This window comes from Cellvibrio japonicus Ueda107 (assembly GCF_000019225.1).
GTDB lineage: Bacteria > Pseudomonadota > Gammaproteobacteria > Pseudomonadales > Cellvibrionaceae > Cellvibrio > Cellvibrio japonicus.
In genome coordinates, this window is the sequence record NC_010995.1 from 810,001 (window position 1) to 867,016 (window position 57,016).

55 protein-coding genes, 5 tRNA genes and 2 rRNA genes (2 of these 62 running past the window's edge) are annotated in these 57,016 nt (G+C 50.4%); 59 read left to right on the forward strand and 3 right to left on the reverse strand.

Features of this window, described 5'->3' with window-relative positions:
• The 52 genes from CJA_RS03290 to rplQ form a co-directional block, all read left to right on the forward strand.
• Positions 1 to 2,175 (forward strand): 23S ribosomal RNA (locus CJA_RS03290); it begins 715 nt to the left of the window's first position.
• Between the two features lie 168 nt (positions 2,176 to 2,343).
• Positions 2,344 to 2,459, forward strand: a 5S ribosomal RNA gene (rrf, locus tag CJA_RS03295).
• 149 nt (positions 2,460 to 2,608) lie between these two features.
• The gene (gene alr, locus CJA_RS03300) at positions 2,609 to 3,748 is read left to right on the forward strand and encodes an alanine racemase (protein WP_012486346.1); all 1,140 of its coding nucleotides are present in this window, start codon (positions 2,609 to 2,611) and stop codon (positions 3,746 to 3,748) included.
• Positions 3,749 to 3,751: 3 nt separating this feature from the next.
• Positions 3,752 to 4,756: a bifunctional biotin--[acetyl-CoA-carboxylase] ligase/biotin operon repressor BirA gene (gene birA / locus CJA_RS03305; protein WP_012486347.1), complete on the forward strand. Its 1,005-nt coding sequence runs from the start codon at positions 3,752 to 3,754 to the stop codon at positions 4,754 to 4,756.
• Positions 4,753 to 5,511 (forward strand): type III pantothenate kinase, encoded by a 759-nt coding sequence (locus tag CJA_RS03310; protein ID WP_012486348.1) that lies wholly within the window; start codon positions 4,753 to 4,755, stop codon positions 5,509 to 5,511. The genes birA and CJA_RS03310 overlap by 4 nt, the downstream gene beginning before the upstream one ends.
• Before the next feature lie 5 nt (positions 5,512 to 5,516).
• Positions 5,517 to 6,218 (forward strand): SPOR domain-containing protein, encoded by a 702-nt coding sequence (locus CJA_RS03315; protein WP_012486349.1) that lies wholly within the window; start codon positions 5,517 to 5,519, stop codon positions 6,216 to 6,218.
• A gap of 46 nt (positions 6,219 to 6,264) precedes the next feature.
• Positions 6,265 to 6,340 (forward strand) — tRNA-Thr (locus CJA_RS03320).
• Between the two features lie 95 nt (positions 6,341 to 6,435).
• Positions 6,436 to 6,519: transfer RNA gene (locus CJA_RS03325), tRNA-Tyr, on the forward strand.
• Between the two features lie 81 nt (positions 6,520 to 6,600).
• Positions 6,601 to 6,674 (forward strand) — tRNA-Gly (locus CJA_RS03330).
• Between the two features lie 18 nt (positions 6,675 to 6,692).
• Positions 6,693 to 6,768: transfer RNA gene (locus tag CJA_RS03335), tRNA-Thr, on the forward strand.
• Positions 6,769 to 6,844: 76 nt separating this feature from the next.
• On the forward strand, positions 6,845 to 8,068 hold the full coding sequence (tuf, locus tag CJA_RS03340) for an elongation factor Tu (protein WP_012486350.1): 1,224 nt from the start codon (positions 6,845 to 6,847) through the stop codon (positions 8,066 to 8,068).
• A gap of 44 nt (positions 8,069 to 8,112) precedes the next feature.
• A tRNA-Trp gene (locus tag CJA_RS03345) sits at positions 8,113 to 8,188 on the forward strand.
• Positions 8,189 to 8,208: 20 nt separating this feature from the next.
• Positions 8,209 to 8,577: a preprotein translocase subunit SecE gene (gene secE / locus CJA_RS03350; RefSeq protein WP_012486351.1), complete on the forward strand. Its 369-nt coding sequence runs from the start codon at positions 8,209 to 8,211 to the stop codon at positions 8,575 to 8,577.
• A 7-nt stretch (positions 8,578 to 8,584) separates the two neighbouring features.
• The gene (gene nusG, locus CJA_RS03355) at positions 8,585 to 9,118 is read left to right on the forward strand and encodes a transcription termination/antitermination protein NusG (RefSeq protein ID WP_012486352.1); all 534 of its coding nucleotides are present in this window, start codon (positions 8,585 to 8,587) and stop codon (positions 9,116 to 9,118) included.
• Between the two features lie 156 nt (positions 9,119 to 9,274).
• The gene (rplK, locus tag CJA_RS03360) at positions 9,275 to 9,706 is read left to right on the forward strand and encodes a 50S ribosomal protein L11 (protein WP_012486353.1); all 432 of its coding nucleotides are present in this window, start codon (positions 9,275 to 9,277) and stop codon (positions 9,704 to 9,706) included.
• A gap of 2 nt (positions 9,707 to 9,708) precedes the next feature.
• Positions 9,709 to 10,404, forward strand: coding sequence for a 50S ribosomal protein L1 (gene rplA / locus CJA_RS03365; protein ID WP_012486354.1), 696 nt, complete (start codon positions 9,709 to 9,711; stop codon positions 10,402 to 10,404).
• A 223-nt stretch (positions 10,405 to 10,627) separates the two neighbouring features.
• Complete coding sequence (rplJ, locus tag CJA_RS03370) at positions 10,628 to 11,122, forward strand: 50S ribosomal protein L10 (protein ID WP_012486355.1); 495 nt, start codon at positions 10,628 to 10,630, stop codon at positions 11,120 to 11,122.
• A gap of 66 nt (positions 11,123 to 11,188) precedes the next feature.
• Positions 11,189 to 11,557: a 50S ribosomal protein L7/L12 gene (gene rplL, locus CJA_RS03375; protein ID WP_012486356.1), complete on the forward strand. Its 369-nt coding sequence runs from the start codon at positions 11,189 to 11,191 to the stop codon at positions 11,555 to 11,557.
• Between the two features lie 255 nt (positions 11,558 to 11,812).
• A complete protein-coding gene (gene rpoB / locus CJA_RS03380; RefSeq protein ID WP_012486357.1) occupies positions 11,813 to 15,898 on the forward strand; it encodes a DNA-directed RNA polymerase subunit beta in 4,086 nt (1,361 codons plus the stop codon).
• A 119-nt stretch (positions 15,899 to 16,017) separates the two neighbouring features.
• Positions 16,018 to 20,241, forward strand: coding sequence for a DNA-directed RNA polymerase subunit beta' (rpoC, locus tag CJA_RS03385; RefSeq protein WP_041551957.1), 4,224 nt, complete (start codon positions 16,018 to 16,020; stop codon positions 20,239 to 20,241).
• Positions 20,242 to 20,523: 282 nt separating this feature from the next.
• Positions 20,524 to 20,895 carry a 30S ribosomal protein S12 gene (rpsL, locus tag CJA_RS03390; RefSeq protein WP_041551958.1) on the forward strand — a complete coding sequence of 124 codons (372 nt, stop codon included), beginning with the start codon at positions 20,524 to 20,526 and terminating at the stop codon, positions 20,893 to 20,895.
• Positions 20,896 to 21,019: 124 nt separating this feature from the next.
• Positions 21,020 to 21,490, forward strand: coding sequence for a 30S ribosomal protein S7 (gene rpsG, locus CJA_RS03395; protein WP_012486360.1), 471 nt, complete (start codon positions 21,020 to 21,022; stop codon positions 21,488 to 21,490).
• Between the two features lie 77 nt (positions 21,491 to 21,567).
• Complete coding sequence (gene fusA, locus CJA_RS03400; protein WP_012486361.1) at positions 21,568 to 23,688, forward strand: elongation factor G; 2,121 nt, start codon at positions 21,568 to 21,570, stop codon at positions 23,686 to 23,688.
• Positions 23,689 to 23,724: 36 nt separating this feature from the next.
• Complete coding sequence (gene tuf, locus CJA_RS03405; protein WP_012486350.1) at positions 23,725 to 24,948, forward strand: elongation factor Tu; 1,224 nt, start codon at positions 23,725 to 23,727, stop codon at positions 24,946 to 24,948.
• Positions 24,949 to 25,166: 218 nt separating this feature from the next.
• Positions 25,167 to 25,478: a 30S ribosomal protein S10 gene (gene rpsJ / locus CJA_RS03410; RefSeq protein WP_007644456.1), complete on the forward strand. Its 312-nt coding sequence runs from the start codon at positions 25,167 to 25,169 to the stop codon at positions 25,476 to 25,478.
• A gap of 98 nt (positions 25,479 to 25,576) precedes the next feature.
• Positions 25,577 to 26,221 (forward strand): 50S ribosomal protein L3, encoded by a 645-nt coding sequence (gene rplC, locus CJA_RS03415; RefSeq protein WP_012486362.1) that lies wholly within the window; start codon positions 25,577 to 25,579, stop codon positions 26,219 to 26,221.
• A gap of 20 nt (positions 26,222 to 26,241) precedes the next feature.
• A complete protein-coding gene (gene rplD, locus CJA_RS03420) occupies positions 26,242 to 26,856 on the forward strand; it encodes a 50S ribosomal protein L4 (protein ID WP_012486363.1) in 615 nt (204 codons plus the stop codon).
• Positions 26,853 to 27,149, forward strand: a complete 297-nt coding sequence (gene rplW, locus CJA_RS03425; RefSeq protein ID WP_012486364.1) for a 50S ribosomal protein L23 — start codon at positions 26,853 to 26,855, stop codon at positions 27,147 to 27,149. Before rplD ends, rplW begins: the two co-directional genes overlap by 4 nt.
• 13 nt (positions 27,150 to 27,162) lie before the next feature.
• Positions 27,163 to 27,990 (forward strand): 50S ribosomal protein L2, encoded by an 828-nt coding sequence (gene rplB / locus CJA_RS03430; RefSeq protein WP_012486365.1) that lies wholly within the window; start codon positions 27,163 to 27,165, stop codon positions 27,988 to 27,990.
• Positions 27,991 to 28,024: 34 nt separating this feature from the next.
• The gene (rpsS, locus tag CJA_RS03435) at positions 28,025 to 28,303 is read left to right on the forward strand and encodes a 30S ribosomal protein S19 (protein WP_012486366.1); all 279 of its coding nucleotides are present in this window, start codon (positions 28,025 to 28,027) and stop codon (positions 28,301 to 28,303) included.
• Between the two features lie 12 nt (positions 28,304 to 28,315).
• Complete coding sequence (rplV, locus tag CJA_RS03440; RefSeq protein ID WP_012486367.1) at positions 28,316 to 28,648, forward strand: 50S ribosomal protein L22; 333 nt, start codon at positions 28,316 to 28,318, stop codon at positions 28,646 to 28,648.
• An 11-nt stretch (positions 28,649 to 28,659) separates the two neighbouring features.
• Positions 28,660 to 29,340 carry a 30S ribosomal protein S3 gene (gene rpsC / locus CJA_RS03445; protein WP_012486368.1) on the forward strand — a complete coding sequence of 227 codons (681 nt, stop codon included), beginning with the start codon at positions 28,660 to 28,662 and terminating at the stop codon, positions 29,338 to 29,340.
• 12 nt (positions 29,341 to 29,352) lie between these two features.
• Positions 29,353 to 29,766, forward strand: coding sequence for a 50S ribosomal protein L16 (gene rplP, locus CJA_RS03450; RefSeq protein WP_012486369.1), 414 nt, complete (start codon positions 29,353 to 29,355; stop codon positions 29,764 to 29,766).
• Entirely contained in the window at positions 29,766 to 29,957 is a 192-nt protein-coding gene (rpmC, locus tag CJA_RS03455) for a 50S ribosomal protein L29 (protein WP_041551005.1), read from the forward strand. Before rplP ends, rpmC begins: the two co-directional genes overlap by 1 nt.
• Before the next feature lies 1 nt (position 29,958).
• Positions 29,959 to 30,225: a 30S ribosomal protein S17 gene (gene rpsQ / locus CJA_RS03460; RefSeq protein ID WP_012486371.1), complete on the forward strand. Its 267-nt coding sequence runs from the start codon at positions 29,959 to 29,961 to the stop codon at positions 30,223 to 30,225.
• 37 nt (positions 30,226 to 30,262) lie between these two features.
• Positions 30,263 to 30,631: a 50S ribosomal protein L14 gene (gene rplN, locus CJA_RS03465; protein ID WP_012486372.1), complete on the forward strand. Its 369-nt coding sequence runs from the start codon at positions 30,263 to 30,265 to the stop codon at positions 30,629 to 30,631.
• A gap of 34 nt (positions 30,632 to 30,665) precedes the next feature.
• Positions 30,666 to 30,983, forward strand: coding sequence for a 50S ribosomal protein L24 (gene rplX, locus CJA_RS03470; RefSeq protein ID WP_012486373.1), 318 nt, complete (start codon positions 30,666 to 30,668; stop codon positions 30,981 to 30,983).
• 6 nt (positions 30,984 to 30,989) lie between these two features.
• Complete coding sequence (rplE, locus tag CJA_RS03475; protein ID WP_012486374.1) at positions 30,990 to 31,529, forward strand: 50S ribosomal protein L5; 540 nt, start codon at positions 30,990 to 30,992, stop codon at positions 31,527 to 31,529.
• A 10-nt stretch (positions 31,530 to 31,539) separates the two neighbouring features.
• Complete coding sequence (rpsN, locus tag CJA_RS03480) at positions 31,540 to 31,845, forward strand: 30S ribosomal protein S14 (protein WP_012486375.1); 306 nt, start codon at positions 31,540 to 31,542, stop codon at positions 31,843 to 31,845.
• Positions 31,846 to 31,875: 30 nt separating this feature from the next.
• Positions 31,876 to 32,268 (forward strand): 30S ribosomal protein S8, encoded by a 393-nt coding sequence (rpsH, locus tag CJA_RS03485; protein WP_012486376.1) that lies wholly within the window; start codon positions 31,876 to 31,878, stop codon positions 32,266 to 32,268.
• Positions 32,269 to 32,281: 13 nt separating this feature from the next.
• Entirely contained in the window at positions 32,282 to 32,815 is a 534-nt protein-coding gene (gene rplF / locus CJA_RS03490; protein ID WP_012486377.1) for a 50S ribosomal protein L6, read from the forward strand.
• 9 nt (positions 32,816 to 32,824) lie between these two features.
• Positions 32,825 to 33,175 (forward strand): 50S ribosomal protein L18, encoded by a 351-nt coding sequence (gene rplR, locus CJA_RS03495; RefSeq protein ID WP_012486378.1) that lies wholly within the window; start codon positions 32,825 to 32,827, stop codon positions 33,173 to 33,175.
• Between the two features lie 9 nt (positions 33,176 to 33,184).
• Entirely contained in the window at positions 33,185 to 33,697 is a 513-nt protein-coding gene (gene rpsE / locus CJA_RS03500; RefSeq protein WP_012486379.1) for a 30S ribosomal protein S5, read from the forward strand.
• A gap of 35 nt (positions 33,698 to 33,732) precedes the next feature.
• On the forward strand, positions 33,733 to 33,918 hold the full coding sequence (gene rpmD / locus CJA_RS03505) for a 50S ribosomal protein L30 (RefSeq protein WP_041551007.1): 186 nt from the start codon (positions 33,733 to 33,735) through the stop codon (positions 33,916 to 33,918).
• 1 nt (position 33,919) lies between these two features.
• Positions 33,920 to 34,354, forward strand: coding sequence for a 50S ribosomal protein L15 (gene rplO, locus CJA_RS03510; protein WP_012486381.1), 435 nt, complete (start codon positions 33,920 to 33,922; stop codon positions 34,352 to 34,354).
• Between the two features lie 10 nt (positions 34,355 to 34,364).
• On the forward strand, positions 34,365 to 35,702 hold the full coding sequence (gene secY, locus CJA_RS03515; protein WP_012486382.1) for a preprotein translocase subunit SecY: 1,338 nt from the start codon (positions 34,365 to 34,367) through the stop codon (positions 35,700 to 35,702).
• Between the two features lie 22 nt (positions 35,703 to 35,724).
• A complete protein-coding gene (rpmJ, locus tag CJA_RS18955; RefSeq protein ID WP_012486383.1) occupies positions 35,725 to 35,841 on the forward strand; it encodes a 50S ribosomal protein L36 in 117 nt (38 codons plus the stop codon).
• 221 nt (positions 35,842 to 36,062) lie between these two features.
• Positions 36,063 to 36,419, forward strand: a complete 357-nt coding sequence (gene rpsM, locus CJA_RS03520) for a 30S ribosomal protein S13 (protein ID WP_012486384.1) — start codon at positions 36,063 to 36,065, stop codon at positions 36,417 to 36,419.
• A 51-nt stretch (positions 36,420 to 36,470) separates the two neighbouring features.
• A complete protein-coding gene (gene rpsK / locus CJA_RS03525; protein ID WP_012486385.1) occupies positions 36,471 to 36,866 on the forward strand; it encodes a 30S ribosomal protein S11 in 396 nt (131 codons plus the stop codon).
• Positions 36,867 to 36,881: 15 nt separating this feature from the next.
• Positions 36,882 to 37,502: a 30S ribosomal protein S4 gene (gene rpsD, locus CJA_RS03530; protein ID WP_012486386.1), complete on the forward strand. Its 621-nt coding sequence runs from the start codon at positions 36,882 to 36,884 to the stop codon at positions 37,500 to 37,502.
• A gap of 26 nt (positions 37,503 to 37,528) precedes the next feature.
• Complete coding sequence (locus tag CJA_RS03535) at positions 37,529 to 38,515, forward strand: DNA-directed RNA polymerase subunit alpha (protein ID WP_012486387.1); 987 nt, start codon at positions 37,529 to 37,531, stop codon at positions 38,513 to 38,515.
• 96 nt (positions 38,516 to 38,611) lie between these two features.
• The gene (gene rplQ, locus CJA_RS03540; protein WP_012486388.1) at positions 38,612 to 39,010 is read left to right on the forward strand and encodes a 50S ribosomal protein L17; all 399 of its coding nucleotides are present in this window, start codon (positions 38,612 to 38,614) and stop codon (positions 39,008 to 39,010) included.
• Between the two features lie 111 nt (positions 39,011 to 39,121).
• Here the strand turns inward: rplQ and uvrA are convergent, their stop codons facing one another.
• Positions 39,122 to 41,971, reverse strand: a complete 2,850-nt coding sequence (gene uvrA / locus CJA_RS03545) for an excinuclease ABC subunit UvrA (RefSeq protein WP_012486389.1) — start codon at positions 41,969 to 41,971, stop codon at positions 39,122 to 39,124.
• A 209-nt stretch (positions 41,972 to 42,180) separates the two neighbouring features.
• Here uvrA and CJA_RS03550 point away from each other — a divergent pair, with 209 nt between their 5' ends.
• The 3 genes from CJA_RS03550 (at position 42,181) to CJA_RS03560 (ending at position 45,534) form a co-directional block, all read left to right on the forward strand.
• A complete protein-coding gene (locus CJA_RS03550) occupies positions 42,181 to 43,578 on the forward strand; it encodes an MFS transporter (RefSeq protein ID WP_041551009.1) in 1,398 nt (465 codons plus the stop codon).
• A gap of 134 nt (positions 43,579 to 43,712) precedes the next feature.
• Complete coding sequence (gene ssb / locus CJA_RS03555; protein WP_041551011.1) at positions 43,713 to 44,303, forward strand: single-stranded DNA-binding protein; 591 nt, start codon at positions 43,713 to 43,715, stop codon at positions 44,301 to 44,303.
• Positions 44,304 to 44,493: 190 nt separating this feature from the next.
• Positions 44,494 to 45,534 (forward strand): LacI family DNA-binding transcriptional regulator, encoded by a 1,041-nt coding sequence (locus tag CJA_RS03560; protein WP_012486392.1) that lies wholly within the window; start codon positions 44,494 to 44,496, stop codon positions 45,532 to 45,534.
• Positions 45,535 to 45,636: 102 nt separating this feature from the next.
• Here the strand turns inward: CJA_RS03560 and CJA_RS03565 are convergent, their stop codons facing one another.
• Positions 45,637 to 47,106, reverse strand: coding sequence for an MFS transporter (locus tag CJA_RS03565; RefSeq protein ID WP_041551013.1), 1,470 nt, complete (start codon positions 47,104 to 47,106; stop codon positions 45,637 to 45,639).
• Positions 47,107 to 47,231: 125 nt separating this feature from the next.
• Positions 47,232 to 49,643, reverse strand: coding sequence for a glucan 1,4-alpha-glucosidase (locus CJA_RS03570; RefSeq protein ID WP_012486394.1), 2,412 nt, complete (start codon positions 49,641 to 49,643; stop codon positions 47,232 to 47,234).
• A 526-nt stretch (positions 49,644 to 50,169) separates the two neighbouring features.
• Here CJA_RS03570 and CJA_RS03575 point away from each other — a divergent pair.
• The 4 genes from CJA_RS03575 to CJA_RS03590 form a co-directional block, all read left to right on the forward strand.
• Complete coding sequence (locus CJA_RS03575; RefSeq protein WP_012486395.1) at positions 50,170 to 51,792, forward strand: alpha-glucosidase family protein; 1,623 nt, start codon at positions 50,170 to 50,172, stop codon at positions 51,790 to 51,792.
• Positions 51,793 to 52,197: 405 nt separating this feature from the next.
• Positions 52,198 to 55,020: a TonB-dependent receptor gene (locus CJA_RS03580; protein WP_012486396.1), complete on the forward strand. Its 2,823-nt coding sequence runs from the start codon at positions 52,198 to 52,200 to the stop codon at positions 55,018 to 55,020.
• A gap of 75 nt (positions 55,021 to 55,095) precedes the next feature.
• The gene (locus tag CJA_RS03585) at positions 55,096 to 55,344 is read left to right on the forward strand and encodes a tryptophan 7-halogenase (RefSeq protein WP_012486397.1); all 249 of its coding nucleotides are present in this window, start codon (positions 55,096 to 55,098) and stop codon (positions 55,342 to 55,344) included.
• Positions 55,332 to 57,016, forward strand: partial view of a glycoside hydrolase family 13 protein gene (locus CJA_RS03590; RefSeq protein WP_238526814.1) — the 5' portion only. It continues 199 nt past the right edge of the window; 1,685 of the gene's 1,884 nt are visible here — the first part of the coding sequence; the start codon lies at positions 55,332 to 55,334; its stop codon lies beyond the right edge, outside the window. The genes CJA_RS03585 and CJA_RS03590 overlap by 13 nt, the downstream gene beginning before the upstream one ends.

The following is a 57,016-nucleotide window of genomic DNA, read 5'->3' on the forward strand; positions in this document are numbered from 1 at the left end:
GAGGACCGAACCCACGTCTGTTGAAAAAGACGGGGATGACCTGTGGTTAGGGGTGAAAGGCTAATCAAGCCGGGAGATATCTGGTTCTCCCCGAAAGCTATTTAGGTAGCGCGTCATGTCTCACCCTCGGGGGTAGAGCACTGTTTGGGCTAGGGGGTCATCCCGACTTACCAAACCCATGCAAACTACGAATACCGAGGAGTGCAATCATGGCAGACAGACAGCGGGTGCTAACGTCCGTTGTCAAGAGGGCAACAACCCAGACCGCCAGCTAAGGTCCCCAATGTTAGTTAAGTGGTAAACGATGTGGGAAGGCTCAGACAGCTAGGAGGTTGGCTTAGAAGCAGCCATCCTTTAAAGAAAGCGTAATAGCTCACTAGTCGAGTCGGCCTGCGCGGAAGATGTAACGGGGCTAAAACTAGCAACCGAAGCTGCGGCTGCATCCTTTGGATGTGGGGTAGGGGAGCGTTCTGTAAGCCGTTGAAGGTGTGTTGAGAAGCATGCTGGAGGTATCAGAAGTGCGAATGCTGACATGAGTAACGATAAAGGGGGTGAAAAACCCCCTCGCCGGAAGACCAAGGGTTCCTGTCCAACGCTAATCGGGACAGGGTTAGTCGGCCCCTAAGGCGAGGCGGAAACGCGTAGTCGATGGGAAACAGGTTAATATTCCTGTACCTCTTTTTACTGCGATGGGGGGACGGAGAAGGCTAGGCCAGCACGGCGTTGGTAGTCCGTGTTTAAGGTGGTAGGCTGAGATCTTAGGCAAATCCGGGATCTTAAGGCCGAGAACTGATGACGAGTTCTCTTCGGAGAACGAAGTGGTTGATGCCCTGCTTCCAAGAAAAGCCTCTAAGCTTCAGGTAAAAAGAGACCGTACTCGAAACCGACACAGGTGGTCAGGTAGAGAATACCAAGGCGCTTGAGAGAACTCGGGTGAAGGAACTAGGCAAAATGGCACCGTAACTTCGGGAGAAGGTGCGCCGGTTGGGGTGTAGGAGTTTGCCTCCGAAGCTCTGGCCGGTCGAAGATACCAGGCCGCTGCAACTGTTTATTAAAAACACAGCACTCTGCAAACACGTAAGTGGACGTATAGGGTGTGACGCCTGCCCGGTGCCGGAAGGTTAATTGATGGGGTTAGCGCAAGCGAAGCTCTTGATCGAAGCCCCGGTAAACGGCGGCCGTAACTATAACGGTCCTAAGGTAGCGAAATTCCTTGTCGGGTAAGTTCCGACCTGCACGAATGGCGTAATGATGGCGGCGCTGTCTCCACCCGAGACTCAGTGAAATTGAAATCGCGGTTAAGATGCCGTGTTCCCGCGGCTAGACGGAAAGACCCCGTGAACCTTTACTGTAGCTTTGCACTGAACTTTGAACCTATCTGTGTAGGATAGGTGGGAGGCTTTGAAGTGAAGACGCTAGTCTTCATGGAGCCGTCCTTGAAATACCACCCTGGTATGTTTGAGGTTCTAACGTCGACCCGTGATCCGGGTTGCGGACAGTGTATGGTGGGCAGTTTGACTGGGGCGGTCTCCTCCCAAAGAGTAACGGAGGAGCACGAAGGTGTGCTAATCATGGTCGGAAATCATGAGGTTAGTGTAAAGGCAAAAGCACGCTTGACTGCGAGACAGACATGTCGAGCAGGTACGAAAGTAGGTCTTAGTGATCCGGTGGTTCTGTATGGAAGGGCCATCGCTCAACGGATAAAAGGTACTCCGGGGATAACAGGCTGATACCGCCCAAGAGTTCACATCGACGGCGGTGTTTGGCACCTCGATGTCGGCTCATCACATCCTGGGGCTGAAGCCGGTCCCAAGGGTATGGCTGTTCGCCATTTAAAGTGGTACGCGAGCTGGGTTTAGAACGTCGTGAGACAGTTCGGTCCCTATCTGCCGTGGGCGTTGGAGATTTGAGAAGAGTTGTTCCTAGTACGAGAGGACCGGAATGAACGCACCTCTGGTGTTCGGGTTGTCGTGCCAACGGCACTGCCCGGTAGCTATGTGCGGACGGGATAACCGCTGAAAGCATCTAAGCGGGAAGCCTCCTTCAAGATGAGATCTCCCTGGGGCCTTGAGCCCCCTGAAGAGCCGTTGAAGACTACGACGTTGATAGGTTGGGTGTGGAAGCGCTGCGAGGCGTTGAGCTAACCAATACTAATTGCTCGTGCGGCTTGACCATATAACAGAATCGATTGTTGGTTCGTCGGTGAGTAAACAACACTCACTGCATCACCGGACTTCATGTAGATACACAATACATCCCAGCACACTTTACCAATCACCACCCTTTATGAGTCAACCTGGCAGCCGAGTAGCGGCGTAGGACCAGAATGCTCAAACCGAATTGCTTGACGACCATAGCGAGTTGGAACCACCTGATCCCATCCCGAACTCAGAAGTGAAACGACTTAGCGCCGATGGTAGTGTGGGGTCTCCCCATGTGAGAGTAGGTCATCGTCAAGCGCCTAATACTGAAACCCCCTGTGGCAGCCGCCCAGGGGGTTTTTATTTTTCTGGATTTCCCTTGTTTTGAGGCAAGTGCCTCCTCTCCTAGCATTTGATTTAACGAGATCAGAACTAATAGCTGGCTTTTAGCACGCAAGTTTGTTTATATGATCCACCATCCTTCCCCTGATTTACTTCCTGCAATGATTACTAGCTCAGGTATTCTGACCATTGATCTTCATGCCATTTGTGCTAATTGGCATTTTCTTAAAAATCAAGTTGCCCCTCATGTTGATGTTGCAGCTGTTGTCAAGGCTAATGCATATGGCTTAGGTGCAGTACCTGTTGTTAGGGCTTTGCGAAAAGAAGGATGCACCACGTTTTTCTTTGCTACCAAAGAAGAGGCACTTGCCTCCGGTTTGAATGGTGAACATTGCCTGAAAATAGTACTAAGCGGAGTAAGATCTGGGGATGAGCCGTTTTTTGTTGAAGGCCAACTTACGCCAGTACTTTATTCATTGGCAGATGTGCAACGATGGAATGCGTATGCTAAAAATTGTTGCAAACGACTTCCTTGTATTTTAAAGGTCGATACTGGCATGACCCGCATGGGGATGAGTATCGAAGAGCTGGAAGCTTTTTGTGAAGCACATGCATCTATTCATATAGCTCCCCTATTTTTAATGAGTCATTTGGCATGTGCTGACACTCCGTCTCATCCGGCAAATCAGCGCCAATTACAATTATTTAAACAGGCTTTGGACATTGCGCAAGTCCGCTTTCCGGAGATAAAGGCTAGTTTGGCGAATTCTGCCGGAATACTTTTGGGAGCAGATTGGCACTTCGATCTTGTTCGTCCAGGGGCGGCTCTTTATGGCATTAATCCTGTTAGTGGTATTCCCAATTTATTGAAGCCGGTTATCACATTGAGTTTACCTGTGTTGCAAATTCGCTCTCTTCAGCATGATGCCTATGTTGGTTACAGTGCGACTCACTTTGCAAAAGCTGGTAGTCGCCTTGCTGTTGTGGCTGGCGGCTATGCTGACGGTATTCATCGCACATTGGGGTTTAAGCCATTAGCCCAGTTTAATGGTATGGCCTTTGAAGCAGTTGGTCGGGTATCTATGGATTCCTGTGTGTTTGATATTTCGCAATGCCCGGAGAATAGACTTCCTCAAGTGGGTGATTATCTTGAGGTGGTTAATGAGAGTTTATCTTTAAATTTCTTGATGGAGAGAAACGCGAGCCTGGGGTATGAAGTGTTAAATAGCCTTGGGACACGTTTCCATCGTATATATCAGGAGTGACAGATGCTGGATGCCGACTTTCTGGATAAAGGCCGATTGCGCTCAATTCTTAATTGCCTTTCGGATGGTAATTTCCATTCAGGTGAAGAGTTGGGCACATTGTTGGGGGTTAGTCGTGCAGCTGTATGGAAACAATTGCAAAAGTTGGAGCAATTGGGAATTCATGTTGCTTCGGTTAAGGGAAAAGGTTATTCAATTGCTGGTGGATTGGATCTGCTGGATGTCGATATTCTGAAAGAAGATCTGTCCGTTATAGGACAGAATGACTGGTGTCAGCTGAATGTTGTTCCTTTTTTGGATTCCACCAATACATTTTTAATGCAACTACCAACTGCACACGCTGCCATTTGCCTGGCGGAGGTACAAACGGCTGGACGGGGGCGTCGAGGCCGTCACTGGCATAGTCCTTTCGCACAGAATATCTATTTATCTATTGGTTGGGGGTTCGAGGGGGGAGCCGCTGCTCTGGAGGGACTTAGCTTGGCGACGGGCGTCGCTGTTGTTCGAGCGCTGGAGCGCCTGGGGTTTAGTGGCATAAGCCTCAAATGGCCAAATGATGTGCTTTATGAGCAAAAAAAACTTGCAGGTATTCTGATTGAAATGAGTGGTGATCCATCTGGTAGTTGTCAGGTGGTTGTCGGTGTTGGATTAAATGTAAACATGTCGTTATCTGTTGCGCCTGAGATAGGTCAGCCATGGACAGATTTGTCGTTGATAGCTCAAGTGTTAGGCATTGTTCATCCCGGCCGTAATATCTTGGCGGCAATGCTGATAGATGAATTAGTGCAATTGCTAAAGTCGTATAGCAATACTGGCTTCGTTGCGTATAAGCCTGAATGGGAAGCGCGTAATGCTCATAAAGGACTATCAGTTGAACTTGTCAGCCCTGTCAGTTGTGTTAGTGGCGTTGTGCTTGGCGTTAACCCACAAGGGGCATTGCGCCTACAAACAGCAGAGGGAGAACAATTATTTTATGGTGGAGAGATCTCCCTGAGAACTGCATCATGATTCTGCAAATTGACATGGGGAATACTCGCCTGAAATGGCGGGTGAAAAACAAGTTGGCTAGTCTGGTTGAAGGACATTGTCTGTGGAGTGATGCCGAGGATGCACTCATGGCGTCGCTGATGCCCTATGGTGGGTTGATCAGTCGGATACTTGTGGCAAGTGTTAGGTCACAGGAAGACAATCAGGCGTTCATGCAGCTGCTTGGTCGTCTTACCCCTCTTGTGCCGGAGTTTGCTTATAGCCAGAGTCATAATGATGGTTTGGTAAATGGTTATGCCGATCCGGAGCGTTTGGGGGTAGACAGATGGTTAGCTTTGCTCGCAGGGTATGACAGACATAAAGCATATCCTTTTATGCTTATGTCAGCAGGTACTGCATTAACACTCGACCTCGTGGATGGGCAGGGGCACCATCTGGGAGGGTATATAGCCCCCGGGTTGGACGTGTTTGTCCGGGCTGTCTCTCATTCGGCAGCTCAAATTAATGTTGTTAAAAGCAATAATTTATTTGACGCTTCACCTGGTCGGTCTACGGTAGATGCTGTTCATCATGCATTTGCGGCAATGTTGTCGGGGTTAGTGCAGAAATCATATGAACTGCTGTCCAGGAATAACGGTTTTGCTCCTGTGTTATTGATCACAGGGGGGGATGCGGATGTGGTGAAAGGCTTGTTCCATCAGGGGATAACCTGTCCTGATTTGGTCTTTAGTGGGCTGGATATTTATTTTGATCTTCGCGCGGGGAATAACGGGTAAATCCTATGCGGCTCATATTTATCTTTTTATTTGTGGCAAATGTGGCATTTTTTGCAAGTGTTTATTTGTCCGAAGAGACGAAGCAAGGTCCATCTGCCAGGCAATCTGAACAAGGTGCAATGGAACCACAAAATAATCTCGTGCTTTTATCCGAGCAGCAGGGCGGAGCGGAGAAAAAAATTGTAAAACCCAATGTGTTATCAAGCGCTATTACAGATGTATCGCGTAACGATCTTTGTACGATGGTTGGGCCTTATGCCCAGCTTCTGCATGCGGAGTATTTGGTGGAAAAGCTGCAGGCGCTTGGTGTTGCAGCTCAGGTTACCAGTGTAGGAATTAAAGATGGTGATATGTATTGGGTGTATTTGCAGCCGGAGATGTCCGAAAAAGAAGCGCTTCGCCGGCTGTATGAACTGCAGCGAAAAAATATTGAGAGCTACATTATCACCAAGGGGGAGTTAACAAATGGCATTTCCTTTGGACGCTATGGTGATCCGGCTGAAGCTGATCAGAAAATGCGGGATGTTAAAGCTCAAGGATATGATGCCCAAATCCTTGTGGTCCCCAAGTTATTAAATGAGACCTGGGTATTGCTTGAGCGTAGTGGAGAAGAAAAAATTTCTGCGTCTGTATGGAGTGAATTGCTGGCGCAGCATAAAAATTTAGAAAAACGACAAAATTTATGTTTGGGTGTTGCTTCCCAGTAAATGTTTCACTAGAATCTCGCCTCCACAATAAGTCGTGGTCAAAAAGGCTGGCGTAGCTCAGTAGGTAGAGCAGCTGACTTGTAATCAGCCGGTCGGGGGTTCAATTCCTCTCGCCAGCTCCATTTTTGATTAGGTTTTGATCGTAACTGTGTGAATTTATTGAAAAAAATAGATTGACAGTCGGTGGGCAAGGCCGGAAAATGCCGGCGCAAATTCGGCAGGGGTTCCCGAGCGGCCAAAGGGATCAGACTGTAAATCTGACGCGCGAGCTTCGGTGGTTCGAATCCACCCCCCTGCACCAAATTGAATGCTATCCATTGTTAGTGTCAATGGTAGGCTCAGGAGCGATAGCTCTGGTAGCTTAGGCCAATATCTGATTTAAGCGGGTATGGTTCAATGGTAGAACCTCAGCCTTCCAAGCTGATGGCGCGGGTTCGATTCCCGCTACCCGCTCCAAATTGTTAAGCGATTTTGGCTCATGTAGCTCAGTTGGTAGAGCACACCCTTGGTAAGGGTGAGGTCGGCAGTTCAAATCTGCTCATGAGCTCCATAACATGCTGCGGAAGGTATCTTTCGCGGCTTTTTTGTCTGTGTACTTGAACTCTACGTCTGAGGAGGCGCTCGCAATGGCGAAGGAAAAGTTTGAACGTAACAAGCCCCACGTCAACGTGGGCACCATTGGTCACGTTGACCACGGTAAAACCACCCTGACTGCTGCACTGACCAAAGTGTGCGCAGAAACCTGGGGCGGTGCTTTCGTTGCCTATGACGGTATCGATAACGCGCCAGAAGAGAAGGCTCGTGGTATTACCATTAACACCTCTCACGTAGAGTACGATTCTGCTGTGCGTCACTACGCCCACGTAGACTGCCCAGGCCACGCCGACTATGTGAAGAACATGATCACCGGTGCTGCCCAGATGGACGGCGCTATCCTGGTGTGCGGTGCGACCGACGGTCCGATGCCGCAAACCCGTGAGCACATCCTGTTGTCCCGTCAGGTAGGCGTACCTTTCATCGTGGTATTCCTGAACAAGGCTGACCTGCTGGCAGAAGACTGCGGTGGTGTAGGCACTGACGAATACAATGAAATGCTGGAATTGGTAGAGATGGAGCTGCGTGAGCTGCTGTCCACCTACGACTTCCCCGGTGATGACACCCCAATTATCGCTGGTTCTGCCCTGATGGCGCTGAACGGCCAGGACGACAACGGCCTGGGTGTTTCTGCGGTGCGTAAACTGGTTGAGTCCCTGGATGCTTACATCCCTGAGCCAGTTCGTGCGATTGACCAGCCGTTCCTGATGCCGGTAGAAGACGTGTTCTCTATCTCAGGTCGCGGCACTGTGGTAACCGGTCGTGTTGAGCGCGGTATTATCAAAGTGGGTGAAGAGATTCAGATCGTTGGTCTGAAAGACACCACCAAGACTACCTGTACGGGTGTTGAAATGTTCCGCAAGCTGCTCGACGAAGGTCGTGCGGGCGAGAACGTGGGTGTTCTGTTGCGCGGTACCAAGCGTGATGAAGTTGAGCGTGGCCAGGTTCTGTGTAAGCCAAACTCTGTAACACCCCACACCAAGTTTGAATCTGAAGTGTACGTTCTGTCCAAAGAAGAAGGTGGTCGTCACACGCCCTTCTTCAAGGGTTACCGTCCACAGTTCTATTTCCGTACCACTGACGTGACGGGTGCTGTTGAGCTGCCGGAAGGCGTAGAGATGGTAATGCCGGGTGACAACATCAAGATGGTTGTTACCTTGATTCACCCGATTGCGATGGAAGAAGGCCTGCGCTTTGCTATCCGTGAAGGTGGTCGTACTGTTGGTGCTGGTGTGGTTGCTAAAATCATTCAGTAAGTGTTTGCAGCAGCCGTATTAAACGGCTGCTGTTCTATTGATTTAGGCCAGTAGTTCAGTTGGTAGAGCGTCGGTCTCCAAAACCGAATGTCGGGGGTTCGAGTCCCTCCTGGCCTGCCAAACTCATAAGGTAAGTTGCGATGACGACAAATACTGAAGAGAAGGTTTATCGCCTTGATGCTCTGAAGTGGGCATTGGTTATCGCGCTGGTTTCCGTCGGTGTTTACGGCAATTCCTATTATTCTGCTGAGTCTGTCCTGTATCGTGCTATTGCGTTGCTGGCATTGGCCGGTGTGGCGATTTTGATTGCTACCAACACGGCTAAAGGCTCTGCAATCGTTGATGTGATTCGCGGTGCCTTTGTAGAGTTGCGTAAAGTTGTGTGGCCTACACGTCAGGAAACCAACCAGACAACGCTGATTGTTGTTGCACTGGTTATTGTGACGTCCATTATTTTATGGTTGCTCGATACTCTGCTTGGGTTTATCGCATCAAGCATCATTGGATAGGTGTTTTATGGCTAAGCGTTGGTACGTAGTGCACGCCTATTCAGGCTATGAAAAAAAAGTTGCTGCTTCTTTGCGTGAGCGTGTAGCTCTGCACGGTATGGAAGACAGTTTTGGTGAGATTTTGGTTCCGACAGAAGAAGTTGTCGAGATGCGCGGTGGCCAAAAGCGCAAGAGCGAGCGTAAGTTTTTTCCGGGTTATGTTCTGGTTCAGATGGAATTGAATGACGATACATGGCATTTGGTAAAAGACACTCCGCGAGTGATGGGCTTTATTGGTGGCAAGGCTGATCAGCCTGCTCCTATCACTGAAAAAGAAGCTGAAGCAATTCTTCGCCGTGTTGATGACTCCATGGAGAAGCCGAAGCCAAAAACCATTTTCGAACCTGGCGAAATGGTGCGTGTTATCGATGGTCCCTTTAACGACTTTAATGGTGTCGTTGAAGAGGTCAACTACGATAAAAACCGTTTGCGTGTAGCTGTTTTGATTTTTGGTCGTTCAACTCCTGTTGAGTTGGAGTTTGGTCAGGTAGAGAAAACCTGATATCGATTATGTTTCAAGTGCCCTTCTTTGCTTTCGCAAAGAGGGGTTTTCGTGTCTTTGATGGCTGCTGTCTTGGTTATCAAAGCGGGGAGCCTAAGACAATTTTGCTTGCCAAAGCTTAATTCGAGGCGTTAACACCCATAGGGGAGTAGCAAAATGGCAAAGAAAGTAACCGCTTATGTCAAGCTGCAAGTTGCAGCTGGTAAAGCCAACCCAAGTCCACCAGTTGGTCCTGCATTGGGTCAGCATGGTGTGAACATTATGGAGTTCTGTAAAGCGTTTAACGCCCAAACTCAGGGTATGGAAGTGGGTGCGCCCGTTCCCGTTATTATCAGCGTTTACAGTGACCGCAGTTTCACCTTTGTAATGAAAACCCCTCCAGCGTCTTTCTTGTTGAAGAAGGCTGCTGGTATCACTAGCGGTAGTGGTCGCCCCAATACCAATAAGGTCGGTAAGGTAAATCGTGCGCAATTGGAAGCTATTGCTACCACCAAGCTGCCTGACCTGACTGCAGCTGATATGGATGCAGCCGTGCGTACCATCGCCGGTTCTGCTCGCTCAATGGGTCTGGATGTAGAGGGTGTATAAGAATGGCTAAATTAACCAAGCGTCAGCGCGCCATTAATGAAAAAGTAGACGGCAGCAAACAGTATTCTATCGACGATGCCGTTGCTCTGTTGAAAGAGCTCTCTAATGTGAAGTTCGCTGAAACAGTAGATGTGTCTATTAACCTGGGCATTGATCCACGTAAATCAGATCAGTCTGTTCGCGGTGCTACCACTCTGCCACACGGCAATGGTAAAGACGTTCGTGTAGCTGTATTCACCCAGGGTGCTAATGCTGAGGCGGCTAAAGCTGCCGGTGCAGAGTTCGTGGGTATGGATGAACTGGCTGCTGAAATCAAAGCTGGCAAGATGGATTTCGATGTTGTTATTGCCAGCCCTGACGCAATGCGTGTCGTTGGTCAGTTGGGTCAGGTACTCGGCCCCCGCGGTTTGATGCCAAACCCCAAGACCGGCACTGTAACCCCTGATGTTGTCACAGCAGTGAAAAATGCTAAGGCTGGTCAGGTTCGTTACCGTGCTGAGAAAGGCGGTATCATCCATGGCGGTATCGGTAAAATCTCTTTCGAAACTGTCGCTCTGAAAGAAAACCTGGAAGCTTTGATTAGCGACCTGAAAAAAGCTAAGCCTGCATCTTCAAAAGGTGTTTACCTGAAGAAAGTAACCCTGAGTACTACCATGGGACCAGGCTTGGTGATTGATCAGTCTTCTCTGGCCGTTTAAGCCAGGAAGCAAGAACTTTGGGGTCCACCCTGTGAGGTGGGCCGTCAAAGACCGTAGGTGTCAGTGCTATTACGGGCTGACTTAATGCGAGTTTCCGCCTACGCAGATGGTGAGACCCACTCAGCCGGTTAACCCGGCGAATGACATCACCGAATAGCCGCCAGATTCAGGTCTGGCATGTAGTTAACGACAGGCATCAGCCTGTTAATGCAGGAGAAATCCCGTGGCATTAGGACTCGAAGGCAAAAAAGCGATTGTCGCAGAAGTCCAGGAAGCTGCTCAGGGCGCTCTGTCTGCTGTAATTGCCGATTCTCGCGGCGTTACCGTAGGCAAGATGACTGCTCTGCGTAAGCAGGCCCGTGAAGCAGGCGTCTGGGTTAAGGTCGTCCGTAACACGTTGGCTCGTCGCGCGGTTCAAGGCACAGCATACGAATGTCTCGCAGATAAATTCGTTGGCCCGACTCTGATCGCATTCTCTAAAGAACATCCTGGTGCGGGTGCGCGCATCCTTCAGGATTTTGCTAAAGAGAACGACAAGTTTGAGGTAAAAGCTGCGGCCTTTGAAGGTGAGCTGGTAAACGTCGCAGTGTTGGCAAGCCTGCCGACTTACGACGAAGCTATTGCTCGCTTGATGAGCGTGATGAAAGAAGCAGCTGCTGGCAAACTGGTTCGCACTATTGCGGCCGTTCGCGACCAAAAAGAACAGCAAGCCGCCTGATTTTTTAAGGGCAGCTTTCTAAAGACTTAAACGAGCCTCCGGCTCTCATTAATCAGGAATTGAGACATGTCTCTGACTAAAGAAGATATCATCAATGCCATCGCAGAAATGTCTGTAAAAGACGTTGTTGAATTGATTTCTGCAATGGAAGAAAAATTTGGCGTTAGCGCTGCTGCTGCTACTGTTGCTGTTGCTGCTGGCCCAGCTGCTGCTGTTGAAGAGCAAACTGAGTTCACCGTTATGTTGTCATCTGTTGGTGACAAGAAAGTGAACGTAATTAAAGCCGTTCGTGAACTGACTGGTCTGGGTCTGAAAGAAGCCAAAGATTTGGTTGAAGCTGCACCTAAAGCCGTTAAAGAAGGCGTTTCCAAGGCTGATGCTGAAGCTGCTAAAGCCAAGCTGGAAGAAGCCGGTGCTCTTGTAGAAGTTAAGTAATTCTACAGGGTGACACTCGTTCCTGCGACAGCTTGAACACCAGGCTGGTGAGCTATAGGCTCGCCAGCCTTTTTCTGTTTTCAGATGTTCATGACTAGCATCGCGGTGACTGGGAATTGAGTGAAGCAAGGGATGGCATGCAAGCACTGTTATCGCAAAAGATTAAGTTACAACGCAAGTTTTTATTTTTGAAAACGCATAGGCGTTTTTTTGGCTGCGGTCAGGCCCGATCCGCGAACAAGCTGGGGAATACAGATGGCTTACTCATATACTGAGAAAAAACGTATCCGCAAGAATTTTGGCAAATTGCCACATGTAATGGATGTACCTTACCTCTTGGCGATTCAGCTGGACTCCTACAGAAAATTCACCCAAGCAGATTTGTCCGCCAACAAACGTGAAGATGTTGGTTTGCATGCTGCTTTTCGCTCAGTGTTTCCTATCGTAAGTTACTCAGGTAATGCTGCTCTTGAGTATGTGAGCTATAGCCTGGGCAAAGCCGCTTTTGATGTTAATGAATGTATTCTGCGTGGCGTGACTTACGCCGTTCCCCTGCGCGTAAAAGTTCGCTTGATCATTTATGATCGCGAATCTGCTAACAAAGCAATTAAAGACATTAAAGAGCAAGAAGTGTACATGGGCGAAATTCCGCTCATGACAGATAACGGTACTTTTGTTATTAACGGTACCGAGCGTGTAATTGTTTCCCAGTTGCATCGTTCTCCAGGTGTGTTTTTCGATCACGATAAGGGTAAGACCCACTCATCTGGTAAGCTGCTCTATTCCGCTCGTATTATTCCTTACCGTGGCTCATGGTTGGATTTTGAGTTCGATCCTAAAGACTTGCTCTATGTGCGCATCGATCGTCGCCGCAAGTTACCGGCAACTATTTTACTGCGTGCGCTGAATTATAGTTCTCAAGAAATGCTCAGCATGTTCTTCGAGACCAGTAGCTTTACCTTGGGTAAAGATGGCCAGTTCAGTTATGAAGTGGTTCCATCACGTCTGCGTGGTGACGTTGCTACATTCGATATTAAAGACGACAAGGGTAATATCATTGTTGAAGAAGGCCGTCGTATTACTGCGCGCCATATTCGTCAACTGGAAAAAGCCGGTGTGGATCAGATGGAAGTTCCCTCTGAGTACCTGCTTGGCCGCTCTTTGGCAAAAGACATTGTTGATACTCGCACTGGCGAACTGTTGTTTGAGTGCAATACCGAAATTACTTCTGATGTCCTTTCCAAAATCGTTGCAGCCGGTGTTGAAAAGGTTGAAACGCTCTATACCAACGAGTTGGATTGCGGGCCATTTATTTCTGAAACCCTGCGTATAGATCCAACCCGTACACAACTGGAAGCCCTGGTTGAAATTTATCGCATGATGCGTCCTGGTGAACCGCCGACCAAAGAGTCTGCCGAAGCCTTGTTCCAGAACCTGTTCTTCTCCCAGGAGCGCTATGATCTTTCTGCTGTAGGTCGCATGAAGTTCAATCGCCGTCTCGGCCGCGAGACTGAAACCGGTGAAGGGACTTTGTCCAACGACGATATTGTGGATGTGATGAAAACACTGATTTCTATCCGCAACGGTAAAGGTGTTGTGGACGATATCGATCACTTGGGTAACCGCCGTGTTCGCTCTGTGGGCGAAATGGCTGAAAACCAGTTCCGTGTCGGCTTGGTGCGCGTTGAGCGCGCGGTCAAAGAGCGTTTGTCCATGGCCGAAAGCGAAGGCTTGATGCCGCAAGACTTGATCAATGCGAAGCCTGTTGCTGCCGCTGTGAAAGAGTTCTTCGGCTCTTCCCAGCTGTCGCAGTTTATGGACCAAAACAACCCGCTTTCTGAAATTACGCACAAGCGCCGTGTGTTCGCGCTCGGCCCAGGTGGCCTGACCCGCGAGCGCGCAGGCTTTGAAGTGCGTGACGTACACCCCACTCACTACGGGCGTGTATGTCCTATTGAGACTCCGGAAGGCCCGAATATTGGTCTGATCAACTCGCTGGCTACCTATGCCCGTACTAACAATTACGGCTTCCTCGAGAGCCCCTATCGCAAAGTGATAGAGGGCAAGGTTACCGATCAGATCGAATACCTGTCTGCAATCAATGAATCCGAATATGTGATTGCCCAGGCGTCCGCGTCTCTGGATGATAATGGCCGCCTCACAGAAGAATTGGTTTCTGTGCGTCACCAAAATGAATTTACGCTCAAGGCGCCCACCGATGTCCAGTATATGGACGTGTCCGCACGCCAGGTGGTGTCGGTCGCTGCTTCCTTGATTCCCTTCCTGGAGCACGATGACGCCAACCGTGCACTCATGGGGTCAAACATGCAGCGTCAGGCTGTACCAACACTGCGCTCACAGAAGCCATTGGTGGGAACCGGTATGGAGCGCAATGTTGCTGCTGACTCCGGCGTGTGTGTGGTTGCCAAGCGCGGTGGTGTGATTGATAGCGTTGATGCTGGTCGTATCGTGGTAAAAGTTCACGATGCAGAAGTGGAGGCCGGTGATGCAGGTGTGGATATTTACAACCTCATTAAATACACCCGCTCCAACCAGAACACCTGTATCAACCAGCGCCCTATCGTGAGCATGGGCGATATTGTATCGCGCGGTGATATTTTGGCGGATGGCCCCTCTGTGGATATGGGTGAATTGGCGCTAGGCCAAAACATGCGTATCGCCTTTATGCCCTGGAATGGTTATAACTTCGAAGACTCGATTCTGGTATCTGAGCGCGTAGTGCAAGAAGATCGCTTCACTACCATTCATATTCAGGAATTGACCTGTATTGCGCGTGATACCAAACTGGGTAGCGAAGAAATCACTGCGGATATTCCCAACGTGGGTGAGAGCGCACTGAGCAAGCTGGATGAATCCGGTATTGTGTATATTGGTGCGGAAGTCGGCGGTGGCGATATTCTGGTGGGCAAGGTAACACCGAAGGGTGAAACCCAACTGACCCCGGAAGAAAAATTGCTGCGCGCCATCTTTGGTGAAAAAGCCTCTGATGTAAAAGACACTTCCCTGCGTGTGCCCTCCGGTACCAAGGGTACGGTGATTGATGTTCAGGTATTTACCCGTGATGGTCTGGAAAAAGATCAGCGCAGCCTGGAGATCGAAAAAGCACAACTCGACGAGGTGCGTAAAGATCTCAACGAGGAGTTCCGTATCGTTGAAACTGCGACTTTCGAGCGTCTGCGTGCTGCCTTGGTCGGCCAGATCGTTGCTTCGGGTAAAGGCGTGAAAAAAGGGGAGGCCCTGACTCACGACATTCTCGACGGTTTGGAAAAAGATCAGTGGTTCAAACTGCGCATGAACGAAGATGCGCTGAATGAACAAATTGATCGCGCGGAAGAGCAGCTTGCAGAGCGCCGCAAAATTCTTGATGAAAGATTTGAAGACAAGAAGCGCAAGCTGTCTACCGGTGACGATCTGGCGCCCGGCGTACTCAAAATCGTTAAGGTCTATCTGGCGATCAAACGCCGCATCCAGCCCGGTGACAAGATGGCTGGTCGTCACGGTAACAAAGGGGTTATCTCGGTCATCATGCCGGTTGAAGATATGCCCTACGACGAAAACGGCGAGACTGTGGATATCGTACTCAACCCGCTGGGCGTGCCCTCGCGTATGAACGTGGGCCAGGTATTGGAAATGCACTTGGGTATGGCCGCCAAGGGCCTGGGGGTTAAGATCAACAAGCTGATTCAGGAGCAGAAAGCGGTTGCTGATATCCGCTCGTTCCTTGAAGAAATCTACAACAGCACAGGTGATGTTGCCGCTAAAGAAGATTTGGTCTCTTTCTCTGATAGAGAGGTCATTGATCTGGCGAAAAACCTGGTTGATGGCGTGCCCATGGCGACACCGGTGTTTGATGGTGCCAAAGAGCATGAAATCAAAGCCTTGTTGCGTTTGGCGAGCCTTTCCGATACAGGGCAAACCACACTGTTCGATGGGCGTACCGGGGACCAGTTCTCTCGCTCGGTGACCGTTGGTTACATGTACATGTTGAAGTTGAACCACTTGGTCGACGACAAGATGCACGCGCGTTCAACCGGCTCTTATAGCCTGGTTACCCAGCAGCCGCTGGGTGGTAAAGCGCAATTCGGTGGCCAGCGCTTCGGTGAGATGGAAGTGTGGGCACTGGAAGCTTACGGTGCTGCTTACACCCTGCAGGAAATGCTCACTGTTAAGTCGGATGATGTGGCGGGCCGTACCAAGATGTACAAAAACATCGTGGATGGCGATCATCGGATGGAGCCGGGCATGCCCGAGTCCTTCAACGTATTGGTCAAGGAAATCCGCTCATTGGGTATCAATATTGAGCTTGAGCAGGAAGATTAACTTCCCTGCCCATACCTGAGCCAGCCGTGTGCCGGCTCAGGTATCGCCAGCTCAGTAATACCGAAGAATTTGCCTCGAAGTTTAATGAAAGCTCCGCGGAGCCTACAGGAGAAAGCGCCTTGAAAGACTTACTGAATTTGCTCAAGTCCCAGGGACAAGTCGAAGAGTTCGACTCCATTCGCATCAGCTTGGCATCACCTGAAATGATTCGTTCGTGGTCTTTCGGCGAAGTGAAAAAGCCGGAGACTATTAACTACCGTACCTTCAAGCCCGAGCGTGAAGGTTTGTTCTGTGCCAAGATTTTTGGTCCGGTAAAAGACTATGAATGCTTGTGCGGTAAGTACAAGCGTATGAAGCACCGCGGCATTATCTGTGAAAAGTGTGGCGTGGAAGTTACCTTGGCGAAAGTGCGTCGTGAGCGCATGGGCCATATTGAACTGGCCAGCCCGGTTGCCCACATCTGGTTTTTGAAGTCATTGCCGAGCCGTATCGGTTTGTTGCTGGATATGACCCTGCGTGATATCGAGCGCGTGCTCTATTTTGAATCCTACGTAGTAACCGAACCCGGTATGACTACGCTGGAGCGCGGTCAATTGCTGACTGACGAGCAATACTTCGAAGCGATGGAAGAGTTTGGTGATGAGTTTGAAGCGCAAATGGGCGCCGAAGCTATCCAGACGCTGATGCGTGCAATCGACCTCGAAACCGAAGTCCAGCGCCTGCGTGAAGAGATTCCCAATACCAGCAGTGAAACCAAAATCAAGAAATACTCCAAGCGCCTGAAGTTGCTGGAGGCTTTCCACTTTTCTGGCAACAAGCCCGAGTGGATGGTCATGGAGGTGTTGCCGGTACTGCCACCCGATTTGCGTCCACTGGTTCCACTGGATGGTGGCCGTTTTGCCACGTCCGACCTGAACGATTTGTACCGCCGCGTAATCAACCGCAATAACCGTCTGAAGCGCCTGCTGGATTTGAATGCGCCCGATATTATCGTGCGCAACGAAAAGCGTATGCTGCAAGAGGCCGTAGATGCGTTGCTGGATAACGGTCGTCGCGGTCGCGCCATTACCGGTTCCAACAAGCGTCCGCTGAAATCTCTGGCAGATATGATCAAGGGTAAACAAGGTCGCTTCCGTCAAAACCTGCTCGGTAAGCGTGTGGACTACTCCGGTCGTTCGGTGATCGTGGTGGGGCCGACCCTGCGTTTGCATCAGTGCGGTCTGCCAAAGAAAATGGCTCTGGAATTATTCAAACCCTTTATTTTCAGCAAGCTCGAATTGCGTGGCCTGGCGACTACCATCAAAGCCGCCAAGAAAATGGTTGAACGTGAAGAAGCGGTTGTGTGGGATATCCTTGATGAAGTGATTCGCGAGCACCCCGTACTGCTCAACCGTGCACCTACGTTGCACCGTCTCGGTATCCAGGCGTTTGAGCCTGTACTGATTGAAGGTAAGGCTATCCAGCTGCACCCGCTCGTGTGTTCTGCGTATAACGCGGACTTTGACGGTGATCAGATGGCCGTACACGTTCCGCTGACTATCGAAGCGCAGTTGGAAGCCCGCGCGCTGATGATGTCTACCAACAACATTTTGTCACCTGCATCCGGTGAACCGATTATCGTTCCTTCACAGGACGTGGTATTGGGTTTGTACTGGATGACACGTGAGCGTATCAATGCCAAGGGTGAAGGCATGGTATTTGCCGACACTATGGAAGTGTCCCGCGCTTACTATTCCAAGCAGGTCGATCTGCAGGCGCGTATTAAAGTGCGTTTGACTGAAACCCTGATTGGCGCTGAAGGCGAAAGAACCAGTGAAACCAAGTTGGTACAAACCACTGTCGGTCGTGTACTCCTGTGGGAAATTGTTCCTGCCGGTATTCCACTGGAAATGATTAACCGTCCCATGGTGAAAAAAGCCATTTCGGCGGTGATCAACTACTGTTACCGCGTAGTGGGATTGAAAGCGACTGTTATTTTTGCTGACCGTCTGATGTACATGGGTTATGACTTCTCCACCAAGTCTGGCTCATCTATTGGTGTAAACGACTTTACTATCCCCGCCGCCAAGGCCGACATCATTGCGCGTGCTGATGCGGAAGTAAAAGAAATCGAGACCCAATACGCTTCAGGTCTGGTAACGCAAGGCGAGAAATACAACAAGGTTATCGATATCTGGTCGCGCGCTAACGATCTGGTAGCCAAGTCGATGATGGAAGGTATTTCCAAAGAGACCGTTATCAATCGTGACGGTGTGGAAGAGCAGCAGTCCTCCTTTAACTCCGTATTTATGTACGCCGACTCGGGTGCACGTGGTTCGCCTGCGCAAATTCGCCAGTTGGCCGGTATGCGCGGCCTGATGGCGCGTCCCGATGGCTCTATTATTGAAACGCCAATTAAGGCGAACTTCCGCGAAGGACTGAACGTACTCCAGTACTTCATCTCGACCCACGGTGCGCGTAAAGGTTTGGCGGATACTGCGTTAAAAACCGCGAACTCCGGTTACCTGACTCGTCGTCTCGTTGACGTAGCCCAGGATCTGGTTGTGACTTTGCAGGATTGTGGTACAGATTCTGGCCTGACCATGTCACCGGTTATTGAAGGTGGTGATGTTATTGAGTCGTTGGGCGATCGTATCCTCGGTCGTGTGGTGGCGCGCGATGTTATTCGCCCCGGCAGCGATGAAATCCTGGTTCCCGCCGGTACCATGATCGATGAAGCCTGGGTTGGCCGCATCGAAGAAATGGGGATTGACGAGGTACTGGTGCGCTCGCCAATTACCTGTGAATCGCGTAACGGTATTTGCTCCATGTGTTACGGTCGCGACCTGGCGCGTGGCCATCGCGTTAACCCGGGTGAGGCAGTGGGTGTTATCGCGGCTCAATCTATCGGTGAGCCCGGTACCCAGCTGACCATGCGTACTTTCCACATTGGTGGTGCGGCATCGAGAGCCTCGGCGGCTGACAGTGTGCAAGTGAAGCAGGAAGGTACCGTGCGCCTGCTTAACGTGAAAGTGGTGAGCAACCCTGCCGGCAACCTGGTGGCGGTATCCCGTTCCGGCGAATTGGCTATTGCCGATGCCAGCGGACGCGAGCGCGAGCGCTACAAGATTCCGTACGGCGCACTGATCACTGTGAAAGATGGTGAAACTGTTAAAGGTGGCCAGATAGTAGCCAAGTGGGACCCGCATACCCACCCGATCGTATCGGAAGTAGCCGGTACCGTGGCTTTCTCGGGTATGGAAGAGGGGCTATCTATCCGTCGTCAAACCGACGAACTGACCGGCTTGAGCTCTATTGAAATTCTTGATCCAGCCGAACGTCCTTCTGCCGGTAAGGATTTGCGTCCAGCAATCACCCTGGTGGATGCCAAGGGTAAAGAGCTGTTCCTGGCCAATACTAATGTGCCTGCACACTACATGTTGCCAGCTAAAGCGATTTTGACCATCAATAATGGCGATATCATCAACGTGGGTGACATTGTTGCGCGTATTCCGCAGGAAGGTTCCAAGACCCGTGACATCACCGGTGGTCTGCCACGCGTTGCCGACCTGTTTGAAGCCCGTCGTCCAAAAGAGCCGGCAATCCTGGCCGAAATCTCCGGTACTGTGAGCTTCGGTAAAGAAACCAAGGGTAAGCGCCGCCTGATTATCACTCCAACCGATGGTCAGGTATTGGATGATGGTTCAACCCACTACGAAGTGCTGATCCCCAAACATCGCCAACTGACTGTATTTGAAGGGGAAATGGTCGCCAAGGGTGAGGTTGTATCTGATGGCCCGGCCAACCCGCACGATATTTTGCGTTTGCAAGGTGTTGAGGCCCTGGCTCGTTATATTACTAATGAGATCCAGGACGTATACCGCCTGCAGGGTGTGAAGATCAACGACAAGCATATCGAAACCATCGTTCGTCAGATGCTGCGTAAAGTTGAGATCACCACTATGGGCGACTCCAGCTTCGTGAAGGGCGAGCAGGTGGAGTTGACCTCAGTACTTGAGGAAAACGAAAAGCTGCGTGCCGAAGGCAAGCAGCCCGCACACTACGAGCGCTTGTTGCTGGGTATTACCAAGGCATCTCTGGCAACTGAGTCGTTTATTTCGGCGGCCTCTTTCCAGGAAACTACCCGTGTATTGACCGAAGCGGCAGTAACCGGCAAGAAAGACAATCTGCGTGGCCTCAAAGAGAACGTGGTTGTGGGGCGTCTGATTCCTGCCGGTACCGGTTTGGCCTACCACAATGATCGCAAGCGTCGTCGTGAAGAGGCATTAAGTGAGCAGGTCGGGGTTAGTGCGGAAGACGTTGAAGCAGCGTTGACTGAAGCCCTGAAGTCCAGTGTGAGCTAAGCACACTGGATTCATAGATTCATGTCCGGTATGCCGGACTGAACGTCAGGCAAAACAAGGCTGGCAACCCCAGCCTTGTTTTTTTGTTGATTGGTCAATCGGCTGTTGCGGCCTGGCTGATCGGACAACATCCGTTGCCTTGACGCAAGTGGGTAGCATCTATACAATGCGCCACCCACTTTTTCCAAGTGGGAAGCTGTTATTGCCTGTCGTTTGGGCCGGCCAGCTTTTTTTAAACTTGCCTTCATTACAGAAGGCGTAATCTCTATGGAGTTTGTTTTCATGCCGACGATCAACCAGTTGGTTCGTAAGCCAAGAAAACGTATCGTAGACAAGAGTGACGTTCCTGCTCTGCAAGGTAACCCACAGCGCCGCGGCGTTTGCACCCGTGTATATACGACTACACCGAAAAAGCCTAACTCAGCACTGCGTAAAGTATGCCGTGTGCGTTTGACCAACGGCTTTGAAGTGACTTCCTATATCGGTGGTGAAGGGCACAACCTGCAAGAGCACAGCGTGGTGCTGATCCGCGGTGGTCGTGTTAAGGACTTGCCCGGTGTGCGTTACCACACTGTACGTGGTTCACTGGATACTTCCGGTGTTGCCAAGCGTAAGCAAGGCCGCTCTAAATACGGTGCCAAGCGTCCCAAGTAATCGCTGATTGGCGCTCTTCGAGCGTCTAATGGCGGTGAACGTGACGACACGTTTTCGGCTTAACAACCGAGTAAGGCCAAGCGGAATATCCGTCTTGGGAAATCCCTGAAGAGAGGCTATTAAGATGCCAAGAAGAAGAGTAGTCGCCAAGCGCGAAGCTTTGCCGGATCCAAAATTCGGTGATGTCACTCTGGCGAAATTTATGAACCACGTAATGATCAGTGGTAAGAAGTCTGTTGCAGAGCGCATTGTTTATGGTGCTCTGGACGTTGTAAAAACCAAACTGAATCGCGATCCTTTGGAAGTGTTTTCCGAGGCTCTCGAGAATATCGCTCCGCTGGTAGAGGTTAAGTCTCGCCGTGTGGGTGGTGCAACCTACCAGGTGCCTGTAGAAGTTCGTGCTTCTCGTCGCAGTGCACTGGCTATGCGTTGGTTGGTGGATTACTCGCGCAAGCGCAGTGAAAAATCCATGCCGCAACGTCTTGCCGGCGAGCTGATCGATGCATCGCAAGGCAAGGGTGCTGCGGTTAAGAAGCGTGAAGATGTTCACCGTATGGCTGAGGCTAACAAGGCCTTCTCCCACTTCCGTTTCTAATCATCTGTCCCGGATGAAAAAGGCAGCCCTCGCTGCCTTTTACCTTTTTACAGCATGTATTTTTGGGGATCACAGTCGTGTCACGTAAGACTCCTATCGCACGCTACCGCAATATCGGTATTTGCGCCCACGTAGATGCCGGTAAAACTACTACTACTGAACGTGTGCTCTTTTACACTGGCTTGTCGCACAAGCTGGGTGAGGTGCACGATGGAGCCGCTACGACTGATTGGATGGTACAGGAGCAGGAGCGCGGTATCACGATCACTTCTGCGGCCATTACTACCTTCTGGAAAGGTATGGCGGGTCAGTTTGATGAGCATCGCGTCAACGTTATCGATACCCCGGGTCACGTAGATTTCACGATTGAGGTCGAGCGCTCTCTGCGTGTGCTGGATGGTGCTGTTGTGGTGCTTTGCGGTTCTTCCGGTGTGCAGCCGCAGACTGAAACTGTGTGGCGCCAGGCGAACAAGTACGAGGTCCCGCGCCTTGTGTTTGTTAACAAGATGGACCGGACCGGTGCTAATTTCCTGCGTGTGGTCGAGCAGTTGAAAACCCGCCTGGGTGCAAACCCTGTACCGCTGCAAATGACTATTGGCGCTGAAGATCAATTCAAAGGGGTAGTGGACCTGGTTAAGATGCAGTCCATTATCTGGAATGAAGAAGATCAGGGGATGACCTTTGAGTATGGTCCGATCCCGGCTGATCTGCGGGAGCAATGCGAAGCTCTGCGTGAACAGTTAATAGAAGCTGCGGCGGAATCCAGTGATGCCCTGATGGAAAAATATCTGGGCGGTGAGGAGCTGACTGAGGCCGATATTAAAACCGGTATCCGCGCGCGCACCCTGGCAGGTGAAATTATCCCGGTTGTGGGTGGCTCTGCCTTTAAAAATAAAGGTGTACAGGCCATGCTGGATGCCGTCATCGAATATCTGCCGGCTCCAACCGAGGTCAAGGCGATTGAAGGTGTACTGGATGATGGCGAGACTGTTGCCCAGCGTAAAGCGGATGACAGCGAGCCATTTTCCGCGCTTGCCTTCAAAATTGCTACTGACCCCTTTGTGGGCAGTTTGACCTTTATTCGCGTCTACTCGGGTGTGCTTAATTCAGGCGATGCGGTGCTCAATTCTGTTAAGCAGAAAAAAGAGCGTGTCGGCCGCATGGTGCAGATGCATGCCAACCAGCGCAGTGAAATCAAAGAAGTGCTGGCAGGCGATATTGCCGCTGTGATCGGCCTGAAGGATGTTACAACCGGGGATACCCTGTGCGATATGAATCATCCTATCGTATTGGAGCGTATGGATTTCCCTGAGCCAGTTATTCACGTAGCAGTTGAGCCCAAAACCAAAGCTGACCAGGAAAAGATGGGTGTTGCTTTGAGCAAGCTTGCACAAGAAGACCCATCTTTCCGTGTAAGGACAGATGAGGAAACGGGGCAGACTATCATCGGTGGTATGGGTGAATTGCACCTCGATATCATCGTTGACCGCATGAAGCGTGAGTTTGGTGTTGAAGCGAATATCGGTAAGCCGCAAGTGGCCTATCGTGAGGCGATTCGCAACAAGTGTGAAATCGAAGGTAAGTTTGTGCGTCAATCCGGTGGTCGTGGTCAATACGGCCACTGCTGGATTCGTTTCGAGCCCGGCGCCGATGAAGGTGCGGAGGGGCTGGAGTTCGTTAACGAAATCGTTGGCGGTGTGGTGCCTAAAGAGTATGTGCCGGCTATCCAAAAAGGTATTGCTGAGCAAATGCAAAATGGTGTTCTGGCGGGCTATCCGCTGCTCGGCTTGAAGGCCAGTGTGTTTGATGGTTCTTACCATGACGTTGACTCATCAGAAATGGCGTTTAAAATCGCCGCTTCTATGGCGACCAAGAAGCTTGCTCAATTGGGGGGTGCGGTTCTGCTCGAACCCATCATGAAGGTTGAGGTAGTAACTCCGGAAGAAAACATGGGTGACGTGGTGGGGGATCTCAATCGTCGTCGCGGCATGATTCTGGGTATGGACGAAAGTGTTAGTGGCAAAGTGGTTAATGCCGAGGTGCCTCTGGCGGAAATGTTTGGTTATGCGACCTCGTTGCGCTCTGCGACTCAGGGCCGTGCAACCTACACCATGGAATTCTTGAAATACGCTGAAGCCCCGCGCAATGTTGCTGAAGAAGTGATTGCCAGGGGTAAAATCCAGAAAGACGAAGAATAGTATTCCTATCTCATCTTTAATTAGAGGAATTGAAAAGTGGCTAAAGAGAAGTTTGAACGTAACAAGCCCCACGTCAACGTGGGCACCATTGGTCACGTTGACCACGGTAAAACCACCCTGACTGCTGCACTGACCAAAGTGTGCGCAGAAACCTGGGGCGGTGCTTTCGTTGCCTATGACGGTATCGATAACGCGCCAGAAGAGAAGGCTCGTGGTATTACCATTAACACCTCTCACGTAGAGTACGATTCTGCTGTGCGTCACTACGCCCACGTAGACTGCCCAGGCCACGCCGACTATGTGAAGAACATGATCACCGGTGCTGCCCAGATGGACGGCGCTATCCTGGTGTGCGGTGCGACCGACGGTCCGATGCCGCAAACCCGTGAGCACATCCTGTTGTCCCGTCAGGTAGGCGTACCTTTCATCGTGGTATTCCTGAACAAGGCTGACCTGCTGGCAGAAGACTGCGGTGGTGTAGGCACTGACGAATACAATGAAATGCTGGAATTGGTAGAGATGGAGCTGCGTGAGCTGCTGTCCACCTACGACTTCCCCGGTGATGACACCCCAATTATCGCTGGTTCTGCCCTGATGGCGCTGAACGGCCAGGACGACAACGGCCTGGGTGTTTCTGCGGTGCGTAAACTGGTTGAGTCCCTGGATGCTTACATCCCTGAGCCAGTTCGTGCGATTGACCAGCCGTTCCTGATGCCGGTAGAAGACGTGTTCTCTATCTCAGGTCGCGGCACTGTGGTAACCGGTCGTGTTGAGCGCGGTATTATCAAAGTGGGTGAAGAGATTCAGATCGTTGGTCTGAAAGACACCACCAAGACTACCTGTACGGGTGTTGAAATGTTCCGCAAGCTGCTCGACGAAGGTCGTGCGGGCGAGAACGTGGGTGTTCTGTTGCGCGGTACCAAGCGTGATGAAGTTGAGCGTGGCCAGGTTCTGTGTAAGCCAAACTCTGTAACACCCCACACCAAGTTTGAATCTGAAGTGTACGTTCTGTCCAAAGAAGAAGGTGGTCGTCACACGCCCTTCTTCAAGGGTTACCGTCCACAGTTCTATTTCCGTACCACTGACGTGACGGGTGCTGTTGAGCTGCCGGAAGGCGTAGAGATGGTAATGCCGGGTGACAACATCAAGATGGTTGTTACCTTGATTCACCCGATTGCGATGGAAGAAGGCCTGCGCTTTGCTATCCGTGAAGGTGGTCGTACTGTTGGTGCTGGTGTGGTTGCTAAAATCATTCAGTAATAGCTGGCAGATATAAAGGGCGGGTCTTTAATGGCCCGCTTTTTATTTGGTTAGTCAAAAAAGCTGTGCCTAAGAAATAAGCATGTTTTGTGCTTTATCTGTTGACAGCTATGGGTTGCGCACATAGAATTGCGCCTCCTTTCGCCAGGGGTATTGTTTTTAAGCAATAACTGGCCGTAAGGGTTGTTCTTTAAACACATAATTGGAGTTTGGTTCAAATGCAGAATCAACGCATTAGGATTCGCCTGAAGGCTTTCGATCACAAGCTCATCGATGCCTCTACTCAAGAGATCGTTGAGACCGCAAAGCGTACAGGTGCTCAAGTGCGCGGTCCGATTCCGCTGCCGACTCGTAAAGAGCGCTTCACTGTATTGATTTCTCCGCACGTTAACAAAGATGCGCGCGATCAGTACGAGATACGTACACATAAGCGTTTGCTGGATATTGTTGAGCCTACAGAAAAAACCGTTGATGCCCTGATGAAGCTGGATCTGGCTGCAGGCGTTGAGGTTCAAATTAGTCTCGGTTAAGTAAATGTTTAAGGTCTAGGCATTTGCCTAGGCTGTGTAACGCTCTGAAATGGGCGGCCATAGCGGGTAAAAGCCCCGTACACTAAGAGGTTATTAAAATGACGATTGGTATTGTCGGCCGTAAGACCGGTATGACTCGTGTTTTTACGGATGATGGTGTTTCCATTCCTGTAACCGTGATTGAGGTTGAGCCCAATCGCGTTACTCAGGTTAAGACTGCTGATACTGATGGCTACTCTGCTGTGCAGATTACTGTTGGTGAGCGTCGCGCCTCCCGTGTTACCAAATCCGAAGCTGGCCACTTCGCCAAAGCCAATGTTGAGGCGGGTCGCAGCGTTTGGGAATTGCGTAACAACTCTCAAGAAGCCTTTGAAGTAGGTGCTTCTCTGACTGTAGAAGCTTTTTCTGCAGGTCAATTCATTGATGTAACTGGTACCTCTAAAGGTAAGGGTTACGCCGGTACTGTTAAGCGTTGGAACTTCGGTATGCAGGATGCCACTCACGGCAACTCGCGCTCTCACCGTGTTCCCGGTTCAACCGGTCAATGTCAATCTCCTGGTCGCGTATTCAAAAACAAGAAAATGACAGGTCACATGGGGGCTGAGCGTGTAACCGTTCAAAACCTGGAGATCGTCCGTGTAGATGCCGAGCGCAATCTGCTTCTTGTCAAGGGTGCTATTCCTGGTGCTCCAGGCGGCGACGTTATTGTTCGCCCCGCTGTTAAAGCGCGCACCAACGCTTAAGTGTCCAAGGGGAGTTGACCATGGAATTAAAAATTGTAAATCCCGGTGGCGCTCAAGGTACTGTTAACGTATCTGAAGTGGCTTTCGGTAGAGAGTTTAATCAAGATCTGGTGCATCAAGCTGTTGTTGCCTATATGGCTGGTGCGCGTCAGGGTACCAAGGCACAGAAAACTCGTGCAGAAGTCTCTGGTGGCGGCAAAAAGCCCTGGCGTCAAAAAGGTACTGGTCGTGCGCGTGCGGGTACTATCCGCAGTCCTATCTGGCGTGGCGGCGGTGTGACCTTTGCTGCAAAGCCTCGTGATTTTGAGCAAAAGTTGAACCGTAAAATGTATCGTGCTGCGTTACAGTGCATTTTGTCTGAGCTGAACCGCCAGGATCGTTTGATTGTGGTTGAAAGCTTTGACGTTGATGCGCCCAAAACCAAGGCACTGGTGCAAAAGCTTGCACAATATGATCTGACAGATGCGTTGATTGTCACTGAAGATCTGAGTGAAAACCTGTACCTGGCATCGCGTAACCTGCACAAAGTGGGTGTATCGGATGTTCAGGGCGTCGATCCAGTTAGCCTGATCGGTTATGACAAAGTCGTTGTTACCGTTCCTGCGCTGAAAAAATTCGAGGAGATCCTGGGATGAACCAAGAACGCATTTATAAAGTGTTGCTAGGTCCCGTGGTATCTGAGAAATCAGCTGCTGTGGGTGAGGCTAGCAACCAGGTGGTTTTCAAAGTGTTGGCCGATGCCAGCAAAGTAGAAATCAAAGCCGCTGTTCAAGCGTTGTTCAACACGAAAGTTGAATCTGTACGCGTATTGAATGTTAAAGGCAAAACCAAGCGCACTCGCTACGGTGTAGGCAAGAGAAGCGATTGGAAAAAAGCCTATGTGCGTCTCGAGCAAGGTCAAGAAATCGACTTTGCGGTAGCAGAGTAAGAGGATTGTCGCAATGGCTATTGTAAAAAGTAAACCAACCTCTCCTGGTCGTCGCTTTGTCGTTAAGGTCGTTAACCACGATCTGCACAAGGGTGAGCCCTATGCTCCGCTGCTCGACAAAAAGTCCAAGTCTGGTGGTCGTAACAACACAGGTCGTATTACCACTCGCCACGTTGGTGGTGGTCACAAGCAGCACTACCGTATTGTTGATTTCCGTCGTAACAAAGATGGTATTCCAGCGACTGTAGAGCGTATCGAATACGATCCCAACCGCACTGCTTATATTGCTCTGGTTGTCTATGCCGATGGTGAGCGTCGCTACATCATTGCACCTAAAGGCTTGAGCGCGGGTGACAAAATTGAGTCAGGTAATGCTGCAGCTATTAAAGTGGGTAATACCTTGCCAGTTCGTAACATCCCATTGGGTAGTGTTATCCACTGTGTAGAGTTGAAGCCGGGTAAAGGTGCCCAGCTGGCTCGCTCAGCGGGTGCTTCTGCGCAATTGGTTGCGAAAGATGGCGCTTATGTAACTTTGCGTTTGCGCAGTGGTGAAATGCGTAAAGTGCTGAGCGACTGTCGTGCCACTCTCGGTGAAGTATCTAACACCGAGCACAACCTGCGTTCGCTGGGTAAAGCCGGTGCTAAACGTTGGCTGGGCATTCGTCCTACTGTTCGCGGTGTTGCGATGAACCCGGTTGACCACCCACACGGTGGTGGTGAAGGCCGTACTTCTGGTGGCCGTCACCCAGTATCACCATGGGGTATCCCAACCAAGGGTTACAAAACGCGCAAAAACAAGCGCACCGATAACATGATTGTTCGTCGTCGCGATAAGAAATAATCGCCGGCCTAACAACTGAGTAGAGGAAGTCACAGTGCCACGTTCACTGAAAAAAGGTCCCTTTATCGACCTCCACCTGATTAAGAAGGTCGAAGCTGCGATCGCGAGTAATGATCGTCGCCCGATTAAAACCTGGTCACGTCGCTCTATGATTCTGCCAGAAATGGTAGGTCTGACTCTGGCTGTACACAACGGGCGCCAACATGTTCCGGTTCTTGTAAACGAAGAAATGGTCGGACACAAGCTGGGCGAATTCGCAGCAACCCGTACTTATCGCGGTCATGCCGCTGATAAGAAAGCTAAGAAGCGCTAAGAGGTTTTAACGATGGAAGTAGCAGCAAAATTAAGCGGTGCTCGTCTGTCGGCGCAAAAAGCGCGTTTGGTTGCTGATCAAATTCGCGGTAAAGGCGTTGAAGATGCACTTGATATCCTGGCATTCAGCACTAAAAAGGGTGCCCAGATCATCAAGAAGGTACTCGAGTCTGCCATTGCAAACGCCGAGCACAATGAAGGCGCTGATGTTGATGAGCTGAAAGTAAAAACGATCTTTGTTGACGAGGGCGTAAGCCTGAAGCGCATCAAGCCACGTGCCAAAGGCCGTGCTGATCGTATTACCAAGCGCACTTGTCACATCACCGTTAAAGTAGCCGATAAGTAAGAGAGCGCGTTATGGGTCAGAAAGTACATCCAAACGGTATTCGTCTGGGTATCATCAAAAAGCATACCTCCGTATGGTATGCCGATGGCACTGATTACGCAGACAAACTCAACATCGACCTGAAAGTGCGTTCGTACATTCAGGAGAAGCTTGCCAGTGCGTCAGTTAGCCGCGTTGATATTGAACGCCCCGCTAATACTGCGCGTATTACTATCCACACTGCCCGTCCAGGTATTGTGATTGGTAAGAAAGGTGAAGATGTTGATAAGCTGCGCGCAGAAATCAGCAAACAAATGGGCGTGCCTGTTCATATCAATATTGAAGAGATTCGCAAGCCTGATCTGGATGCTGCTTTGGTTGCGCAAAGCGTTGCTCAGCAACTGGAGCGTCGTGTTATGTTCCGTCGTGCTATGAAGCGCGCGGTGCAAAACGCTATGCGTCAAGGTGCTGAGGGCATCAAAATCCAGGTGGGTGGCCGCTTGGGTGGTGCCGAGATTGCTCGTAGCGAGTGGTATCGTGAAGGTCGCGTACCCCTGCACACCCTGCGTGCAGACATCGATTACGCGACTGCCGAAGCCAGCACTACCTACGGCATCATTGGTGTAAAAGTGTGGATTTTCAAGGGTGAAGTGATCGGTGACGTAACTGAAACCGAAAGCGCGTCCAAGAAAAAAACCACTAAGTCCAAGTAAGGGGTACGCACAATGTTACAACCTAAGCGTACGAAGTTTCGCAAGCAGATGAAAGGCCGCAACCGCGGTCTGGCCCTTCGCGGCTCCAAAGTCAGCTTTGGTGATTTCGGCTTGAAAGCAACTGGTCGCGGTCGCATCACAGCACGCCAAATCGAAGCTGCTCGTCGTGCGATGACTCGTCACGTTAAACGTGGCGGTAAAATCTGGATCCGTGTGTTTCCGGACAAACCAATCACTGCCAAGCCTCTTGAAGTGCGTATGGGTAGTGGTAAAGGTGGCGTGGAATATTGGGTTGCCCAGATTCGTCCTGGCAAGGTTCTCTATGAGATGGATGGTGTAAGTGAAGAGCTGGCTCGTGAAGCTTTTGCCCTTGCTGCCGCTAAATTGCCAGTTACTACAACATTTGTTAAACGTTCGGTGATGTGATGAAAGTTTCAGAACTCCGCGAAAAATCCGTCGAAGAGCTGAACAGCGTCTTGTTGGAGCAATTGAAAGAGCAGTTCAAGCTGCGTATGCAAGCTTCTACTGGTCAATTGAACCAAACTCACTTGTTATCACAAGTTCGTAAAGACATTGCTCGCATCAAGACAGCGCTTAGACAAAAGGCAGGTAACTAACATGACTCAACAAGCAAAAGTTGCTCGTACACTGACTGGTAAAGTCGTAAGCGACAAGATGGATAAAACCATCACTGTGCTTATTGAGCGTCGTGTTAAGCATGAGGTTTACGGCAAGTACTTCACCAAGTCATCCAAAGTGCATGCTCATGATGAAAAAAATGAGTGCCGCATTGGTGACACAGTGACTGTAGCTGAGTCTCGTCCCCTGTCAAAAACTAAGACCTGGGCCTTGGTAAAAATTGAAGAGCGTGCTGCTGAAGTTTAAGTGCTTCAGTAGTTTTAGATAGTTTCGGAGACGGACGATGATTCAAACAGAAAGCTACTTAGATGTTGCTGACAACAGCGGTGCTCGCCGTGTCATGTGCATCAAGGTTCTTGGCGGCTCCCACCGTCGCTATGCTGCAGTGGGTGACATCATCAAAGTTACCGTAAAGGAAGCCATTCCGCGCGGTAAAGTGAAGAAAGGCCAAGTATTGAAAGCAGTTGTTGTACGCACTAAAAAAGGTGTGCGTCGTCAGGACGGTTCGTTGATTAAATTCGACGATAATGCCGCGGTACTGCTGAATAACCAGGATGCTCCGATTGGTACCCGTATTTTCGGACCCGTAACGCGTGAGTTGCGTGGCGAGAAATTTATGAAAATCATTTCTTTGGCTCCTGAAGTGCTGTAAGCACTCAGTCAGACAGAGAGTCGAGGGCAGATAAATGCGTAAAATTAAACGTGATGACGAAGTGATTGTTATCGCCGGACGTGACAAGGGCAAGCGCGGTAAAGTTGTACGTGTTTTGGCTGAGGATCGTTTGATTGTTAGTGGCATTAACATGATCAAAAAGCACCAAAAACCAAACCCACAATTGGGCGTTGCTGGTGGAATCGTTGAAAAAGAAGCTGCGATCCATGCTTCTAATGTAGCCATCTACAATCCGGCTACCAAGAAAGCAGATCGTGTTGGATTCAAGATTCTTGAAAACGGCAACAAAGTGCGTGTTTTCAAATCCAACGGCGAAGCCGTAGAGGCGTAATTGAACATGGCTAGGCTTAAAGAACTTTACACGAAAGAACTCGCCCCCAAGCTGAAAGAAGAGTTGGGTTTGGCGAATGTTATGGAAGTGCCGCGCATCACTAAAATCACCATTAACATGGGTGTGGGTGAAGCGGTTGGTGACAAGAAAGTGCTTGAAAACGCGGTTAATGACCTGGTGAAAATTGCCGGTCAAAAAGTCGTCGTTACCAAATCTCGCAAGTCAATTGCTGGCTTCAAGATTCGTGACGGTTGGCCAATCGGTTGCAAAGTAACTCTGCGCAAAGATCGTATGTACGAGTTCTTGGATCGCCTGATCGCTGTTGCTATTCCACGTATCCGCGACTTCCGCGGTATCAGTCCGAAGCAATTCGACGGTCGTGGTAATTTCTCTATGGGTGTTACTGAGCAGATTATTTTTCCTGAGATTGACTACGACAAGGTAGATCGTCTACGTGGATTGGATATCTGTATCACTACTACTGCTCGCACTGACGAAGAAGGTCGTGCGCTGCTGAAAGCCTTCAACTTCCCGTTCAAGGGCTAAAGGTAACCTCATGGCTAAGAAATCAATGATCGCACGTGAAGTTAAGCGTGCAGAAACAGCAAAAAAATTCGCTGCAAAGCGTGCTGAGTTGAAAGCAATCATTGCCAGTGCTTCTTCTTCTGAAGAGCAGATCTGGGAAGCGCAAACCAAACTGCAACAGTTGCCGCGTGATGCCAGCCCAAGTCGTCAGCGTAATCGCTGCCGTGTGACTGGTCGCCCACATGGTGTCTATCGCAAATTCGGTTTGTGCCGTCATAAGTTGCGCGAAGCTGCCATGCGTGGTGATGTCCCTGGCCTGGTTAAGGCTAGCTGGTAAGCCCTCGCTTAATATTAGGAGCAGATTCTCATGAGTATGCAAGATCCATTGGCAGATATGCTGACCCGTATTCGCAATGCGCAAGGTGTTGGTAAAGCCACTGTAACTATGCCTTCTTCCAAATTGAAGGTAAGTGTTGCAAAAGTTCTCTCTGACGAGGGCTATATCAACGGTTTTTCAGTAAGTGAAAGCCCCAAGCAAGAGCTGACTGTTGAACTGAAATATTTTGAAGGTAAGCCGGTTATTGCCGAGCTTGACCGCGTAAGCCGTCCTGGCTTGCGTAATTACGCTGGTAAGTCTGCTCTGCCTACCGTTCGCGGTGGATTGGGTATCGCTATTGTGTCTACCAGTAAAGGTGTAATGACTGATCGAGCTGCACGCGCCGCTGGCGTGGGTGGTGAGGTTCTTTGCACAGTATTCTAATTGGGAAATCGTCATGTCACGAGTTGCAAAAAGTCCGGTTGAAGTGCCTGCCGCAGTGACTGTGACCTTGAATGGTCAGAGTCTCTCTGTAAAAGGTGGCAAAGGTACATTGGCGCTGGAAGTTCACGCGAATGTAGAAGTTAAGCATGAAGGTAATGTGCTGACTTTTACTCCTCGCGATGGTGCCAAGCAGTCAGATGCTTTAGCGGGTACTACCCGTGCATTGGTAAACAACATGGTTGTCGGTGTGTCGCAAGGTTTCGAAAAGAAACTGACCCTGGTAGGCGTGGGTTATCGTGTTAAAGCAGAAGGCAATACTGTAAACCTGTCTTTGGGATATTCACATCCGGTTAACTACGTTCTTCCGCAAGGCGTATCGGTAGAAACCCCAAGTCAGACCGAAATAGTACTCAAGAGCGCTGACAAGCAATTGCTTGGTCAAGTCGCTGCTGAAATCCGTGCGTTCCGCGAGCCAGAGCCATACAAAGGCAAGGGTGTTCGCTACTCGGATGAAGTAGTACTGCGTAAAGAAGCTAAGAAGAAGTAGGGCTAGGATATGAGCGAAAAGAAAGAAGCTCGTCTTCGCCGTGCACGTCGTGCTCGCGCCAAGATTCGTGAATTAGGTGTAACCCGTTTGGCTATCCACCGCACTCCGCGTCATATTTATGCACAATTGATCTCTGGTGATGGCTCTACCGTCATCGCGAGTGCGTCAACGCTGGATAAAGATCTGCGCAGTGGTAAGACCGGTAATGCTGATGCTGCCAAAGCTGTAGGTGCATTGATTGCTGAGCGTGCCAAAGCCGCTGGTGTAACTCAGGTAGCATTCGATCGCAGCGGTTTTAAATATCATGGCCGCATTAAAGCCCTGGCTGATGCTGCGCGTGAAGGCGGATTGGAATTCTAAAGGTGCATTATGGCAAACGCTAAAAGAGAAGAAGAGAACAACAACGAAGGCTTGCAAGAAAAATTAGTGCAAGTAAATCGTGTTGCTAAAACCGTTAAGGGTGGCCGTATTTTTGCGTTCACTGCACTGACTGTGGTTGGTGATGGTAATGGTCGTGTTGGCTTTGGTCGTGGTAAGGCGCGTGAAGTGCCCACTGCTATCCAAAAGGCGATGGAAGCTGCACGTCGCAACATGATTACCGTTGATTTGAATGGCGACACTATTCAATATCCGACCAAGGGTGCTCACGGTGCGTCCAAGGTATATATGCAGCCCGCTTCACAAGGTACCGGTGTAATCGCCGGTGGTGCGATGCGTGCAGTATTGGAAATTGCAGGTATTCAAAACGTCCTTTCCAAGTGCTACGGCTCTACCAATCCGGTGAATGTTGTTCGTGCCACTTTCAATGCGCTTAAAGCGATGTCTTCTCCTGAGACTGTTGCTGCCAAGCGTGGAAAGACTGTTGAAGAAATTCTGAACTAATCGGCTTGGCCGATGATTAGCTGGCGGAATTGACCATGTCTAAGAAAATGATCAAAGTGACTCAGATTAAGAGCACCGCTCATCGTCTGAAGAATCACCAGGCCTGTGTTCGTGGCTTGGGACTGCGTCGTATCGGTCATACTGTGGAAGTGGAAGACACTCCTTCTGTACGCGGTATGATCAATGCTGTTAATTACCTGGTGAAGGTTGAGGGAGAGTAAGATGCGTCTGAATACACTTAGCCCGGCACCGGGTAGAATCCACGCTAAAAAGCGTGTTGGTCGCGGTATTGGTAGCGGCCTGGGTAAAACTGCTGGTCGTGGCCACAAGGGTTTGAAATCCCGCTCTGGTGGTTCCGTGCGTCCTGGTTTTGAAGGCGGTCAAATGCCTTTGCAAATCCGTCTGCCCAAGTACGGTTTTACTTCCCGTATTAGTTTGGTAACAGCAGAAATTCGCCTATCTGAGCTGAACGCCATTGAAGGTTCGGTAGTGGATATCGAAACTCTGAAACAAGCTGGTTTGATCAGCTCTGTTATCAAGCGCGCTAAAATCTTTGCCTCAGGCGAAGTGAAAAAGGCAGTGACAGTGAAAGGTTTGGCTGTTACTAAAGGCGCTAAGGCTGCAATCGAAGCCGCTGGCGGAAAAGTAGAAGAGTAACGAGGCGCGAATGGCAACTCCTAGTAATCTGCCATTAGCCAATCAAAGAGGCTTGGGCGAGCTTTGGGCTCGCCTTCGCTTTCTGTTTTTGGCGATAGTGATTTATCGTATTGGCACCCATATTCCAGTTCCTGGTCTTGACCCCGAGCGTATTGCCAATCTGTTTAATCAGAATCAGGGCACTATTCTCGGAATGTTCAATATGTTTTCAGGCGGTGCCTTGGAGCGTATGAGTATTCTGGCGCTGGGTATCATGCCGTACATTTCTGCATCGATTATCATGCAGTTGCTTACCGCAGTTACTCCCTCGCTTGAGCAGTTGAAGAAAGAAGGAGATGCCGGTCGTCGCAAGATCAACCAGTACACTCGTTACTTCACTGTTGTGCTTGCCAGTGTTCAGGCTTTGGCAATGGCAGTAAGCTTTTCTGGCTTTGCTTATGGTGGTGAACCAGGATTTGCCTATTATTTTATTGCTGTTGTTTCATTGGTTACCGGTGCCATTTTTATGATGTGGCTGGGTGAGCAGGTGACTGAGAGGGGAATTGGCAATGGTATTTCCATGCTGATTTTCGCTGGTATTGTCGCCGGTATGCCCAGTGCCATAGGTCAAGCCTTCGAGAGCGCCCGTCAGGGAGACCTTAATATTCTGGCACTCCTGATCGTTGCTATTCTGGCATTGGTGATTATCTGGTTGGTTGTGCGTATTGAACGTGGCCAGCGTCGCATCACGGTTAACTATGCCAAGCGCCAGCAGGGACGTCAGGCCTATGCTGCCCAAAGTAGCCATCTGCCACTGAAAATAAATATGTCAGGTGTTATTCCTGCGATTTTTGCGAGCAGTATTTTGTTGTTCCCTGCCTCTATTGCCCAATGGTTTGGCCAGGGTGGTGATGGTGTTATTAACAATGTGCTTCAGGAAATCGCTTTGGCTATTGGCCCTGGTCAGCCGCTTTATATCCTGTTGTTTGCTGGTTTGATTACCTTCTTCTGTTTCTTCTATACCGCGTTGATGTTTAATCCTCGCGAAGTGGCTGATAATCTGAAGAAGTCTGGTGCCTATATTCCAGGTATCCGCCCAGGTGAGCACTCTGCCAAATATATTGATAGTGTTTTGACCAGATTAACTGTGGTCGGCGCTATTTATATGTCCGCTGTCTGTTTGCTGCCGGAGTTTCTGATTGTGGTCACTAATGTGCCCTTTTATTTAGGTGGAACTTCGCTGCTGATTGTGGTGGTGGTGTTGATGGACTTTATGTCCCAGGTACAGGCTCATTTGATGTCTCATCAGTATGAATCGCTGATGAAGAAGTCAAATCTTAAAGGATATGGCAGCGGTATCGTTCGCTAATCCTTAAATTCGAGGTTAGATAATGAAAGTTCGTGCTTCTGTTAAAAAAATTTGTCGCAATTGCAAGATGGTGCGTCGCAACGGTGTTCTGCGTGTAATTTGCAGTGTTGAGCCGCGTCACAAGCAGCGTCAAGGCTGATTCAGGCCTTATTTGGCATCAGGCAGGTTGACTCTGTTAACCTGCCTGAATGTTTAATAAAGGTTGATTGGCATTAGGGGGCGTTGACTGTCGTCGGATGAGAAATTATCCGGCTATTGCTTTATGGGGTATTTGTCGCTATCCTGCGCGCCTTTTGTTTAGGGGCGGGGTGGCGCATTTGCTGTCAACGCTACAATTCAGGTGTTATTGGAGTAATTTGAATGGCTCGTATAGCTGGTGTAAACATACCAGATAACAAACATGCCGTTATCTCGTTGACCTATGTCTATGGTATTGGTCGTACCACCGCCAAGCAGATCTGTGCTGCTACTGGTATTGCCGAAGACACCAAGATTGGCACACTGTCTGAAGAGCAGATGGATGCCATCCGTGCTGAAGTTGGCAAACACACCGTAGAAGGTGATTTGCGTCGTGAAATCAACATGAATATCAAGCGTTTGATGGACCTGGGCTGCTACCGCGGTCTGCGTCACCGTCGTGGCTTGCCTCTGCGTGGTCAGCGTACCAAAACCAACGCGCGTACTCGCAAAGGCCCACGCAAGCCCATCAAGAAGTAAGCCTTGATCGCATAATCATCAATTTACGGTAAATTTAGTAGGAAGATTGCTATGGCTAAGCCAGGTAATAAGACCGCAACCAAAAAGAAAGTCAAAAAGACGGTGATTGATGGCGTTGCGCACATCCACGCCTCTTTTAACAACACTATTGTGACTATCACTGACCGTCAGGGTAATGCTCTGGCATGGGCTACCTCCGGTGGCTCGGGTTTCCGTGGTTCACGTAAATCTACTCCATTCGCTGCTCAGGTTGCTGCCGAGCGCGCGGGTGAAGCGGCCAAAGAATACGGCCTGAAGAATCTCGACGTTGAAGTGAAGGGCCCAGGCCCAGGTCGCGAATCTGCTGTTCGTGCACTGAATAATGTTGGCTACAAAATAACCAATATCACTGACGTAACACCGATTCCTCACAACGGCTGCCGTCCGCCGAAAAAACGTCGCGTGTAAGGGGAGACTTAGAGAATGGCTCGTTATATTGGACCTACCTGTAAACTGTCTCGTCGCGAAGGTACAGACCTGTTTCTGAAAAGCGGCGCGCGTGCACTGGATTCCAAGTGCAAAATTGAAACTGCTCCTGGCCAACATGGTCAACGTCGTGGTCGCCTGTCTGACTACGGTGTACAGTTGCGTGAAAAGCAAAAAGTTCGTCGTATTTACGGCGTGCTGGAAAAGCAATTCCGCGGTTACTACAAAGAAGCTGCCCGTCGTAAAGGCGCTACCGGTGAAAACCTGTTGAAGTTGCTGGAATCCCGTCTTGATAACGTGGTTTATCGTATGGGCTTTGGTGCTACTCGCTCTGAATCTCGTCAGTTGGTTTCGCACAAGGCTATCAGTGTTAATGGCAAAACCGTTAATGTTGCCTCTTTCCAGGTTGCTGCCGGTGATGTGGTTGCTGTGCGTGAAAAAGCTAAAAATCAGCTGCGTATTCAAAGCGCGTTGAATCTTGCTGGCCAGCGCAGCAATGTAGAGTGGGTTGACGTGAACACCGAGAAAAAAGAAGGTGTATTTAAGCGCGTTCCTGATCGTGTTGATCTTCCTGCTGACATCAACGAGAACCTCATCGTCGAGCTTTACTCCAAGTAAGGGACGATTCGCTAACAGGTGTGGCTATGCAGACTGCAGTAAACGAATTTTTGACCCCACGTCATATCGATGTTTCAGAAATTACTCCAACCCGCGCGCGCGTGGTGTTGGAGCCGCTGGAACGTGGCTTTGGACATACATTAGGCAACGCCTTGCGTCGTATTCTGCTCTCTTCTATGGCCGGTTGCGCCATTGTTGAAGCGGAAATCGACGGTGTATTGCACGAGTACAGCGCTATTGAAGGTGTACGCGAGGATGTGATTGAGATCCTGCTGAACCTGAAAGGTGTTGCGGTGGTAATGCACGGTAAGGATTCAACGGTTCTTACCCTGAGCAAGAAAGGTCCAGGTGTTGTTACCGCTGGTGATATTCAGGTAGATCACGACGTTGAGATCAAAAATCCAGATCATGTTATTGCCAACATCACTGGTAATACTGAGCTGAAAATGCGTCTGACGATTGCTCGTGGTCGCGGTTACCAGCCGGCTGACAGTCGTCGTCGCGATGACGATGAAAGTCGTGCAATTGGTCGTTTGCAGCTGGATGCTTCGTTCAGCCCTGTCAAGCGTTTGGCTTACAGTGTTGAAAGTGCCCGTGTTGAGCAGCGTACTGACCTGGATAAGCTGGTTCTGGATCTGGAAACCAACGGTACTATTGATCCGGAAGAAGCTATCCGTCGTGCTGCTACCATCCTGCAACAGCAGTTGGCAGTATTCGTTGACCTGGAAGGTGAGAAACAGTCTGCGCCGGAACAGAAAGAAGAGGCGATTGATCCGATTCTGTTGCGTCCGGTGGATGATCTGGAGCTCACTGTGCGCTCGGCTAACTGCCTGAAAGCGGAAAACATTTATTACATTGGCGATCTGATCCAGCGCACAGAAGTTGAGCTGTTGAAGACTCCTAACCTGGGTAAAAAGTCTCTTACCGAGATTAAAGATGTACTGGCTTCACGTGGTTTGTCGCTCGGTATGCGTTTGGAAAACTGGCCGCCAGCCAGTTTAAAGAACGACTAACAGGTTATTGCCAATATTAGTTCGCCCGTTAACTCACTTCGGTGCGGGCGATTAACGAGATTGTGTCAAACAATCCATTTTTGAAGGTATTGAGTTATGCGTCATCGTCTTAGTGGTCGTCAATTGGGCCGTAATTCATCTCATCGCAAGGCCATGTTCCGCAACATGTCTGCTTCTTTGGTTGAGCATGAACTGATCAAAACTACCCTGCCCAAGGCAAAAGAACTGCGCCGTGTGATCGAGCCGTTGATCACCCTGGCTAAAGTGGATTCTGTTGCTAATCGCCGTTTGGCGAATGCCCGCCTGCAGAGCAAATCTGCTGTGGGTAAATTGTTCAGCGAACTGGGCAAGCGTTACGCGACCCGTCCAGGTGGTTATGTGCGTATCCTCAAGTGCGGCTTCCGTGCTGGCGACAAGGCTCCTATGGCCTATGTTGAGTTGGTAGATCGCCCTGCTCGCGCTGTTGAAACCGCTGTGGAAGTTGATGCTGAATAAGTATCTGCTGATAACATAAAAAACCGGGCCATGAGCCCGGTTTTTTTATGTCGGAAGAAAAGTGGGTTGTTTCATACTATTGCACAGCATCCTTGCTGTTGGCGTGCGCGCCTATTTTTTTGTCGCTTTGCTTTTCTTGATTTTGAGCATGGGTTTGAGGAATCGCCCTGTGTGGGAGTGAGTTAATTCTGCGACGGCTTCCGGTGTGCCGGTAGCGATAATTTGCCCGCCACCACTGCCACCCTCTGGCCCCAGGTCGACAATCCAGTCGGCAGTTTTGATCACATCCAGATTGTGCTCAATCACTACAACGGTGTTGCCGTGATCGCGCAGGCGATGCAGTACGGTAAGCAGTTGCTGTATATCGTAGAAGTGCAAGCCGGTGGTGGGTTCGTCGAGGATATACAGGGTGCGCCCGGTATCGCGTTTGGAGAGCTCTTTGGCCAGTTTGACGCGCTGGGCCTCACCGCCGGATAGGGTGGTTGCAGATTGTCCGAGGCGAATATAGGAAAGTCCCACATCCATTAGGGTTTGCAGTTTATTGGCGATAGAGGGGATGGCGTCGAAGAAGCTGCGCGCGTCTTCTACGGTCATTTCCAGCACTTCATGGATATTTTTACCCTTGTATTTCACATCCAGGGTCTCGCGGTTATAGCGTTTTCCCTTACACACGTCACAGGGTACATAGACATCGGGAAGGAAGTGCATCTCTACCTTGGTGACGCCATCACCCTGGCAGGCTTCGCAGCGGCCGCCTTTTACGTTAAAGCTGAAGCGACCCGGCTGGTAACCGCGTGAACGCGACTCCTGGGTACCGGCGAACAACTCGCGCACAGGGGTGAAAATGCCGGTGTAGGTGGCCGGGTTTGAGCGGGGGGTGCGTCCAATAGGGCTCTGGTCTATATCCACACATTTGTCGAAAAACTCCAGTCCCTCGATCTTGTCGTAGACGGCGGGGGTCATGGTGCTGGCACCATTCAGTGCTGTGGCCGCCAGGGGATGGAGGGTGGCATTGATAAGGGTGGATTTGCCGGAACCGGAAACGCCGGTGACACAGGTCATTAGCCCCACGGGAATTTCCAGCGTGACGTTTTGCAGGTTGTTGCCCTTGGCTCCCACCAGGCGAAGCATGTGCTTGGGATCTGCCGGATGGCGTTTGGCCGGTACGGCAATTTCCCGGACGCCACTCAGGTATTGCCCGGTAATCGAGTCGGGAGTGGCCATGATGTCCTTCACCTTGCCCTGGGCAATGACTTGACCGCCGTGAACTCCTGCTCCGGGACCAATGTCGATGACGTGGTCGGCGAGGCGTATGGCGTCCTCATCGTGTTCTACCACAATGACGGTATTGCCTATATTGCGCAGGTGGGTGAGGGTTTTTAGCAGTCGCTCATTGTCGCGCTGGTGCAGGCCGATAGAGGGCTCGTCGAGGATATACATCACCCCCACCAGGCCGGCACCTATCTGGCTTGCCAGGCGGATACGCTGTGCTTCACCGCCGGAGAGGGTTTCGGCGCTGCGGCTGAGGGTCAGGTAGTTGAGGCCCACATCCACCAAAAATCGGAAGCGATCGCGTAACTCTTTGAGGATCTTGTCGGCAATGCCGGCCTTGCGCCCGGTAAATGACAGTTGGGTGTAGTAATCGTGGGCCTCGGCGACAGGCATATCGGTGATTTGAGGCAGGGTGCGCTCATCGATAAAGACATGGCGTGCCTCTTTGCGCAGCCGCGTGCCACCGCAGTCGGGACAATGCTGTGACGACAGGTATTTGGCCAGTTCTTCGCGCACCGAGCTGGATTCCGTATCCCGGTAGCGGCGCTCCATATTGGGTAGAACGCCTTCGAAGGTATGGCTGCGTTTGTAAACATCACCGCGATCATTGATGTAGTTAAAGGCGATGACCTCTTCGCCCGAACCGTAAAGAATCGCCTCCTTGTGTTTGGCTTTCAGTTTGCTCCAGGGCGTATCCACACTAAAGCCATAATGGTTGGCGAGGGAATTGAGCATGTGGAAGTAATAGACGTTGCGCTTGTCCCAGCCGCGGATAGCACCCTCGGAGAGGCTGAGTTTTGCATCCTGGATGACCTTGTCTTCATCAAAAAACTGCTTTACACCCAATCCATCGCAGCTTGGGCAGGCACCGGCGGGGTTGTTGAAGGAGAAGAGCCTTGGCTCCAGTTCGCTCAGGCTGTAATCACAGACCGGGCAGGCGTGTTTGGATGAAAACAGGCGGTCAGGTGCAACATCATCCATATCGCTAATGCAGGCAATGCCATCGGACAGGTTAAGTGCCGTTTCAAAGGACTCTGCCAGGCGCAGCTTCAGGTCTTCACGCACTTTGAAACGGTCGATGACCACTTCGATGGTGTGCTTCTTTTTCTTGTCCAGTTTGGGTACATCGTCCAGGTCGCAGAGGATGCCGTCAATTCGTGCGCGAATAAAACCATCGCGCTTTAGCTGCTCGAAGGTATGTAAATGCTCACCTTTGCGATCGCGCACTATCGGGGCGAGCAACATCAGTTTGGTGCCTTCGGGTAAGGCCAGGACGGTATCTACCATTTCACTGATGGTTTGAGCAGACAGGGGGACATTGTGGTCCGGGCAGCGCGCTTCGCCGACGCGGGCGTAGAGCAAACGCAGGTAGTCGTAGATTTCGGTGATGGTGCCCACGGTGGAACGCGGGTTATGGGACGTAGACTTTTGCTCGATGGAAATGGCGGGGCTCAACCCCTCCACATGATCCACATCGGGTTTTTCCATCATCGACAAAAACTGGCGGGCGTAGGTTGACAGGGATTCCACATAGCGGCGTTGACCCTCGGCATAGAGGGTATCGAACGCGAGAGAGGATTTCCCCGAGCCAGATGGGCCGGTGATGACCACCAGCTTATCGCGCGGGATCTCCAGGTCGATATTTTTGAGGTTGTGGGTGCGTGCGCCCCTGACAATGATTTTGTCCATGAACTCCGGCCTTAATACGATGGGTACGGGTTAACTGCGGCAAATGGTAAATGGCATGCAAAGCTGGCGATTATACGGCAAGGCTGTGTCAGGTGATGTCAGTGGTGTGATCAATTGAGTGAAAACAGCATTAAAAGCTGCATGGTCTTGGTCTGATGCCCGGTCAATTGCTAGAATCCCCGACCGTTTTTCTCTGTGTTCCCCATACCATGCCTGATTCTGCACCTACGCCGTCACCCTCGCTACCTGTCCCTTTCGAGCGCAAGGTGGTGTTGTCTTTGGCGGCGCTTTACAGCTTCCGTATGTTCGGCCTGTTTATGTTGCTGCCGGTATTGTCCGTCTATGGCAGCGATTATGCGGATCACAGCCCATTCCTGTTGGGGTTGGCCCTGGGCGCCTATGGGCTGAGCCAGGCGTTATTGCAAATTCCTTTTGGGGTGATGTCGGATCGCTTTGGTCGCAAACCCCTGATTTTGGCCGGGCTGCTGCTGTTTGCCCTGGGCAGTGTTGTGGCGGCCATGGCCGATTCTGTCTATGGCTTGATCCTGGGGCGCTTTTTGCAGGGGTGTGGTGCCATATCGGCGGCTGTTATGGCACTGCTGACAGATCTTACCTCGGAAGAAAATCGCACCAAAGCCATGGCGACCATCGGTGCTTCCATCGGTATGTCCTTTTCGGTGGCGATGACATTGGGGCCCGTCCTGGCAGCCTGGGGGGGCGTTGGTGCCATCTTTTGGCTAACCGCCGGGTTGGGCCTCGCAGGTGTCTATATCCTGCTGGCAGTGGTGCCCAATGTGAGTGTTACGGCAGCTCCCAGGCGCGAAGCGGTGGCTGTGCCCAATTTGCTCTGGCATACCTTGTCCCATCCCGAGTTGCGTCGCCTTAACCTGGGTATTTTCGTACTGCATTTTGTCCTCATGGCAAATTTTGTGGTGTTGCCCCTGGTCTTGCAAAACCAGTTGGCTATTCCGCGCAATTACCATGGGTTTGTCTATTTCCCGCTGCTTGCCCTGGCATTTATGTTGATGTTGCCGTTTGTGATCATCGCGGAAAAGCGCCGCCAGATTAAACCGGTATTCCTGGCAGCCATCGGCTTATTACTGGTATCCGAGTTGCTGTTGGTTTGGCTATCGCACTCTATGATCCCGGCACTACTGGTCCTATTCCTGTTTTTTGTCGCCTTTAACCTGCTGGAAGCTACCCAGCCTTCGCTGGTGAGTAAAATCGCCCCGGCGGGAGCCAAGGGGACGGCTACGGGGATTTATGCGACCTGCCAGGTGTTGGGTGTTTTTGGCGGGGGAGCTTTGGGCGGCTGGTTACTGGAGCAGCAGTTGGGTGTTGCCGCTGTGTTTATGGTGAATGCAGCCCTGACATTATTGTGGTTGCTGGGCGCCTGGGGGATGACACCGCCACGTTTTCTGGCCAGTGTGTTAATTCCCTTGCGCGGCCGCGATCCGCAATGGGTTGCTGATCAATTGCGCCAGGTCAACGGGGTGGCAGAGGTGGTCATTGTCAGCTCGGAGAATATGGCCTATCTCAAAGTTGATCAAAAACTGGTGGATCGCAAGGCGCTGGCAACAATTGTGGATGCCGGGCCGCAGGTGTAAAGTGGCACAGCGCTGCGGTGCACCTAATCCTTAACGAAAAATCCCTTAACGCAAAAGTCGCCAGGCTAATAAAATCCGCCCTATTGTGCGGTGAATCAGAAGGCGAATACACGATTACCCAAGAGGAATGTTTTATGGCACGTGGTATCAACAAAGTGATCCTGATTGGCAATATAGGCCAGGACCCCGAGGTGAAATATATGCCTTCCGGTGGCGCGGTTACCAACATCAGTGTGGCAACCTCCGAGACCTGGAAAGACAAAAACACCGGGCAGGCCCAGGAGCGTACCGAATGGCACCGCGTTGTGTTGTTCAACCGTTTAGGTGAAATCGCCGGTGAATACCTGCGCAAAGGCAGCAAGGTTTATATTGAAGGTTCACTGCGCACCCGTAAATGGCAGGGCCAGGATGGTTCTGACCGCTATACCACGGAAATTGTGGCCAGCGAAATGCAGATGCTGGACGGGCGGGGCGATAACGCCGGCGCGGGTATGGGTGGCGGTGCGGCTGCGGGAGCAATGGGGGCTGGCATGGGCGGCTATGATCAGAGCCCTCAATATAACAGCGCACCGCAAGGTGGATTTAATCAAGGCGGCGGCTATAACCAGGGCGGTTATAACCCCCAGCAGCAACCAAATCGGGGATTCAACCAGCCAGCGCAAAATCCGGCGCCGAATAATCCTCCATCCGGGTTTGACAGTTTTGATGATGACATTCCGTTTTAACGGATACCTTACCTAAAAAAGCCGGGGCATTTGCCCCGGTTTTTTTAACGGTTTTAACAATTATCTATTTCATACAGGGAGATAGTGTCGTGATAATCTTCTCATTGTGCGCTTTGGATCGACTGGGTTACTATCCACCGCAATCGGCTAGACATTACAACAATCATAAAGCGGCGGGGAGACAACCACGTTGAAAGACGATAAACCCACATCCTTTGATATCGCCTATCGTGCAGGGGTATCACAATCCACGGTGTCACGAGCCTTGCGTAATAGCCCCTTGGTGAACGAGGAAACGCGCCTCAAGGTGCAGCAAATTGCGCGTGAATTGAATTATAAAGTTGATAAAAATGCGAGCAGTTTGCGCTCCCAGCAAACAAAAACGATTGCCCTGTTGCTCTGTGAGGACCACGGTACTGGCGACTCGTTGATTAACCCCTTTTTCCTTTCCATGTTGGGCAGTATTACCCGTGCAACCGCAATCCGCGGTTACGATCTGTTGATCTCTTTCCAGCAATTCAGTGAGGATTGGCACGCGGACTATGAGGATGCGAATCGCGCCGACGGTATTATTTTCCTTGGTTATGGCGATTACGAAGGCTTTGTCAAAAAGCTGACCTATCTGACAGAGGTCGGGGCGCACTTCATCACTTGGGGGCCGGTACTGGAGGGGCAACCCGGGGTGTCCATTGGCTGTGATAACTTCAATAGCGCCTATCATGCTGCGAAGCACCTGATAGGGCTTGGGCGCAAACAAATCGCATTTCTGGGTGATGTCTCTGAACACAGTCCTGAGTTCCGCGATCGCTACCTCGGTTTTTGCAAAGCATTACAAGAGGCCGGGGTGGCAATTAATCCGCAGCTGCAGGTAGCCGCGGAAACCTCGGAGGAAGAGGGCTATAAGGCCACATTGAGTTTGTTGCAACGCAGGCTCAAGTTTGATGCTGTCTTTGGTGCAAGCGACCTGATCGCCATAGGCGCTATAAAGGCATTGGAGGAAGCAGAATTACATGTGCCCCGCGATGTGGCTGTCATGGGGTTTGATGATATTCCCATGGCGTCCTATACCCACCCTCCACTGACCACCGTGCGTCAGGACACCTTATTGGCAGGGGAGTTATTAGTGGAGAACCTGTTGCGCCTGGTGGAAGGGCAAAAGCCGGAATCACTGCTGCTGCCGGCCAAGTTGGTTGTGCGTGGCTCCTGCGGCGAGAAATTGCAAAAACCATAAAGTCCTGGGGGGCGCTCTCAAGGCATCCACCCCATAAACGCTAGCCCCATAAAAAAAGCCCGTGCCATATCAATGGCCCGGGCTTTTTTTATGGGTTGCTGGTCAGTGGCCCTGTGGGCTTAACTCAACATCATCGTTACGGTCGTCTTTAACGAAAACCACCGAGATGGCGCCGAGAACCATGGCGACACCGGCCAATACGACGATATAAATCGCTTCATTGTGGAAGACATGCTTAAGGATCTGGCCGGCAACCAGCCCCGAGACGATCTGTGGTGCGGCGATCGTGAAATTGAATATCCCCATGTACACCCCGGTTTTATCCGCAGGCAATGAGCCGGCCAGGATCGCATAGGGCATGGCGAGAATGGCGGCCCAGGCGATACCAATGCCAATCATCGGGAAAATCAGGTTGAGGGCTCCCTGGGGAATGGTGACCTGGGTGATCAACAGATTTACATCAACCTGGGTTGCATCCTGCATAAACAGGAAGCTGATATAACCCAGACCGCCCACCAGCAGGGATAGCGAGTAGGTCAGCTTGCGGCCGAATTTATTGGCGATACGGGCTAGCACAACAGAAAAAAGAGCGGCGAACAGCGAGTAGGCGGCGAAGATAATGCCCACCCAATCCCCGGCTGCACCTTTGGCCGCAGCAATCTCTGCGGGAATGGCATCAAGGGAGTGCAGGTAATTCGGGTCAAACCACTTGGCTTCAATGTGCCAGATATGCTGGGTAATGGCGGGAGTGGTGTACACCCACATGATGAACAGGGCAAACCAGGAGAAAAACTGCACAACAGCCAATTGGCGCATGGTTTGGGGCATATTGATAAACAGTTGCCAGAAGCCTGCCAGGCGCTGACTCAGGGAAGCTTTGGGAGCAGGGGCAGTATTCAGCGTTAACCCCTTGTAGCGACTGTACTCCTCGGGCGGATACTCCCTGGTGCGGAACACTGTCCAGAGCACGGTGCCCAGCATCACACTGGCACCGATATAAAATGCCCACATTACCGTAGGGGCTACTTCACCCCTGGCCGCGGTATTCGACAGTCCGATCACATTGGTGAGCAGGAAGGGCAGGATGGAGCCTATCACCGCGCCTATATTGATCAGCAGCGATTGCACGGAATAGCCAAGGGTGCGCTGTTGGCTGGGAACCATATCGGATACCAGCGCACGGAATGGCTGCATAGTGACATTAAAGGCACCGTCCATCAGTGCCAACATAAGTCCGCCAAAAATCATGGGTGCCATGATGGAGACAAAGAGCGGCGCATTGGGCATTAGCAACATGCCCAATGCCGCGGCGATGGCGCCGCCCAGGATATAGGGATTGCGGCGCCCCATACGGTTCCAGGTGCGGTCAGACGCTGCACCGACGATGGGTTGTACGATGAGCCCCATGACCGGTGCCGCAAGCCAAAACAGGGACAGCGAGTGCAAATCTGCGCCCAAATCCGACAGTACACGGCTGACGTTGGCATTTTGCAGCGCAAAGCCGAATTGCACTCCTAAAAAACCAAAGCTGACATTCCAAACCTGCCAGAAGGGGAGTGTAGGTTGCTTCATAGTGATATTGCCTTTGTTATTGCCTGATGGGTTGTTATGGCAGGGTGATAAGTGATGGGTTGAGTGATTAAAAAACAACTGCGGAACCCGTCGGATTCCGCAGTCGGATGTTGATCGGATAGGTGCTATTCGCTTTTGACATAGCGCGCTTCAGTGCTTGCATTGCGATCCCAGACCTTGCCATCGCTGTAACTGCGCAGCAGCTTGATATATTCGGCGTGAGTCCATGCCAGGGGAGTTGCCGAGTTGGTGCCTTGGCCCAACTGGTAGTGATACACCGAATTGTCCCCAACGCCGTCCCAGACCTGCTCCGGGAGCATCATCCCCTCGTTGGCAAACAGCTCCATGCCTTTCACATAGATGCTGCGCAGGTTGTTGATGTCCAGGGTATGGCTGGCTTTAGCCAGCGCTAATTCATAGTGGCCGCGCTCGCCGGTAAAAAAGGGCCAGACACGACCGCGTTGACCGGGTGTGCTGGTATCGTTAACCGCGGCATAACCGGCGCCATTGGTAATGTCTTCGCCATAACCATCTATGCCGTAACGGCGCCAGCCCGGGAATTTGCCCTCTATCCCCGGGAAAGTGAATTCGTATTTGGTGCGCAGCACATCCGGTAATTGCAGGTTGTCATATTCCGGTATGGTTTCCAGCACCTGGGGGTGGGTGGCGGAGCGCACGCCGTAGCGCACCAGCTCCAGGAAGCCGCCATCGATTACCAGTGACTCATCGGTAATATCCTGGCCATTGCGGTTGTCCAGGGGCGCGCGGTCGTTCGGATCCTGATTCTGGGTAATACGCAGATAGTACTGTCCATTGCCTTGCGTACCGGTCAGGGAGCCCTGGGTGGTGAAGGTGTATTTTTCCAGGTTTGCCGAGAAATCATCCGCCGCACTCTGGTAGCGTTCGGCATTGGCATTATCACCGGATTGCCGGGCGATATCCGCGGCGGAAACCAGCCCCGCAATAATGGCCGCGATGGTCGAAGGCGAATAACCCTGTTGCTCTTCCCAGCGCTCTTGCTGGGTAAAGGGTGGTTTGATCTCGGTATCGATCCAGTCGATCTTCACCTTGCCGCCATCGGTGAGGAAATCGGCGGCCGGTTTAAGCATTTTGTGGTACCAGCCGGTGATATCACTATCACTCAGTACCCCCTCTTTCCACAGGCGCCAGCCAAGCATGATAGGCATAGCGGTTTGATCCATCTGCACGGCAATCCATTCGATGGTGCCATCCACATGGGTCTTCTGCAGGAAATAACCGGGGGTACCTTCGTAACCGGGAGTGCTGCTGTTCACTTGCACTTTTTGCAAATATTCAAAGGCTACCCTGGGCGATTGCGTATCGCCCAGGGCGAGCATTGCCATGGCGACCTGATAGAAGTCGCGTGGCCAAACCGCCTTGTAGCCTGTCGCCGAGTGTTCGGCTGACTTGATGTCGCCCCAGGGATTGGACAAGGATGCAATCAAGGCACCCGCATGGGTTTTGTCTTCCTGTGCCTTGAGTACCAGCGCACTGGTATAAAGCAGCTTGCCGCCATCGGTTGCTGTCGCGGCCAGGTTGTTAAGCGCCGGCAGTGATTGCAGGTAATCCTGCCAGCCGATGGCATCGCCATCGCCGTTGTAATGGGCTAATACCTTGTCGTAGCCTTTCGCCAGCGTTAGCTCAGCAGCTGTACGGCTTTCTGCTGGAGATTGGCCAAAACCCAGGGCCAGATCAAATTCCACTGTTTGCCCATGATTGAGGCTGGCCAATTGCAAGGTCATCCCCACATTGCCGGCGGTATCACCGGTGGTGGTGTAGGTTTTTGTCATGCTGCCGGTGGCTTTCAATTCGCTAATGCCGTCAGAGACACCGACAAATCCCACGCTGCCCTGCACTATGTGCGCTGTCGTTTTCAGGCTCATGCTGGTATTGCCTTCACTCGCGGTAAGCACACCATCGACATAGCTGGCACTGTCATTGCTGCCAGTATTGGCAAGTGCGGTATCGGCATAAAGGTAGGGCGTAATACCATCGGCGAGTGCGGTGAACTTCACGCGCATCATCAGTGACTGACTGTCCGGATCGGTAAAAATATGTTTTTCGATGCGGTATTTGCCATCTTTATCGGTATTAATCAATTTATAGGCCAGCGATAACGGGCGGCCTTGTTCATCGGTTTTCAGATAACTGATTTCGGATTGGGTATCCGTTTTTTCTTCATCAAGAAAGTCATCGCCTTTGATGAAAAATTGCAACTCACGCAGCTGTGCCTCGTGGATCAATCCGTACATGGTTTCGGTCAGGATGCCCTGGGCAAGGGAAAACCAGACTTTGGAAACCGTACCCGTCGCGGCGGCATCACTGTATTGTCCATTGAGGTATTGCTCATAAGAGGTACCGATACCGGTCTTACCCGAGTAAGACCAAAGCGCAGGAGCACCGGGGGCACCTGGCGCTGTTTGATCTGTTGTAGACGTGCTTGTCGGGGATTTGTCGGAGCAGGCGGCAACAAAAAACGCACTGCTGATGGCCAGTGCAAACAGGCTTCTTTTCATGACAAGTACCTCAAGTAGGAATGCAAAAGTCAGTTGTTATGTAATTGAAATTTCTGCAAGGCTTAATATCGACACTGCTTGGTTATTAAAAGGGCAGGAAGACAATATTTCGCTATAAGAAGGCTGGGTGATAGCAGAAATGACTATTTTTCCTACCTTAGGGGTTGGTTAGACTCATCACAAGCAGGTGCATACGTATTCACGCTGCATACGTATGCAACAACAAAAGCCTAGCTGAGAAAACCTGCTTGGCCAGCGGGTAAAAAGTATGAATACGTATTCTATGGATTCCGGGCGGTAAAAATGAGGCGCGTCATGTTGCATACGTATGTAGTCACTTGGCGTATCCGGGGCGCTCGCGTATGTTGTTGTTTTGTAAATTCTGCAAGTCCTGATACCTGGACAATTACAACAAACACGGTGGCAGGCTGTGCTTCACAACATCCCCATAGAGAGTGAAGGCCAAACAAATAGGCAATAGGATTTGGCTGTCTGTGTGCCCCAAAAACAGAGGAAACAATACGAAATGACGACAACCCCCTGGTGGCGCGGCGCGGTTATTTATCAGGTATACCCCCGCAGTTTGATGGATACCAATGGCGATGGCATTGGTGATATTCCCGGCATTATCAAAAAGCTCGACTACATCGCCAGCCTGGGTGTGGACGCCATTTGGGTATCGCCATTTTTCAAGTCGCCGATGAAAGACTTCGGTTACGACATTAGTGACTATCGGGATATTGATCCCATCTTTGGAACCCTGAGTGATTTTGATGAGCTGATCAGCAAAGCCCATGCGCGCAATATCAAGATTATTATCGATCAGGTGCTCAGCCATACCTCGGACCAGCATGCCTGGTTTTTGGAGAGCCGCGAGTCGCGCGACAACCCGAAAGCTGATTGGTATGTGTGGGTAGATCCTCAACCCGACGGAACCCCCCCCAACAATTGGTTGGCAATTTTTGGGGGCTCTGCCTGGGAGTGGGAGCCGCGTCGTTGTCAATATTACCTGCATAACTTTTTGCGTACCCAGCCAGATTTAAATTACCACTGTCCGCAAGTGCGCGAGCAAATTTTGCAGGAAGTGGAGTTCTGGTTGAAACGCGGCGTGGATGGTTTGCGCCTTGATGCCATTAACTTCTGCTTTCACGATAAGGAATTGCGTTCCAATCCTGCCAAGCCGGAAGCAGAGCGTAAGGGGCGAGGCTTTAAGGAAGACAACCCCTACGCATTCCAGAAACACATATTTGATAATACCCGCCCGGAAAACCTGGCTTTCCTGGAGTCCTTGCGCCAGTTAATGGATCGTTATCCCGGGACGGTAACCCTCGGTGAAATTTCAGCCGAGGACTCCCTGAAAACCATGGCGGAATACACCTCCGGTAACGACCGTTTGCATATGGCGTATAGCTTTGAACTGCTGGTCGATAAGTTATCCGGCAACTATATCCGCAATACGGTGGAAACCCTGGAAGCCAATTTGGCTGAGGGCTGGCCCTGTTGGTCTATAGGCAACCACGATGTGGTGCGATTTATGTCGCGTTGGGGCGGTGAGGCACAATCCCCCGAACTCGCCAAAACCCTCAATGCCATGCTGCTTTCATTGCGCGGCAGTGTGTGTAGCTATCAGGGGGAAGAACTGGGTTTGACAGAAGCGGATATCCAGCAGCATGAGTTGCAAGATCCCTATGGTATTACCTTCTGGCCTCGCTTCAAGGGGCGCGATGGATGTAGAACGCCAATGCCCTGGGACTCATCCCTGGAATACGCGGGATTTTCCAGTGCAAAACCATGGCTACCCGTATCGGCAAAACACCTGGCGCTCTCCATCGATAAACAGGAAAGCAATCAGGCATCTGTGCTGAACGCCTATCGCCATTTTATGCAGTGGCGTAAAACGCAAGCTGCCCTGCGCTTTGGTGGCATTGAATTTCTCTCCAGTAGTGAATCTCATTTGGTGTTTGTTCGTCGCCATGGCAATGAGGCGCTATTGTGTGGATTTAATTTCAGTGCCCAGCCTGCCGTTATTGAGTTGGGACAAGTGTTGGGCCTGGAGTCAATAACCGGCCATGGTTTTGCAACGCAATCCTCCCGGTCAAACAATATTGGTTTGCCGGGGTATAGCGCGTTTTTTGCCAGCCTTGTCTAGTGTAGAAAACACAAGAGGCCGCCAGGCCTCTTGTGTTCCAATCGTGTTTCGGGTTATCCCGTATTTATATTTCCCTACTGCCGGCTCGGTATATCACATTTGTTAATGTGCACCATTCTTTTAATGTGTAATTAATTCTTCAAAAAACAGCGAAAACAGCATGTTGGTCTAGCATGTATTCATATTGACCTATTGTGATGTTCCAAAATGGCTCCCCACAAAGGTTGCTTTGCATACGTATGTTGCTTTTTGAATACGTATGCATTCGGTTCTATTCAATAGGTAATCCGCCTACTATCTTCGGATGACAGAATCGGTGCTGTCTATAAAAAATTGCACTAAGGCACGATGCTTTTGTGCAAAAGGTTAACAATAAAAGCAACATCTCCGCGGAGAGAAAAAATCATGAGAAAGCTCAAGTTCAATCACATGCTGGCGCTTGCTTCAACTGTGGCGCTGGTTTCCGGTTCACAAACTGTCTATGCCCAACAGCAGGATGCTTCTGCCCAGGTCGAAGAGGTTGTAGTAACCGGGTTTCGTGCAAGCCTTGCAAACTCAATCAGCGCAAAGCGCGAATCAGCTTCGGTTATAGATTCTGTATATGCAGAAGACATCGGTAAGTTGCCTGATACCAGTATTGCCGAATCATTGGCTCGTTTACCTGGACTGGCTGGTGAGCGCCGCGATGGTCGTACCAGTGGTATTGCAATTCGTGGTTTCAATGAAAATTATGTGGCTACCACCTTAAATGGCCGTGAGATATTAGGTATCGGTGATAGTCGCGGTGTTGAATTTGATCTTTATCCATCGGAAATGTTGTCGGGTGTAGATGTTTATAAAACGCCTAATGCAACCCAGGTTAACCAGGGCTTGGGTGGGATTGTAAACATGAAGACATTGCGCCCGTTGGATGGCGCCAGTGTAATCAGTTTGTCTGGTGCCTACGAAGTTAACGGCCTTAAGTCCTCTAACCCTGATGTGGATGATAATGGGCATCGTTTGGCATTTACATATTCAGAAAAGTTTGTTGATGAAACCCTTGGTGTTGCATTAACGCTGGCAACACTTGAATCTCCATCCCAGGAAGAACAGTTCCGTGCATGGGGATATACCGATGACGGCGCTGGTAACACAGTATTGGGAGGACACGACTCATATGTGAGATCTTCCCTGATGGAGCGTGATACGATTTCAGGTGTTGTGCAGTTCCGTCCTAACGATACCGTTTCAGTCACCGTAGATGGACTGTATATTGATTTTAGTGAAACCAAGGTTCTTCGCGGTTTGGAAGAAGGAACCGTATGGGGTGGTCCGTCTGTAACCAATGTGACGGATACAGTTGAAAATGGTTTGGTAACTGCTGGTCACTGGGATGGTTTCCATTCTGTTATTCGTAACGATGGTGAAACTAAAGAAGGTAAACTGCATTCTTTTGGTGTCAATGCCGATTTCGCAATAAACGATAACTGGTCATTGAATGTTGATCTTTCAACCAGCGAGTCTGAAAAAGAAATTATCAGCATGGAAAGCTATTCAGGCACAGGCCGTGCAGGAACTACAGGGCAGGGAGCTCCAGCGGCGCGTTCATTTGTAATGACGTCTACCGGTGTGAAGTATTCGGCTCATCCAACATTAAGTACACCCGATTACTCTGATCCGTCAGTGTTGCGTATCGCTGGCCCTCAAGCTTGGGGTGGTGGTATTTCATCACTTACCGGTGGTTTTGATAATGCACAGGATGGTTTCGTTAACAGCCCATCCATCGAAGAAAGTCTGGATGCCTTCCGCATCCAATTCAATGGTGATGTTGAATGGGGCATTGTCAATGGCCTGGAAGTTGGCGCACATTATTCAGATCGCAGCAAGTCAAAAGTGAACTATGGCGCATACCTGGTTGCTCCTGGTTTTTATCAGGCTGACGGTTCCTTACCCAGTGATATATCAGAAATATCTGATATCGCGATTCCAGCAGAATATATTGTCGGTACTGCCGATCTAAGCTTCCTCAGTTTGGGTTCCATGGTGGCCTACGATGGCATAGGTTTATATAAAAGCGGTTTCTATCGTGAAATCGATGCTGGTAATTACGAAACTGATCGTAAGGGCGATACCTATACCATCGATGAGAAAGTGGCTACCGCTTTTGTGATGGCTAATATCGATGCCGGTCAGCTGACAGGTAATGCGGGTATTCAGATCGTGTCAACTGATCAGAAAGCATCTGGCTTTGATTCAGTTCCGGTTGCACCAACTGCGGACGGTACCGTGCAGGCTGTAGCCGTTTCTGATGGTGACAAATACACCGATATATTGCCAAGCCTGAATTTAACTTATGCCCTGACAGACGACCAGAATATCCGCCTTGCTGTCGCCAGAACAATGTCTCGTGCTGTGATGGATGACTTGAAACCCGGCAGAACGGTTACCTTTAGTTTTGATGCCGCGCGTCGCGCAAGTAATGATCCGGAATTTAGTGCATGGAGTTCAACATCGGGTAATGCACAGTTGAAACCAATCAAAGCTGTTCAAATTGACTTGGCCTATGAATACTATTTCGCACGCGATGGTTTGTTCTCAATTGCGGGGTTCTACAAGGACTTGCAAAACTGGCATTTGGAAGGCAGCGAAACTATTGATTTCACCAGTTATTTTGTACCTGGTTATCATGATGCCAATATGCCTGGTGGTACTACCTTTGCTTCATTTTGGGGGGGGAACTCCAGCGTATTTGAAACCAATGGTGGATCAGTATCCGGTTATGAAGTTCAGGCTTCTATCCCGTTCCACTTGTTCAGTGATGCCCTGGATGGATTTGGGATAATTGCATCCGGAACCTTCCTGGACTCTACCTTGGTTCACAATGGTGAATCATCAGACATTCCTGGCTTTTCTGATGAGTCATATCAGTTTACTGCTTATTATGAGCGCGCTGGTTTCGAGGCTCGTATTAGTGGGCGTAAGCGTACCAAGTTCTTGACCGAAGTTCCCGGGTTGAGTTTGCGCGCAACACCTGCTATGGATATGGGTGCAGAGTTGTGGGATGCCCAGATCGGTTATAACTTTGCAGAGTCTGGCATTCGTGGCCTTGAAGGTTTAACCGTTACATTGCAAGCACAAAACATCTTCGACGAAGATACTGTTAATGCTGAAAGTGGCGATGCCCGTCGAGTGACCAAGTATCAAAACTTCGGTGCTAATTACTTGTTAGGTTTTAACTACAAGTTTTAATCACTAGTCGCATTAGGAAAAAGGAAGCCCTGCTAGTCTTTACTAGCGGGGCTTTTTTTCAGGTAGGTAAAATGGATGATTGACGCTATTTTTAAGGAAACCGGAAAAATATTCAGGGAGCAGGATGATTTATTCCATGACGCATCCTGGCTTCAGGTAATGCTGGGGCAGGGAATTATGCCAGACGATTATCATCCGATTGCGAACTCTATCAGTGATTCACAGTTGCAGGAAATGCTGGTCAATATGAAAAAAATAAAAGAGAACCTATCGGCAACTATGCCATCCCATGACCAGTTTATTGAAAATCTATGCAAAGTATAAATGATAAAAAAACAGGAGATGTTATGCGTCGAATATTGATTCTATGCCTATTGATTGCCGTTGGCACGGCTCATGGTTCTGAAGGCTATCGCCTGGAACGTGTTGAACCGGCCAATTGGTGGGTCGGTATGAAATATAATCAGGTGGAACTGTTGGTTTATGGCCAGGGCATAAGTGATCTGCATCCCAGTATCCACTATCCAGGGGTTAGTATTCAGCAGGTTGCCCGTGTTGAAAATGCCAATTATCTATTTGTCACACTCAATATTGCGGCTAATGCAAAACCGGGTAAATTTTTTATTCATTTTAGTAATGAATCAGATGAAAAAATTGTATGGGAATATTACTTGCTCGCTCGTGAAAAAGGTTCTGCCGAACGCCAGGGCTTTTCCCCCAAGGATATGATATACCTGATTACACCGGATCGTTTTGCTAACGGTAATTCACGCAATGACTCGCTGCCTGAACTGGCAGAAAAAGCGGATAGGATGGACAAAAATGGCCGCCATGGTGGTGATATTGCCGGGATGATACAGCACCTTGATTATTTGGCCGGGCTTGGTGTTACCCAGATATGGCCAAATCCACTCACGGAAAATAATCAGCCTTCATATTCTTATCATGGCTATGCCACAACGAACTTATATCAGATTGATGCTCGTTACGGCAGCAATGAAGATTTTAAAACCTTTGTCACCAAGGCTCGCGCTAAGGGCATAGGTGTTATTAAGGATATTGTGGTAAATCATATTGGGTCTGAGCATTGGTGGATGAAGGATTTACCTTCGCGTGACTGGTTGAATTACCCCGACCAATATCGGGAGACCAACCATCGGCGCACGGTTATCCAGGATCCTTATGCAGCACCTGAAGATAAAGCGTTGTTTGTGGATGGTTGGTTTGTGCCAACCATGCCGGATTTAAACCAGCGTAATCCCCATCTCGCACGCTATTTAATCCAGAACAGTATTTGGTGGGTTGAATATGCAGGATTGAGTGGGATTCGGGAGGATACTTACGGCTATGCAGATGAAAAATTCCTGTCTGACTGGGCCAAAGCGATTATGGATGAATATCCCAATTTTAATATCGTTGGCGAGGAGTGGAGTAGTAATCCGGCGGTTGTTGCCCATTGGCTGCGTGGCAAGCAGAATCCCAGTGGCCACCTTCCCTATATGCCAAGCATGATGGATTTTCCTATTCATGAGGCCCTGCGTATCGCCCTGGAGGAACAAGAGGGATGGGATACCGGTCTGGTAAAGCTGTATGAAACATTAGCGAATGATTTTATTTACCCTGATCCATTTAATCTGGTGATATTTCCCGAAAATCACGATACCTCCCGTATTTATTCTTATTTGCACGACGATATTGATCTCTTTAAAAGTGCCATGATTTATATGGCTACCATGCGTGGTATTCCACAACTTTATTATGGCTCCGAAGTTTTATTAAGCAGCCCCCGGCATCGTGATGATGGTGCGATTCGATCTGATATGCCGGGCGGTTGGAGTGGCGATAAAAAGAATGCTTTTACGGGTAAAGGCTTAACCAACGCAGAGCGTGATGCACAAGATTTTATACGCACATTGTTTCGCTGGCGCAAGTCAGCGGATGTTATCCATCATGGAAAACTGCAGCACTTTGCGCCTCAAGATGGTACTTATGTGTA

What these genes read in the sequence shown, in the direction of transcription:
- alr (WP_012486346.1), top strand. Translation starts at nt 2,609, where the DNA reads ATGATCCACCATCCTTCCCCTGATTTACTTCCTGCAATGATTACTAGC.
- CJA_RS03570 (WP_012486394.1), bottom strand. Translation starts at nt 49,643, where the DNA reads ATGAAAAGAAGCCTGTTTGCACTGGCCATCAGCAGTGCGTTTTTTGTT.
- rplB (WP_012486365.1), top strand. Translation starts at nt 27,163, where the DNA reads ATGGCTATTGTAAAAAGTAAACCAACCTCTCCTGGTCGTCGCTTTGTC.
- rpsL (WP_041551958.1), top strand. Translation starts at nt 20,524, where the DNA reads ATGCCGACGATCAACCAGTTGGTTCGTAAGCCAAGAAAACGTATCGTA.
- rplF (WP_012486377.1), top strand. Translation starts at nt 32,282, where the DNA reads ATGTCACGAGTTGCAAAAAGTCCGGTTGAAGTGCCTGCCGCAGTGACT.
- rpsG (WP_012486360.1), top strand. Translation starts at nt 21,020, where the DNA reads ATGCCAAGAAGAAGAGTAGTCGCCAAGCGCGAAGCTTTGCCGGATCCA.
- rplL (WP_012486356.1), top strand. Translation starts at nt 11,189, where the DNA reads ATGTCTCTGACTAAAGAAGATATCATCAATGCCATCGCAGAAATGTCT.
- rpmC (WP_041551005.1), top strand. Translation starts at nt 29,766, where the DNA reads ATGAAAGTTTCAGAACTCCGCGAAAAATCCGTCGAAGAGCTGAACAGC.
- rpmD (WP_041551007.1), top strand. Translation starts at nt 33,733, where the DNA reads ATGTCTAAGAAAATGATCAAAGTGACTCAGATTAAGAGCACCGCTCAT.
- tuf (WP_012486350.1), top strand. Translation starts at nt 6,845, where the DNA reads ATGGCGAAGGAAAAGTTTGAACGTAACAAGCCCCACGTCAACGTGGGC.
- rplE (WP_012486374.1), top strand. Translation starts at nt 30,990, where the DNA reads ATGGCTAGGCTTAAAGAACTTTACACGAAAGAACTCGCCCCCAAGCTG.
- CJA_RS03535 (WP_012486387.1), top strand. Translation starts at nt 37,529, where the DNA reads ATGCAGACTGCAGTAAACGAATTTTTGACCCCACGTCATATCGATGTT.
- secE (WP_012486351.1), top strand. Translation starts at nt 8,209, where the DNA reads ATGACGACAAATACTGAAGAGAAGGTTTATCGCCTTGATGCTCTGAAG.
- rplD (WP_012486363.1), top strand. Translation starts at nt 26,242, where the DNA reads ATGGAATTAAAAATTGTAAATCCCGGTGGCGCTCAAGGTACTGTTAAC.
- rplV (WP_012486367.1), top strand. Translation starts at nt 28,316, where the DNA reads ATGGAAGTAGCAGCAAAATTAAGCGGTGCTCGTCTGTCGGCGCAAAAA.
- secY (WP_012486382.1), top strand. Translation starts at nt 34,365, where the DNA reads ATGGCAACTCCTAGTAATCTGCCATTAGCCAATCAAAGAGGCTTGGGC.
- CJA_RS03310 (WP_012486348.1), top strand. Translation starts at nt 4,753, where the DNA reads ATGATTCTGCAAATTGACATGGGGAATACTCGCCTGAAATGGCGGGTG.
- rplA (WP_012486354.1), top strand. Translation starts at nt 9,709, where the DNA reads ATGGCTAAATTAACCAAGCGTCAGCGCGCCATTAATGAAAAAGTAGAC.
- rpsD (WP_012486386.1), top strand. Translation starts at nt 36,882, where the DNA reads ATGGCTCGTTATATTGGACCTACCTGTAAACTGTCTCGTCGCGAAGGT.
- CJA_RS03565 (WP_041551013.1), bottom strand. Translation starts at nt 47,106, where the DNA reads ATGAAGCAACCTACACTCCCCTTCTGGCAGGTTTGGAATGTCAGCTTT.
- rpmJ (WP_012486383.1), top strand. Translation starts at nt 35,725, where the DNA reads ATGAAAGTTCGTGCTTCTGTTAAAAAAATTTGTCGCAATTGCAAGATG.
- rplO (WP_012486381.1), top strand. Translation starts at nt 33,920, where the DNA reads ATGCGTCTGAATACACTTAGCCCGGCACCGGGTAGAATCCACGCTAAA.
- CJA_RS03580 (WP_012486396.1), top strand. Translation starts at nt 52,198, where the DNA reads ATGAGAAAGCTCAAGTTCAATCACATGCTGGCGCTTGCTTCAACTGTG.
- rplW (WP_012486364.1), top strand. Translation starts at nt 26,853, where the DNA reads ATGAACCAAGAACGCATTTATAAAGTGTTGCTAGGTCCCGTGGTATCT.
- rplX (WP_012486373.1), top strand. Translation starts at nt 30,666, where the DNA reads ATGCGTAAAATTAAACGTGATGACGAAGTGATTGTTATCGCCGGACGT.
- rpsJ (WP_007644456.1), top strand. Translation starts at nt 25,167, where the DNA reads ATGCAGAATCAACGCATTAGGATTCGCCTGAAGGCTTTCGATCACAAG.
- CJA_RS03575 (WP_012486395.1), top strand. Translation starts at nt 50,170, where the DNA reads ATGACGACAACCCCCTGGTGGCGCGGCGCGGTTATTTATCAGGTATAC.
- nusG (WP_012486352.1), top strand. Translation starts at nt 8,585, where the DNA reads ATGGCTAAGCGTTGGTACGTAGTGCACGCCTATTCAGGCTATGAAAAA.
- rplK (WP_012486353.1), top strand. Translation starts at nt 9,275, where the DNA reads ATGGCAAAGAAAGTAACCGCTTATGTCAAGCTGCAAGTTGCAGCTGGT.
- rplQ (WP_012486388.1), top strand. Translation starts at nt 38,612, where the DNA reads ATGCGTCATCGTCTTAGTGGTCGTCAATTGGGCCGTAATTCATCTCAT.
- rplC (WP_012486362.1), top strand. Translation starts at nt 25,577, where the DNA reads ATGACGATTGGTATTGTCGGCCGTAAGACCGGTATGACTCGTGTTTTT.
- rpsN (WP_012486375.1), top strand. Translation starts at nt 31,540, where the DNA reads ATGGCTAAGAAATCAATGATCGCACGTGAAGTTAAGCGTGCAGAAACA.
- rpsM (WP_012486384.1), top strand. Translation starts at nt 36,063, where the DNA reads ATGGCTCGTATAGCTGGTGTAAACATACCAGATAACAAACATGCCGTT.
- rplR (WP_012486378.1), top strand. Translation starts at nt 32,825, where the DNA reads ATGAGCGAAAAGAAAGAAGCTCGTCTTCGCCGTGCACGTCGTGCTCGC.
- rpoB (WP_012486357.1), top strand. Translation starts at nt 11,813, where the DNA reads ATGGCTTACTCATATACTGAGAAAAAACGTATCCGCAAGAATTTTGGC.
- CJA_RS03315 (WP_012486349.1), top strand. Translation starts at nt 5,517, where the DNA reads ATGCGGCTCATATTTATCTTTTTATTTGTGGCAAATGTGGCATTTTTT.
- rplN (WP_012486372.1), top strand. Translation starts at nt 30,263, where the DNA reads ATGATTCAAACAGAAAGCTACTTAGATGTTGCTGACAACAGCGGTGCT.
- rpsC (WP_012486368.1), top strand. Translation starts at nt 28,660, where the DNA reads ATGGGTCAGAAAGTACATCCAAACGGTATTCGTCTGGGTATCATCAAA.
- rpsE (WP_012486379.1), top strand. Translation starts at nt 33,185, where the DNA reads ATGGCAAACGCTAAAAGAGAAGAAGAGAACAACAACGAAGGCTTGCAA.
- rpsH (WP_012486376.1), top strand. Translation starts at nt 31,876, where the DNA reads ATGAGTATGCAAGATCCATTGGCAGATATGCTGACCCGTATTCGCAAT.
- CJA_RS03585 (WP_012486397.1), top strand. Translation starts at nt 55,096, where the DNA reads ATGATTGACGCTATTTTTAAGGAAACCGGAAAAATATTCAGGGAGCAG.
- rplP (WP_012486369.1), top strand. Translation starts at nt 29,353, where the DNA reads ATGTTACAACCTAAGCGTACGAAGTTTCGCAAGCAGATGAAAGGCCGC.
- uvrA (WP_012486389.1), bottom strand. Translation starts at nt 41,971, where the DNA reads ATGGACAAAATCATTGTCAGGGGCGCACGCACCCACAACCTCAAAAAT.
- ssb (WP_041551011.1), top strand. Translation starts at nt 43,713, where the DNA reads ATGGCACGTGGTATCAACAAAGTGATCCTGATTGGCAATATAGGCCAG.
- rpsK (WP_012486385.1), top strand. Translation starts at nt 36,471, where the DNA reads ATGGCTAAGCCAGGTAATAAGACCGCAACCAAAAAGAAAGTCAAAAAG.
- CJA_RS03550 (WP_041551009.1), top strand. Translation starts at nt 42,181, where the DNA reads ATGCCTGATTCTGCACCTACGCCGTCACCCTCGCTACCTGTCCCTTTC.
- rpsQ (WP_012486371.1), top strand. Translation starts at nt 29,959, where the DNA reads ATGACTCAACAAGCAAAAGTTGCTCGTACACTGACTGGTAAAGTCGTA.
- birA (WP_012486347.1), top strand. Translation starts at nt 3,752, where the DNA reads ATGCTGGATGCCGACTTTCTGGATAAAGGCCGATTGCGCTCAATTCTT.